The sequence below is a fragment of the Streptomyces sp. NPDC005141 genome, assembly GCF_053599975.1.
Genome location: NZ_JBSFYW010000065.1, coordinates 1 through 51,367, shown reverse-complemented (window position 1 = coordinate 51,367; position 51,367 = coordinate 1). Strand labels below are relative to the sequence as shown.

Here is a 51,367-nt window from a genome sequence, read left to right as displayed (position 1 = left end):
GCGTGGGGCCAGACCTCAGAACACTGGTCTGGAAAAGCCCAGTTGAGACCGGGCCATCCACTTGAACGGTGCGACCTCGTGTCGCACGCGGAAGCTGTACCTGAGCTGCATGACCGTCACCATACATACTTGGGTCATGGGTGAGATGCAGGAGATCAGAACTGGTCGCCACTGTGCTTTCGTCAAGAGTTTGTTGGCCCGCCAGTAGTCGCGCACTAGGTCGGGGAACTCCTGGCGCAGGCGGCGGGAGGAGACGCCCTGGAGGGAGTTGACGAGCTTGGTGACGGCGACCTTGGGCGGGAAGCTCACCAGACGTGGTGGTCCTCTCCGTTGAACTCCACCAGGTCGCACTCGAAGTCCGTACCCACCGACCGCATGATCTCCTCCATCCGCCTCACGTGCGCATCGGTGAACACTTTGAGCCGAATTTTGGTAACGAAGACCAAGTGCATGATGGTGCGACGCAGAGCGTCGCGGATTCAGGTCCGGCGGAGCCGGACACCGCAGTTCTTTGCCTACGGTGCGGAGCGTCGGGAGGGCTGGTCCCGGCGGAGCCGGGCGGTGCTCACACGGGCCGGTCCTGCTGTTCGATGTGCTGCCTGACCACGGAGAGTGGGGCGCCGCCGACGGTTCCGGCGAAGCAGGACCCGGACCAGATTCGCTTCACTACCGGCCTAAAGGACTCTGCTGAGAAATCCGCGAATCGGCTTGCCAAGCCGCGAGCATGAGGGCTTCGAGGTGGGAGGTGCGGGTGCCGCCGAGTGGGGTGCCGGTCAGCCATCGGTCGATGCGGATGATGTCGAGCGCGTGGCGGCGAAGACGTGACCGGGGCGGGTTGTGAGCAGGTTGCGGTAGCGGGTGCGGCGGAGTCCGGTGACACGCACGGCCTGGGAGATTCTGCCCTCGACGCCGCCCCGGACCTTGTAGCGCTCCTTCCACTCGTCGGTGTCCTGGGCTCGGCGGGCACCTTCGAGGGCTTCGTATCGATCACGCGGCAGGAAGGTCAGCTCTCTGCCCCGGCGGCCGGCCGGGGGCTTGGTGCGCTGCGTCTGCTTCGGACAGGGGCTGCAGTGCTCGGCAGAGAAGAACACCTTGATCACCGGGTGCCGTTGCGGTGGTGTTTCTGCTCCCACCTCTCGAAACTCCGTTGTCCGCCAGGGCAGTTGGCGCTTGGGGTGTCCCAGTCGATGGTGGAATCACCACGAGAGAAACCTTGGTTCTGCCGGGACTGAAGACTGCTGTCGTGCCGGGCCCAGCAGTCCCATGCCGCGCTCGTGTGCTGAGACGAACAGGGCGGCGGTGGTGTAGCCGGCATCGACGACATGCACCTCGGGCATCAGGGCCCGGTCGGTGAGGGTCTGATGGACCGGTTCGGTCATCTCGGTGTCGGCCACGACCGCGTCAGTGGTGGCCACCTGCGTGATCACGTGCGGCGCGTCGGGTTCGCAGGTCTCGGTCAGATGGGCCTTGTAGCCGGTCCAGCCGGAGCCGCGCTTGATTCCGTAGCGGGCGTTGGTGTCATAGGGAGAGCACAATCGGTGATGAACCGGCGGGAGGTCCTTGCCCTCCCGCCAGCGCACCCCCTTCTCGTCGCGGTGGATTGCTGGATCCAGGCCCTGCGCAGCACCTGCACCACGTGTCCCAACGCCGTTAGTACGCAACGCAGTTGCCTTCCGATTGTTCGAAATCTCGTCACATGTTCGCAGCGCTGGCGTGCAACTAGGAGGCCGAGTGATGTCAACCGGGCGGCAGCTGACTTGTCGTCGACCGGCGGGCGCATCGACCGTCCGAGGGATCGGCCGGGCACGCCCCGACGCAGAAGACCCGCACCGTACGGTGCGGGTCTTCCTCGGCGAGGCGGTCCGGCGGAGCCGGTGATCACAGGGTCCGGCAGGGCCCGGACTTCAGCCGGTCACTTTCCATCGTCGGACCCCGGTCACCGTCGGCGCGCGCCATGAACGAGCGCGCCGACAAGGGCCGTTCAGCGGCGGCCGTGGCCACGGTCGTCGCCGTGCCCGCGGTTGTCGCCGTGCCCGCGGTTGTCGCCGTGCCCCCGGTTGTCGCCGTGGCCGTGGTCACGGTCGTGGTGCCGGCCCCAGGAGACGCTGTCGACGAAGCGGCCGTGGTCGTTCTTGAGCGTGGCGGTGTCGGAGCGGTTGTCCCACACCTCGTTGCGGCGGTCCTGGAAGAGGTCCCTGTTGGTGTCACGGCCGTAACCCGTGTGGACACGGACGGTGGAGCGGCCGGCCAGACGGTAGTGGCGGAAGGTGTAGCGGTTGCCGTCCTCGTCCGACAGCGTCCAGCCGTCCAGGTTGACTCCACGGCGGTTCGAGTTGGTGATTTCCACCCACTCCGCGTTCAGGGAACGCCTGGAGCGGTCGTCAAAGCCCGGCGCGTCGCTCTGAACCCTGCTGATGGCGACGTGCGTGCGCTCGTGGCGCGGCTCCGCGGCGGAGGCGGACACGGCGGCCGAGCCGACCAGCGTGCCGGCCGCGAGGGCCGCGGCCACCAGACGGCGGACCGTGACAGACGTGGAAACGGACATGAGTGCTCCTCAAGGTTCGAGAGCCGGACACCCCGCAACAGCACCCCCCTGCGGGGAACTGCACGATGCGACCCTGTGCGAGTCCCGGCCCGGTGGCCGAGGACTCATAAGTTCCTCCTCGTCCCGGCCCGGTACGAGCGACACCAGACCCCTGTTACCAATTGCGAACATGTCGGTTACAGGCGTCTGTATCCGGCCTTTAACTACTGAAAGCCGAAGAGTGATGAGCTGACATCCTCAACTCCCGTACTCCTACAGGATCATGGCCATATGCGGGCATCTCATATATCCCCGCACCTCACCCACCCGTCACCCGAAAGTGAGTAACACCCTTCCGGTCCGATCCGGGCGTAGGGCGAGGTCGGGACGGACGTGTCACCGTGCGGACACCGTCGCGAGGAGAGTCCGGGGCCAAGGTCGCCGGGCGGGCGGGACGGGCCGGACGGGTGATCAGCGGCCGCCCGATCGAGCGCAACCGAGCGCCATCAGGCGCATCGCGATGCATCGGCAGGGATCCCGGTCGGGGCGGACGCCTACGGCATCGCGCCGCCGCGGGCCACGGAATCGACGCGGGGTCTCTCTCGGCCCGGCCAAGGGGGTCATCGACCGGGCCGTCCCCGACGGCTACGGATCGGAAGACTCGCACGCCTCACGACGACCCTGCACAAGGGTGGTCGGGCGTGGGCGAGGGGAGGACAGTGGCGCTTGGGCCGACCTGACATCGGCGCCGGTGGCGCCGGAAAAGCGATGGGTGACCCGGCCTCGCGGCCGAGTGGCGCGCCACCGCTGTACCGCTATACGGCTCGGCCGCCCGTTCGGGAGATCGGCGGAGCCCTCATGATCTGCCGCGGTGCACGGTGCCTCGAACGCGCGTGCTGCGCGAGGCACCGTGCCGGCGTGCCGCCGAGATCAGGCGGGGGTGATGTTCTCCGCCTGGGGGCCCTTCTGACCCTGGGTGATGTCGAAGGTCACGGCCTGGCCTTCCTGAAGCTCACGGAAGCCACTGGCGTTGATGTTGGAGTAGTGCGCGAAGACGTCCGGGCCGCCCCCGTCCTGCGCGATGAAACCGAAACCCTTTTCGGCGTTGAACCACTTGACAGTTCCGCTGGCCATGCCAGTGCCTCTCACTCGATGACGGATCCGCACCGCGCGGACCCGGAGGTAGTCGTCCTGGTCCTCGGGCACTGCACAGCAAAACGCCCGCACCACGGCGCGGGCAGGTACTGCGAACCACGACATCTGCCAGCGACGTTACACGGCGAGAGCGCCTCTCACCAGAGAGCAAGGGCCGTCAGGTGGAGCGGTACTGCCCACACATGCGCGTCCTGGCGATGCGGACCGTGTTGATGTTCTCGGTCGCCGAACACCATCGACCGGCGGACCATCAACAGCTCACCATCTCGGACCGACCGTCAAGATGGCATCAAACGGGATCAAGGAGGCATCCAGGCGACTCCCAGCCCTCGAAAACCGGGCTGTGAGCAGCACCCTTCCGGCCGACCTAGCCGTTGATGTCGAGCGCCGTTCCGTACAGTCGGTCCACCTTCAGCCGGATCACCACCCGGCGCTCTGTGACCAACTGCTCCAGGAAAGCGCCCTCATCCTCCGGCCTCGCGGTGTCGGGGATCATCTCCAGCAGCTCACGCCCGACCGCGTCACCCGGAACGGCCGTGCTCTCGGAGACCGCGGCTTCGCCCTCTGCGACGGCGAACGACCAGACGTCGCCGCCCGACACGTGCAGGGCCGCACGCGGATCGCGCCGGAGGTGCTTGACCTTGATGCGATCCGCCGTGGTGGAGAACCGCACGATACGACCCTCAGGGTCCCAGCTGTAGACCATCGTGGTCAGGTGAGGACGGCCGCTGAGCTTGTTGGTGGCAAAGGTGCCGAACTGCCCGCCGGCCAGGAGGTCGGAGAGTGCCTTGTCGGACAGGGGACGAGGTGCGGGGTTTCCAGTCATGACGCAATCAACTCCCGTACGGGCAAAGGCATTCCGCTCCCAGCACCCGGTGGTGGCATTTCGGGACCTCCCCGCGACCCCGACCTCGGTGGGGCACACATGCAGCCATCCGCGACGAAACGGGCGGCGCTGGGGCAACGTGTCCCTGGGCGGCCTCCGGAACCCGCGTACGGAAGTCATGTGCGGCCCGACAGCGGCCTGCCGTCGAATCAGCTTGTTCCCGGTCGACTCAACGGCGGGCACATCACTCCTCGCTCTTGAGCGCCTTCGCCTCGCTCTTGAAGATCCGGGCCGCCTTGCCCGCGGAACGCGTCAGCTCGGGCAGCTTCCTGATCCCGAGGACGACGACGGCAACAAGAAGGATCAGGGCGATTTCACTCAAGCCGAACATCGGAGCTGCTCTCTGCAGGGGGCGGACGGCGGCCGGCCGGGCGAACCGGTGACGCGCCATTCTCTACATTGCCGTAGAAGTCTCTCCCGACGCGTGATCGTTCAACAAGCCCGCCTCCAGCGCCGCCGGTCGCACCCCCGCGGCAACCGGCGGCACGGAGGACGCCGCCGGGAGTGTGGGGCAGGCGCCTTCCCTCGCTCCCGAGATCGACGCTGACAGCAGTACGCCGCCTTCGCCACACGGGTCACGCGGCCCGCGTCGTTTCCCGGACGGCGACGTGCGGCGTCCGGCCGTGCCGTTGGCGTTCCGCCCAGCGGACGGCGTGGGGCGCCGTCAGCCCCGTGAGCGCGAACAGCGCTCCGACGACGTACCAGCCGGGGCGGCCCCAGGTGACGCAGAGCGCGATGAGCAGGCCTGGTCCGACGGCCTCGGCCAGTCCGGCGCCCAGGCCGAAGACGCCGAGGTACTGGCCGGTGGCATGCGGCGAGGCGAGGGCGAAGGACACCTCGAAGCCGGCGGCGGAGTGCCACAGTTCGCCGGCCGTGTGGATCACGACCGCGGTGATGAGCAGAGTCGCGGCAGCCCACGCCGGTACCCCCGTGGACAACGAGATCATCGAGCACGAGACGAGGAAGGCCACGCCCGCCCGGCGGTAGGCATGTCCGCCGGCCGTAGGGGTTGTGATGCCTCGACTGGCCCGCACCTGGAACACGACGACGATGACGGTCCCGGTGATCATGGTGCCGGAGATGAGCCAGTGGGGAGCGGCTGTCGCACTCACCAGCCAGAGCGGGATGGCCACGGTGAGCACCTTGAACTGGATGGCCATGACACCGTCGACTGCGGTGAGCAGCAGGTAGGGGCGGTCTCGCAGCGCGGTCCAGCGAGGGCCGCCGGCGGCGGGCACGGGCGCGACGGGCGGGAGAAGGGCCAGGAGCGCCGCGGAGACCAGGAAGGCGATCGCGTTGCCGATCAGCATGAGTTGATAGGCGGTCAGGGTGCCCACCTGGACGACCCATCCCGCACCCAGGGCGCCGAGGGAGATGCCGACGTTGGTCACCGCGCGGAGATAGGCCCGGAACTCCTGGGGCCGGTCCCCTCCGTAGTGCCTGATGAGCGGGCTGCGGGCTGCCGTTCCCGCCGCTTTGGCCCCGGTCGCCGAGCAGACGGCGAGCACGAACGGCCAGAAGCTGTCCGCCAGTACGAAGGCGGCCGTGGTCAGTGCCTGGACCACGAGGGTGGCCGCGTAGACACCGCGTGCTCCGTGCCTGTCGGCCAGGTGACCGACCGCGACACCCAGGGCCAGCGCGACAAGTCCGGCGATGCCGAGCCCGATCCCCACCTGGCCCGCCGGGAGTCGAGCGGCCTGAGTGAAATACAGGACCCCTGCCGTCAGGTAGAGGCCGCTGCCGACGGTGTAGACGAAGTTCGAGGCCGCGAGGACGCGTTGTGGTCCGGTTTTCGGCATCAGGTGAGACACGACGAAGCTCCACGTCACAGGCAGGCGGTAAGGGCCCCAAGAGCTTGTTGCATATTACTTGCAATAACAAGTGAGTTGCCGTGAATGACGGAAGTGGCGATGCCGAGGGTCCGGGGCAGGCTTCCCGATGCGCGACGTCCGGGACCCCTGCCACATCCCATTTGGGGTCCCGAGGTGTCCGCCACCCCGTACGATGCGCCTGAGGTACCGGCCACCCCGTGTGACAAACGGTTCATAGAGGCTTCACCACGGGCACTGTCGCCGGTCGCCCACTGACCGTACGCTGACAAGTCACAGAACTTCAGGCGTGATTGACCGGGGGAACCGTCATGTCCTGGGACCAACATGGTGCTCGCGACGACTTCGTCGTACCGCCGATGCCGACCGCACCGCCGCCCGCTCCCGCCAACCCGTGGCGGGCCGTCGCGGTGGCGTTGCTGAACCTCTCCGGGCTCGGGCTCGGTTACGCCGTCGTGCGCCGCTGGGGACTGATGGCCGCATGCTGGGTCGCGACGGCGATCCTGCTCCTGGTGGCCCTGCCCGCGGACCCGGACGGGGTGCCCGGCACGACGGTCGTGCTCTACCTGATCTTCCTCGTGCTCACGGCCGTTCACGGCGCGTCCGTGGGCCTGCGGACACGGCTGGCGTTGCTGCCGAGCGCTTTGATCGCGGCCGCGCTCGGCGTCGTACTGCTGGCTGTGCCCGCCGGAGGCGTCGTCCTGTACGACGGGGCGCGCGACGAAGCCACGGAGCAGATGCTCCTGGACCGGCTCGAGCGGGCGGACAAGCTGGTCGAGAAGTCCGGGAAGCAGTCGTTCGACACGGCGAAGGCCGACTACCGGCGTGCGCTGGACGTCTACAGCGCGCTCAGCGAGGACCACCCGGACTCACGCGCGGCCCAGCGTGTTCCCGACCGGCTCAAGACCTACTACGCCACCGTCGGCGCCCCCTACACGCAGAAGAACTACTGCACCGCCGTGACGCCCTTGAAGTACCTCCGTACGGTCCCGCGCACGATCGGTAAGAAGGACCTCGGAGACCTGTCCACCTGGCCCGACGACCGGCTGGCCACCTCGCTGTACGAGTGCGCGGCGGCGTCGCTCAGCGGCGGAGGCGGTGACTGGACCTCGCAGTTCGGCGAGCTCCTGTCGACCTTCCCGAAGTCCGCACAGGCCGGCAAGGTGGAGCCCGCAGTGAAGAGCGCGGTCGACAAGGCGGCCAGGTCCGTGGGCGGCAAGGACCCCTGTGCGGCGGTCCAGCAACTCGAGAGCCTCAGCACCCAGGTCCGCGGCTTGCCCGGGGAGCAGGCAGGGCTGGCGGACACCCTCGGCAAGGACGCCGACAGGGCCTCGCAGAAAGCGAGTTCGGGCACGTACGCCTGCGGTGTGGACCAGTACAGGGACGGGAGTTTCAGCGACGCCGTCACGACCATGAACGACTTCGCCAAGGACAACCCGCACCACAAGAACCGGGCCCGCGCCCAGAAGATAGCCATCGCCGCCGAGGTCGCGCAGACGGTGCCCGCGGCCGGCAAGCGCCTGCCGAGCACGGCATCGGGCGGCAGCATCTCCGTCACGGTCAAGAACGACAGCCCCGACGACATCACGGTCCTGTTCACGGGACCGGTGACCGGCAGCTTCACGCTCAAGGCCTGCGGCAGCTGCACCTCGTACTCTCTCGGCAGCACGCTCGGGCTCGGCTTCAAGCCGTGCAGTGCCAGCGGCAAGAACTACCCGCAGCGGACCATCAGGCTGCCCGTCGGCACCACCTACTTCGTGCACAAGTCCCGGACCGGGCTCGGGAAGTCGCCGGCCTCGGACACCGCCAAGCTGCGGCCGGGCTACATCTACACCGAGTGCGCGTACACGACGGGTCTGGGCTACTGACGCGCCGGCCGGCCGTCCAGCACCGGACGACCGGCCGTCCGTCGACGCCGGGACGAGGAGCCCGGGGTGGCCGCCCGCTCTGAACACGGCACCCTCCGTCGGCAGCCGCGTGAGCGCCAACAACCCCTAGGAGAGGGCGGGAACAAACTGGACGAGGCCCACCGAGGTGCGGTCGTCGGCCCGGGTGTGGACGGCCCGGACCCTCCAACGGCCGGGTGGCATCGGGACAGGTGCATGTTCCGGAAGTCCGCCGCCTCCCGCGTACTCGACGTTCAGGTCGTCCCCGGCCTCGGCCGAGTCCATGAGGATCGCCGGGCCGTCGGCCTCCCACGTGCCGCACTCCGCCCAGGCGGTCGCCGGTTCATCGGCGAGCAGCAGCGCGTGGGCGCCGTTCGCACCCACCGCTGTCACGCCTGCCAGGTCGTCGACTTCACAAGCGCGGTCGTAATCGTCCACGAGATCCCCCGAGCCGGCGATGGTGCCCGATCCCGTACAACCGCCCCACCGGCTCAGCGCGGAGACGGGTACGGCGATCAGCGGGCCGCCCATCGACTCCACCCAGAGAAGCGGACGCGGCGCCGAAGTCGGCACCTGCGACGAAGAGATGTTCATGCGGGCAGTGTGCCCTCAGCCACTGACATCGCGGCGCCCGCACAGCCCGGTGGATGCGAGAGGCGGCTGTGGTCAACTCCTGCGCCGGTTCGCGAGCGGACTTCACTGTCCACCGCGGCGGCGGCATCGCATCACCCCGCACATCCGGCTCTACGGCGAGCGGAGCCGCGACCCGAGAACGCCGCCGTTCCGACTTGGCGCGTGGACCTCCAACAGATATCGTCACTGCGACGATATTGGGGACCGCGGGGAAGACCATGGGTCTGGGGGAAGCAAATGACGGGTGTGTTGCTGGCCGGGCGATACCGTCTCGAAGAGGTGCTGGGTCGTGGCGGCATGGGTGTGGTCTGGCGGGCAGTGGACGAGCGGATCGGCCGGCAAGTAGCTCTGAAGATGCTGCCGTCGGCCTATAGCGCGCCGGGCGCGCAGGAGCGGCTCGCCTCGGAGGCCGTGGCGCTCGGGCGGATCTGGGACCCACGGGTGGTGGCGGTGCTGGACTACGGGCAGCACTCGGACGGCACGGTCTTCGTGGTGATGGAACTGGTCTCGGGGCGCACGCTGGACGAGGCGGCCGTCGGCGCTCCGGTGCCGGTGATCCTGGACTGGGCAGCGCAGATCTGCCGGGCCTTGGAGGTCACCCACGCGGCCGGCCTGCTGCACCGCGACATCAAGCCGGGCAACGTGATGGTCACCCCCGCCGGGTCGGTCAAGCTCCTGGACTTCGGCATCGCGCACTTCGTCCGCGAGACGGACCGGGAGCCCCGGCTCACCGCCGACGGACAGGCGATGGGAACTCCCGCCTACATGGCTCCCGAGCAACTCGGCGCACCCGAGGGTGCCGACAGCAGGTCCGACCTGTACGCCTTGGGGTGCCTGCTGTATGAACTGCTTACGGGCATGCTCCCCGAGCACGGTGGCTTCCATGAGCGGAAGCTGCCGCCCGCGCCGTCCATCCTCGCCCGCACCGCGCTGTCCCCCGAGGTCGACACCCTCGTCCTCGCACTGCTCGCCCCCCGGCCGCAGGACCGGCCCACCGACGCGGCCACGGCCCGCGAACTGGTCACCGCCGCGATGGACGCGTGGACCCGCGATCACGGTCCGGACAGCTTCGGCCACACCCCGGACGGCTTCCCGCAGCGCCAGGCACCCTCCCCGCACGACCCGACCGTCCTTCTCGGCGACCTGGATCCAGGCCGGGCCAGGACTGTCGCCGTGTCCGCGCCAGGGCAGGCCCCCACCCGGCTCATGCCCGTACCGATGTCCGGCCTGGACCGCCTCCGTGAACTCGCCGACTGGCAGCGCGAGCACCCGGAAGCTTGCCGGGACCCGCGTAGCCCCGCTGTCAAAGAACTGCGCCACCTCGTCGAGGAACTGGCCTTCCTTCCCGAGGGTTTGCTCGCTCACACCGACCTCTCCGGTCTCAACCTGGACGGCGCAGTTCTCATCCACGGTCGGCTGGCCGAGGCGCGACTCGAGGGTACGCAGCTCTCGTTCGTCCTCATGCCCTCCGCCGACCTGCGGGGCGCGCGCCTCACCAACGCCGACCTGTCCGGTACCTACCTGGGCTCCGCCGACCTGGCCGGCGCGGACCTGTCGTCGGCCCAGCTCTACGCCACGCACCTCACCGAGGCGGAGATGACGGGAGTCTGCCTTCGGGGAGCGAATCTCGCGGCTGCCATCATGTCCGAGGCCAACCTCTCAGGAGCCGACCTTCGTGGCACGGTCCTGCACGGCGCCTCACTACGCGAGGCACGCTGCACCCACGCCGATCTGTCAGGTGCGGACGTGCGCGGCGCCGATCTGACCGGTGCCGATCTGAGCGGTGTGCGGTGGTCCGTGGAGACGCTCTGGCCGTTCGAGTCGTCGGCGCTGCGGCGTATGTCATCGCCCTCGGACGCACCGGGAGGATTCGTCCTGCCCAACCCTTGCACCTCACCAAAGCTTCGACGCCTGCTGGACGGCGACCACTAGCCGGACAGGGCTTTCTACGGCATCGCGCTTCCGCCCTCTCGCACCGAGCCCTGACAGTCCCAGCGCAGTGGAGCACCCCTCCTCCGGGCGGCGGCTCATCACTGCAGCTCCGGCAGGGGACGGTCGTCGATGACGTTCTTCATGACAAGCGTGGAGGTCAGGCGCTGGACGCCGGGCAGTCTGGCCAGCCGCTGGTCGTAGAGCTGCTGGTAGGCGGCCAGGTCGGTGGTCGCGATGCGCAGGAGGTAGTCGGGTTCGCCGAAGAGGCGCTGGGCCTGGATGACGTGGGGGATGGCGGTCACGGCTTCTTCGAAGGCGGTGACTGTGTCGGGGTCCTCCCAGCGCAGGGTGGCGAAGACGAGGGTTTCGAAGTCCAGGCCGACGGCGGCCGGATCGACGACGGCGCGGTAGCCGCGGATGGCGCCGCCGCGTTCGAGGTCGCGCAGCCGGCGGTGGCAGGGCGAGACGCTCAGCTGCACGCGGGCGGCAAGTTCGGTGACGGTCAGGCGGCCGTCCTGCTGGAGCTCGGTAAGAATCTTCCGGTCAAGGGCATCCATGGAGAAGATTCTCCCTCGATCAGGGCGATCATGAGGTAAATACAGAAACACTTTCTGCGCAATTGAGCCTAATCTTCCCTCTCAGAGCAAGGGCTGGAGAGGGATCGATCGATGGACACGACGACGGTGGCGGCTTTCCTGGCAGTGGATCTGCTGCTGGTGTTCACCCCGGGTGCGGACTGGGCGTACGCGATCTCGGCAGGGCTGCGGGAGCGGTCGGTCGTCCCGGCGGTCGCGGGACTGATAGCCGGATACGCGGGTTACACGTTGCTTGCCGTGGCAGGGCTGGTGGTGATCGTGGCCGGCTCGGCGACCGTGCTCACCGCGCTGACCGTAGCCGGGGCCGCCTACCTGGTGTGGCTGGGCTTGGGCGTACTGCGACAGCCCGCCACGCTGACCGCGTCCGCGCAGACCGTGGACTCCTCGCGCTGGCAGATCGCGCTCAAGGGCGCCGGGATCAGCGGCCTGAACCCGAAGGCGCTGCTGCTGTACTTCGCGCTGTTCCCTCAGTTCATCGACTCCGCCGCGAGCTGGCCCGTCGCGGCGCAGACCGGGCTGCTCGGCACGCTCCACATGACCGCCTGCGCCCTGGTCTACCTCGCCGTCGGCGTCCTCGCCCGCACCGTACTGAGGACGCGGCCGTCGGCTGCCCGGACGGTGGCCCGCGTCTCCGGTGCCATGATGATCGCCATCGGTGGGTTCCTGCTGGTGGAACGTCTGGTCGGCTGACGGACCCGCCCCGCGCCTACCGATACCGCGATGCCTGCCGAAGGAGAGCACGTGGAAGACCGGACAGAGCAGGACCAGGCGAGTCCCGAAGTACAGCAGCGCGTCCGGGACAGTTTCGACCGCCAGGGGCTGATGGCCCACCTCGGCGCGCGGATGAGCCGGATCGCCCCTGGCCGCGTCCACATCGTGCTTCCCGCCCGCCCCGAAGTGACCCAGCAGCACGGCTACTTCCACGCCGGGGCAACCAGCGCCATCGCGGACAGCGCCGGCGGCTACGCCGCCTACACGTTGTTTCCCGAGAACGCCGAGGTCCTCACCGTCGAGTACAAGATCAACCTCCTCGCACCCGCTACCGGTGACCACATCGAAGCAGTCGGGACGGTCCTGAAATCCGGCCGGACCCTGACCGTGTGCCAACTGGAGGTCTTCGGTGTCCAGAACGACGGCGCGCGGAAGCTGGTCGCCAACGGACAGCAGACACTCATCCGCCTGAACCGGCCCGACGAATGAGCCCTCAACCGTCGGCGCCGGGGCTACCGTCCGCGGCTGAATGGCCTGCTCCGTCGGGCGCCGCCCCCGACGTGGGCGGCGCCCGGGTCTCCGGGGTCAGGACACGTGCGACTGCACATACGGCGTCAGGCGGACGGGGCCGACCAGTCCGTGGTCCTGGCGCGAGACGCCACCGAACACGGCGGGCTGGGCGACCCGGAGACGGTTGATCAGCGGGGTCGCCACCTCGACCTCGATCACGTTGGCACCTCGGCGCAGCAGGCCGGTCCCGAGATCGACGACCGGGTGCAGCCGGTTCACCGGGGGCAGGCGTCGGCCGTTGACGGTCACCCGGCAGGTGTCGCTGACCTGGCCGAGCTCCAGGCGGGCGCCGTGGGCGGAGGTCCAGCCGGAGGGCAGGTCGACCGTGGTGCGGTAGCGGCCGGTCCCCGCGCTGTCCGCGAGTTCGGGGATGCCGGACCAGGGCAGCAGGGTGCCGAGGGTCAGCGAGACCTCGACGTGCTCGGTGCGGGTGGCGCCGGCGCCGGGACGCCAGTCGTCGGCGTCGAGCTGCCAGGTGGCCGGGGTGACCGCGGCCGGTACGGATCGGACCGTCGTGGTGACGGACCGGCCGCCGTCCAGCCGGGTGGTGTAGGTGCCGGGCGCGCTCGCCCGTACGGCCAGACCCTCGGCGGTGAAGAGGGCGTGGTCGGCGTCGGTGGCGACGACGTTCGGCCGGGAGCCGTGACGGTCACCGAAGAGGCCGGGGCGGCCCAGGGCGACGATCGTCGACTCCCCCGGCTGGAGCGTGATCCGTACGGTGAAGTCGTCGCCGTCCCTTGTGTACTGGGCGAGCCGGACGGGCTCGCCCGACCAGGGGTCGAGGAGGTAGGGCACGCTGTTGCCCGATCCGTTGCGGCGCAGTGTGACGTCGTGGTCGATGGCTGCGACGGGCGGCTTGACGGTCTCGGCGTGCTTGCCGTTGCAGAAGTAGTAGTAGTCCGCTTCCGCGGTCGCGCGGTGGGCGTTGAGAAGCGTGGAGGCGGTGGCGTGACGGGCGTCCGGGGTGACCCCGAGTCTGGCCAGTGCGTCGCCGACGGCCGCCTTGTCGGTGACACGGGCGACGTTCGGCAGGGCGAGCAGTCGGGCGAGGACGCCGTGGAGTTCGTCCGTCTCGCCGGTGGCGGGAACGCCCGGGGTCAGGCCCTGGCCGAAGGCGCCGAGCAGGACGACGGGCAGTCCGGCCCGGGCCAGCTCGAGGAGCTTGCCGGCGTCATCGACGGAGAGGGTGGGTGTGGAGCCGTAGAAGAAGTCGCCCTCGATGAAGAGGGCCTTGTAGGCGGGGCCCTCGGGTGCCAGGCGGCCATGCTCGACGGTGGCACTGGGCAGGTCGAGCAGGGGGCCGCTGAGGAACTGGTGCGTCCAGCCGAGGGGGACGCCTGTCGCGGTGAACCAGGAGGCACCGATGCCGGTGGCGGTGTAGCCGGTCTGCCGGAAGATCGCCACGTCGGCGCGGGCGGTGCCGGTCTGCAGGACGCGGTGCACGCGGCCGAGGTAGCCGGAGATGTCCGCGACATGCTTCCAGGTGGGCTGGCGCGGCCCCCACGACTCGCCGTAGCCGGCGGTTCCGTTGTACGGGCTGAAGGCCGCGAAGCCCGGCCAGGCCACCTGCGGTGCGGTGGCGTAGGAGAAGCCGTGCAGGACGGTCTGGTTGACGCCGGCCGCGTAGGCGCCTCCCATGGTGCGCAGGAAACGGTCCCAAGTGGTGCTGTAGGCGGTGCCGTTGTAGGCGCCCGCCTCGCAGGACAGGACGGTGTGGCCGGCCATGTCCCGGCCGCCCGCCAGACAGCGGTAGTCGTCGAGGTTCTTGAAGCCGAGGGACTCGCCCTCGGGGATGTCGAGGAGGGCCGCCGAGGCGATCGCGTCCGTCTGGAGACCGTACGGCTGTGAGCGCAGGCGCATCCCGAGGGAGTGCGCCCAGTCCCGCAGGGCTCCGATGTGATGGCGGTTGAACAGTTCGGAGACGGTCTCCCAGAAGTCGTGCCGGATCTGGCGCGTCACCTGCGCCTCGAACGCGAAGACCTGGTTGCTCTTGTCCAGCACCAGTGCAGGCAGACAGGGCAGCAGCGGTCGTCCGGTGTGCTTCTCGAAGGACTCCGGAAGCCGGGACGTCCAGACCAGGCCGTCGGTCTCCAGCTCCACGGAGTCCTCGAAGAAGGCACCTCCCGCGGCGCGCAGCAGCCGTCGGAGCGAGGGGGTCAGGATCGCGTGGTCCCAGTACTCCGTGACCGCCTTGGTGCCGGCGGCGCTGAAGTGGTCGACGACGTACGCCGCCGGTGAGGAGTGCGGTCCCGCTTCGGGCTGCTGGGCGGAACCGCGCTGCCAGTAGGAGATCACCACCCAGTCGCCGTCCGTGGGTGCCGTCCAGGACAGGGTGCCGTCGGTGACGAGCGTGCCGAGGTCCCGGACGCTGTCCAGGTCGAGCCCCGTCTCCTTGCGGGTGGAGTTCGCCGTGTTGACGCGGGCGGCCTGCACGCCGACGAGCGTCTGCCGGGTGACCCCCGACTCGGGGTCGTGGACCGCGGCGGGCACGGGTCCTTGATAGGCCGTGCCGGCCGCCAACGCGAGCCGTCCGTAAGCGAGTTCCCGCGCGGCGACATCGTCGTCGGGCGTGACACCGGGAACCGCGACCGGCCAACTGGGGCCGAGCGTCAGGTCGATGGTCACGCCGCGCCGGGCGGCCCGGCCCAGGGCGGCCTCCACGCCGTCCCGCCAGGGCCTGCTGCCCCAGCCGTGGCGCGCGGTGTCCAGCACGGACTTGTCCTTGATGCTGTGGTGAACGGCGGCGATCTCCATCCCGCCGAAGCCCGCGTCGGCGATCTGATCGATCTCACGGGCGATCTCGTCCGGGTCCACCAGGCCGTCCGGCCACCACCAGCGGAACTTGGGGCGCACGGAACGCGGCGGGTTCGCGAACCAGTCGGCTGTCGGACCGCGCCCCGCGCCCGCGGCCACGGTGGCCGCGCTCCCCGAGCCCGCCGTCCCCGAGGTGGCCGGTGCGGCGGCCGCGACATCCGGCAGCGCACCCAGGACCGTCGCCCCGACCCCCGCCACCAGTGCCGTTCGCCGGGCTATTCCGCTTCGTCGCGGCGTGCGTTCTTCCATGGTGCGCCTCAAGTCCGAGAGAAGTGCCAGGGATTGAATCGTTTCAATCCGTATCGACGCCGGAACGCTAAGCCCGGGATTCGGCCAAGGTCAAGATGTCGCGCACGATCACGTACGGGCAGGACGAAGGCGGATGCATCCGCGGAGCGGTCCTGCTGACAGCCGACGCGCTTGCGCACCGGATGGGACGTCCGGCGCGCAAGCGCGTCGGCCCGACTCCGCCTCGACCGAGGGGGCAACAGCCGCGCAGAGCGCGTCCTGGGCGGCGCGACACGCCGAGGCCCTGCCGAATGGGCACTGCCAACTCGCCGTGCCGAGCAGGCATGTTCTTGTCTGCGCGGCCATGCCCCGACCGGTCGTGGCCGTCCCGGGTCAGGGGACGTCAGGCCGGCCGACAGACCCGGCGGCGACCCTTCGGCTAAAGGGCCGCAGAGCCTCGGAACGCTTCGGCGTTGCGTGCGCACCAGTCCGCGAAGGTCCGTGGCCCGCGTCCGAGAAGCCGCCGCACGGTGTCCGTCCGGAACCCGACGGAGTCGGCGCGCATGAGGGTGAAGCCCTCCGTGATGGCGTCGGCGAGTGCCCGGGGCGCCCCGCCGGGGAAGCGGAACCGTACGACGTCGTCCGGTGTGGCCGCTCCCCGGACCTCGATGTCGCGGCCGATCGTCTCGGAGATGATCCGGACCTGCTCGGTGACGGTGAACACCTCGTCGCCGGTGAGGAGATACTCCCGGCCCTGGTGGCCCGCCTCGGTCAGGGCAAGGGCGGCGACCGCGGCGATGTCCGCGGGGTCGATCGGGGCGTAGCGGCCCGGGCCGACCGGGTCGAGGACGTAGTTTCCGTCGCGGATGGTGGGCAGCCAGTCGAGGGCGTTGGTCATGAAGCCGCCGGGCCGCAGGAAGGTGGCCGGTATGCCCGAGGCTCGGATGATCTTCTCGCGCCGATGATGCCAGCGCCCCATGGCCGGTATCGGGTCCATGGCGACATGAAGGGAGGACAGGTGCACGACATGGCGGACCCCGGCAGCCTCGGCGGCGCCGATGGCGGCGGCCGTGCGGTCGGTGCCGATGCCCTGCGTGAGCAGGAAGAGCTTGTCGATGCCGGTGAAGGCGGGCGCGAGTGTCGCGGGTTCCTCCAGGTCGCCGACGACGCGCTCGGCACGCTCGGGCAGCCGTGCGGCGCGGGCGGGGTCGCGGACGAGGAGACGTAACTTCGCACCCTTCGCGTCGAGTTCACGGGTGAGTGCACGGCCGATGTTCCCGGTGGCCCCGGTGACCAGTATCATCATGGCTCCCCAAAGTCGTTTGCCGCCTAGCGAACCTGACTGAACGTTAGCCGGTGAATAATTAGCCGTCAATCGACTTGGGCGCGGCTCGGACGGTCCACTCCCGCGACACCCATGGAAAGGCCTCGATGTCACAATTTCTGGACCTGCACGGCAGAACGTCGAAGGTGCTCCGGTCCCTGGCCGACGTGGCCATGCGACGCCATGGACTGCATGTCGGACAGAACCACCTGCTCGCCGTGTTGTGGGAGCGGGACGGCAGCACGCCCGGCGAAGCCGCCGCCGCGCTCAATGTCACGACGCCCACCGTCGTCAAGATGGCCGACCGGATGACCACGGCCGGACTGCTCGTCCGCCGCCGCGACGACCGGGACAACCGTCTCGTCCGGCTGTGGCTCACCGACGCGGGGCGCGCTCTGCGGCAACCGGTCGAAGAGGAACGGCGGTTGATCGAGGAAGCGGTGACCGCCGACCTCTCCGAGACCGAACGCGAAGCCCTGTTGAACGCCCTGGCGAAGGTCCACCGGTCGGCGAGCAAGCTGCTGAGCGAGCCCGTCGACTACGGCGACTCGGCCCGCGCCTGACCCGGTGCGCCGCCCCCGGCCGACTCGGATCGAGACCGGAGCCGAGTCGGGAAGTCCGGCCGAGCGCCGTTCGCGTGACGCCGCGCGCACGCGGGGCGAGATCGGAGGCGCCGCGCGCACCGACCCCGCCTGCTCCCCCGGCCACCCGGCCCTGCTCGCTCCCACCGAGCCGGGGGCGGAACCGGCACGACTCGTTCCCCGACGCCCCGCGAGCCTGTCCCGCGGTCCGCGCGGGTGAGGAGCGGGGCCCCTCCTCACAAGCCCCGCGGCGCAGCTGTGTGGAGCGCGTAACCCCTGGTGAGCGGGCGGTGTGACAACCGCGTAATGGGACCTTCGTAGCGTCGGTGGAGGAAGGAACCGATCACATGGAGGGGCCGCTCGTGACCACGACCACCCAGCAGGTACGGACGGTCTGCTCGTACTGCGGTGTCGGCTGCGGGATGGTCCTCGACATCGGAATGGGCCCCGACGGGCGGCGTACGGTCCTGAAGGCGTCCGGTGACAAGACGCACCCCGCCAACTTCGGTCGCCTGTGCACCAAGGGCGCGACCACGGCCGACATGCTCGCCGCCCCCGGGCGGCTGGCCTCCGCCCTCGTGCGCGCCGAGCGAGGGGCGGAGGCCGAGCCCGCGCCGGTGGACGCCGCGATCGCCGAGACGGCGCGGCGGCTTCGGGCGGTGATCGACGAGCACGGCCCGGACGCCTTCGCGTTCTATGTCTCCGGGCAGATGAGTCTGGAGGCCCAGTACCTGGCGAACAAGCTGGCCAAGGGCTTCGTACGGACCAACCAGATCGAGTCGAACTCCCGGCTGTGCATGGCCAGTGCGGGCACCGGATACAAGCTGTCGCTGGGCGCGGACGGCCCGCCCGGCTCGTACCAGGACTTCGAGCACGCCGACGTCTTCTTCGTGATCGGCTCCAACATGGCCGACTGCCACCCCATCCTCTTCCTCAGGATGATGGACCGGGTCAAGTCGGGCGGCGCCAAGCTGATCGTGGTCGACCCGCGGCGCAGCGCGACCGCCGACAAGGCGGACCTGTTCCTGCCGGTCCGGCCCGGAACGGACCTGGCGCTGCTCAACGGCCTGCTGCATCTGCTGTACGAGAACGGGCACACCGACCCCGAGTTCATCGCCGCGCGCACCGAGGGCTGGGAGGCGATGCCGGAGTTCCTGGCCGACTATCCGCCCGCGAAGGTCGCCGGCATCACGGGCGTCCCGGAGGACGACATCCGCGAGGCGGCCCGGCTCATCGGCGAGGCCGGGGAATGGATGAGCTGCTGGACCATGGGTCTCAACCAGTCCACGCACGGCACCTGGAACACCAACGCGCTGGTCAACCTGCATCTGGCGACGGGCGCGATCTGCCGGCCCGGCAGTGGTCCGTTCTCGCTGACCGGTCAGCCCAACGCCATGGGCGGCCGGGAGATGGGGTACATGGGCCCGGGCCTGCCCGGCCAGCGGTCGGTGCTGGTCGACGAGGAGCGTGCCTTCGTCGAGGAGCTGTGGGAACTCTCCCCGGGCACGGTTCGCAAGGACGGGGTCGGCCAGGGCACGATCGAGATGTTCCAGAAGATGGCCGACGGGGACATCAAGGCGTGCTGGATCATCTGCACCAACCCGGTCGCCTCCGTGGCCAACCGCAAGACGGTCATCGAGGGCCTGGAGCGGGCCGAGTTCGTCGTCACGCAGGACGTCTTCGCCGAGACGGAGACCAACGCGTACGCGGATGTCGTTCTGCCGGGAGCCCTGTGGACCGAGACCGAGGGCGTTCTCATCAACAGCGAGCGCAACCTCACCCTGGCGCGGCCCGCGGTGGAGCCGCCCGGGGAGGCCATGGCGGACTGGCGGATCATCTCCGCGGTCGCCCGCGCGATGGGGTACGAGCGGGGGTTCTCGTACGACAGCGCGGAAGAGATCTTCGAGGAGATCAAGCGCGCCCACAACCCGAGGACCGGCTATGACCTGCGGGGCGTGACCTATGAACGGCTGCGGTCCACGCCGGTGCAGTGGCCCGCCGCGCGCGAGGACGGTCCCGACCGCAATCCGATCCGCTATGTGGACGAGGTCGGCGAAGGTCCGGTCTTCCCCACGGCGAGCGGCCGGGCGGTGTTCCACGCCCGCCCGCACATCCCGGCCGCCGAGATGCCGGACGACGACTACCCGTACGTCCTGAACACCGGACGGTTGCAGCACCAGTGGCACACGCTCACCAAGACGGGCAAGGTCGCCAAACTCAACAAGCTCGACCCCGGGCCCTTCGTGGAGCTGCATCCGGACGACGCCGCCAGGCTCGGTATCGCCGACGGCGACTCGGTGGAGGTCGCGTCGCGGCGCGGACGGGCCGTGCTGCCCGCCGTGGTGTCCGACCGGGTACGACCGGGCTGCTGTTTCGCGCCCTTCCACTGGAACGACCTCTTCGGCGAATACCTCAGTGTCAACGCCGTCACCAGCGACGCCGTCGATCCTCTCTCCTTCCAGCCGGAGTTCAAGGTCTGCGCGGTGTCCCTGACGAAGGTGGCGACTCCGGTGTCCGTGGCGGCACCGCCCGTAGCCGCGGCAGACGCTCGTACCGGCGCGGCGGTGACCGCCGCGCCCGGGGGGACGCCCGCACAATCGGCCGTCCCCGTGGGTTCCGCGGACGCCTTCGGATTCGAGCCCGCTCCACCGCCCGTTCTGGCCGAGCACGAGCGCCGGTACCTGATCGGCTTCCTCGCCGGCATCGCGTCGGGTGCGCCCGGCGTGCCGGTGCTGCCGCCGGGCGCGCCGTTCAGCCCCGAGCACGCGCTGTGGGTGAACGGCGTGCTCGCCGGCATGTACTCCCGGGCCGTTCCGGGGACGCCGCCTCCGGCCGCGACTCCCGCCGCCCCCGTCCGCGAGGTCGTCGTGCTGTGGGCCTCGCAGACCGGCAACGCCGAGGAGTTCGCCGCGGCCGCCGCCGACCGGCTCACCTCCACGGGGCACCGGGCCACCCTCGTGGGCATGGACGACACCCACCCCGGGTCACTGCCCACGGGCGCCGACATCCTGCTGATCACCAGCACCTTCGGGGACGGCGACGCGCCGGACAACGGCTCGGGCTTCTGGGACGCCCTGGCCGCGCCCGACACCCCCCGCATGGACGGTGTGCACTACGCGGTCCTCGCGTTCGGTGACTCCTCCTACGACGACTTCTGCGGCCACGGCCGCCGCCTCGACCTGCGGCTCGACGAACTGGGGGCCGTGCGGCTCGCCCCGCGCACGGACTGCGAACCCGACTTCGAGCCTTCGGCCACGGCCTGGCTCGACCAGGTCCTGACCTCGCTGACCTCGCTCACCTCTCCGGCCGACGGCACGGAAACGGCACCGACGCCCGCGCCGGCCACCTCGTCCGCTTCCCCGACGGGGGCGTCCGGTCTCCCGACGCAGTCGCCCGCCGCCCCTTCGCCATGGTCCGCTTCCCGGCCGAGGAAGCCGGCGCCCGTCGTCGGCCGCCTGGCCGGCAACAGGTTGCTGAGTCTGCCCGGAGCGGGCAAGGAGGTCCGCCGCTTCACCTTCGACACCCGCGACAGCGAGACCCCGCTCGACTACCGGACCGGCGACGCCCTCGGCGTACGCCCCGTCAACTCCCTTGATCTCGTCGCGGAATGGCTGGCCACCACCGGGCTCGCCCCGGAGAGCGCCGTGAGCCTGAACGGCATCGGCGAGATCCCCTTCCACGCGGCACTGCACCGGCATCTGGACGTCACCCGCATCACCCCCGACCTGCTGCGCTTCGTCGCCGAACGCGCCCACGACCGGGGGCTGAAGAAGCTCCTGCGCCCCGACAACAAGGACGAACTCGCCAAGTGGTCCTGGGGCCGTCAGGCCGTCGACGTCATCGCCGAACACGGGGTCCGCGTCGGCGCCCAGGAGTGGGCCGACGTACTGAGGCCCCTCCAGCCCCGCCTGTACTCCATATCGTCCAGCCCGCTGACCGACCCTCACCTCGTCTCGCTCACGGTCTCCGTCGTGCGGTTCGAGAACCGGGACGGGCGACCGCGCCAGGGTGTCTGTTCGCCCTTTCTCGCCGACGCGGCCCCCGACACACCCGTACCGGTCTTCGTCCAGCCCTCCCCCAGGTTCCGGCCACCGGCCGACCCCGCCACCCCCATGGTGATGGTGGGCCCCGGCACCGGGGTCGCCCCCTTCATCGGCTTCCTGCACGAGCGCCGCACCCTCGGCCACCGCGCACCCAACTGGCTGTTCTTCGGCGAACAGCACCGGGCCACCGACTTCTACTACGAGGACGAGCTCACCGCCTTCCTCGCCGACGGCACGCTGACCCGCCTCGACACCGCCTTCTCCCGCGACCAACGCACGAAGGTCTACGTCCAGGACAGGATGCGCGAACACGGCCCCCAGTTGTGGTCCTGGCTCCAGGAGGGAGCGCACCTCTACGTGTGCGGCGACGCCGCCCGCATGGCCAAGGACGTCGACCAGGCCCTGCGGGACATCGCCACGGCCCACGGCGGCCACAGCCCGGAGGGCGCCGCCGCGTACGTCAAAGCGCTGGCCGCCGACAGGCGATACGTCCGCGACGTCTACTGACCCTCGGGTGCTGCCACCGCGCCTGGTCCCGTAGTCCCTCTTCCTCGCAGGTCTCCCCGCGGGTCAGGGCGAAGTGGCGCCGGGCTCGTTCGGCACGAAGCCGAGGTCGACGGGTGTCGTGGGTGGGCCGTCCCGTCGTACGGCGGCCAGCAGTTCCGGGAGTTGCGGGGGCCACAGCGGTTCCACGGCGTCCGACAGCTCGGCCGGCGACCACCATCTCCCCCGAAGGATCCCGTCCGCCGCGTGCGACTCGCCCAGTTCGCCCGCCAGGTCCCGGCGAGGCCCGTACGCGAGGAAGATGTGTTCGTGCTGGCGCACCGGGACGCCGGCCCTGGTGAAGTCGTGCTCCCAAAGACACAGCACGGTGCCGCCGAGCTCGATGTCGCTCCACCCGGTCTCCTCGCGCAGCTCGCGCTCGACCGCTTCGAGCGGCGTCTCCCCCGGATCCATGCCGCCGCCGGGCAACGCCCAGTGGACGCCGACTTCCTCGTTGTCGTACCGGAACATGAAGACCACCCCCGCCGGGTCCAGCACCGCGACTCTGGCTGCCTGTCTGGGTATCCGCATCGGCTCACCCTGCCAGAGCCCGGCAGCACTGTCGATCAACGGACCGGGACATCACACCCCGTCAGACTTAGGGTAGGCTCACCTAACTAGCCGGTTCATCGGTTATCGCTCGCGCAAGCCCCTGCGAGCACCCCCAGCGCGCGAACGCGTCCCCCTGGCCCGGCGCACACCTCATCAGGGAGGAGACCGCCCCCATGGGGCTGCCGACCGTCAAGTCCTATCCCATGCCCAGCCTTCCCGGCGTTCCCGGGGCGACCGCGCCCTGGACGATCGACCCGGACCGGACCGCCCTGCTGATCCATGACGTGCAGAGGCAGTTCGCCGACGCCTTCCCCGCCGAGTGCTCCCCGGTCATGGAACTCATCGACAACATCTCCACGCTGCGCGAACTCGCCGGCACGCTCGGCATACCGGTCGTGTTCAGCGCCCAGCCCGTCGCGCGACACCAGGATCGGCCCGGGTCCGGGAGCGACACCCCGGTCCACGGGAACAGCGGGCCCGCACCCGACGACGCCGACATCGTCGCGGAACTGACTCCCCGTGTGGGCGAGCACCTCCTGGTCAACGTCCGCCACAACGCCTTCCTGCGCAGCCATCTCGGCAGACTGTTGCGCTCCACCGGACGCGACCAGCTGATCATCTGCGGTGTCCGTGCCCATCTCGGCGTCCTGCTGACCGCGGCCGACGCCTTCATGAACGACATCCAGCCCTTCGTCGTCGCCGACGCGGTCGCCGACTTCTCCGCCGAGGACCACGCGATGGCGCTGCGTTGGATCGCCCGGACCGGCGTCGTGTGCACCACCAACCAGGTGTTGCGCGAGTTGCTGCACCGCACGACCTCACCGGACGCCGTGGCGCGCCCGCTTCAGGAGCAGCGGCGTCCGGGATAGTCGTCGCTCTCCGGTACGCCCGCCGCTCGCATCCTGCGCAGCACCTCGCGGAGGGTCACCTCGTCATCCATCAGCACGGGGCCGTTGATGTCTCTGTCGAACACCATCACCTCGGTCGCGGAGTGCCAGATCACCCACCTCAGCGGGTCCGGTGCCGCCCCCTCCGGATCCGCGTAGGGATCGGTGCCGTTCTGCCGTGCGCTCACAGCTTCGCCTCCTCGGTCTGCTGGCCGCCGACGAATGTCGCGACCACGTCGATGTCGCCGATGCGGGACGTCTCCACGGCTCTGGGATCGTCCGCGAGGACGGCGAGGTCGGCGTACTTCCCCGGCGTGAGGCTTCCCATGCTGTCCTCCCAGTGACAGGCGAAGGCCCCGGCGACGGTGTACGCGCGCAGCGCCTCCTCCACCGTGATCGCCTCGTCCGGGCCGATCGCGCGCCCCGTCGCCGAGGCCCGCTCCACCATGAACTGGACGGCCCGCAAAGGGGATCCGTCCGTGACGGGACGGTCCGAGCTGCCTACCAAGGTGATGCCGTGCTCCAGGAAACCCTTCCCCCGGTACAGCCAGGGCGCCCGGTCCGCGCCCATGATCGCGGCGTAGTCGTCCCCGAAAGAGCGCAGGAAGTTCGGCTGGACGACGGCGATCACTCCGAGCCGTGCGAAGCGGGCCAGCTGGTCGGGCCGCACGAGACCCGCGTGCTCGATGCGGTGCCGTGCGTCCGGGCGCGGCCGGATGCGCTGGGCCCTCTCCAGCGCGTCCAGGGCCACGTCGACCGCCCGGTCGCCGATGGCGTGGACGGCGAGCTGCCATCCCGCGAGATGGCCGTCGACGACGGTCTCGGTGAGCAGGTCCGGGTCGTCCTGCAACTGACCGGCGTGGTCCAGCCCTTCGTAGGGGCTGCTCAGTGCCGCCGTCCGCGCCATCATGCCGCCGTCGGTGTAGACCTTGAGGGCTCCCACGGACAGCGACGCGTCACCGAACCCGGTGCGCAGACCGAGGTCGAGGGCGCGGGGGATGCCGTCGGACGCGTGCGCGACGACCGGGTGGAGCCGGTCGGCGGCCACCATCAGCTGTACCCGGAGCGGCAACCGGCTTGTTTCGCGGGCGAGTTGGTACGCGCCGAGTTCGACCGGGCTGTGGCCGAACAGGGCGCCCGCGATGCCGGCTTCGGCGCAGGCCGTCACTCCCTCCGCCAGGCACTCCCGGGCGGCGCGTCCGATCGCGTCGGCGAGATCCTCCTGCGCGTGGGGAAGCCGCAGTCCCCGCGCGACGCCCATCGCCGCCTCGGCGAGAAAGCCTTCCTCGTGCGGGAGACCGGCGGGCAGCAGTTCCAGGACGGCGGAGTTGACCACGCAGCCGTGTCCGGAGTCGTGCATCAGGAACACTTTGCGCCCGCCGCTCACCTTGTCCAGCTCGACGGCGGTCAGATGACGGCCCAGCGGCCGCTGGTCGTATCCCGCGAGGTTCACCCAGCCGTCCTCCGGGACCTGTGCCGCGGTCGCGGCCACGACGGCGAGCACCTCCTCCACGGTGGCGCAGGAGGCGATGCTCGGCGTGCCCGCCTTGAAGCCGGTCCAGGCCAGATGGACATGGCTGTCGATGAATCCGGGCAGCACGGTGGCACCTTGGAGGTCCACCACACGGCGGGCGGGCAGAGAGGTCACCTCCTCGTCCAGGCCCACGATCCGGCCCCGCCAGACGCCGAGTTCGTGGGCGACGGGACGGTCGGGGTCCATGGTGAGGAACCGCGCGTTCGTCAGTCGTGTACAGAGCATCGCTCGGGTCAGCCCGTCCGCCGCATGCTCTCCACCAGGCTCTTGGGGCGCATGTCCGTCCAGTTGGTCTCGATGTGGTCCAGGCACTCCCGGCGCGGGGCCGGACCGTGCTCGACGGTCCAGCCGGCCGGTACGTCGACGAAGTCGGGCCACAGGCTGTACTGGCCCTCGTCGTTCACGAGCACGCGGTAGAGGCCCTCGGGGTTCTCGAACGGGTTGGTCATCTTCTCTTCCTCACGATCGGTCAGCGGGTCGGGACATCAGGAGGCCGTGGGCACATGGCGCACGGGACTGCGGGGTTGTGGACATCAGGGGTCAGCGTGGCCCGGCACCGGAGCGCCGTCCCCCGGTGTCCAGGCACGCGGCCCGGATCACGAGCGCGCGCAGCGCACGGAACCAGGTCTCGGCCAGATCCTGGACCGACTCCTCGGGAAGAACCCCGGGGGCGAAGGTCCAGTGGGCGGACAGTTCGGGACCCGCGGGAAGGTCCTCTGTCAGGGCGTTGACGGTCAGGGCGTGGCTCAGGGGCATGCCCGGATCTCCGTCGAGGTCCGCCGCGTCGTCCTCGGGAGCGTAGGACCAGTCGGTGGCCTCGGGGACCCCGAAGCGGCCCATGTAGTTGAACTCGATCTGCGGGGCGCCGAGTCGGGCGAGCACCGGTCGGGTGACCGGATTGAGGTGACGCAGCAGGCCATGACCGACTCCCGCCGACGGGAGGGACGCCAGGTGTTCCCGGATCCGGGCCAGCGCCTCGTCGAGCGCGGGTCCGCCCGCGAAGGCGTCGGCCAGGTCCACCGCGCCGGGATCGAGTCGGACGGGCACGACGCTGGTGAACCAGCCGACCGTGCGCGACAGATCGGCGTTGCCCGCGAGTTCCTCCTCGCGGCCGTGGCCCTCCAGGTCCACCAGCACCCCGCCGCCGGAGTCCCCGCCCGCGCTCCGCCGCCCGCGCCAGTCGGCGACGGCCACGGCCAGGGCGGTCAGCAGCACGTCGTTGACCGTCGCTCCGAGGACGCTCGGCACTCCGCCGAGCAGCGGCGCGGTGACGTCCGCGGGCAGGGTGAGGGACAGGCTCCGCGAGGTGGCGGTGACGTCGAGCCGCGGGTCCGGCTCCCGGGTCACGGGCAGCGCGGGCGCGTCGGCCAGGATCGAGGTCCACAACGGCAGTTCGTCCTCGCGGGCCGGGTCGACGGCCCGCTCGGCGAGCAGGTGCGACCAGCGGCGGAACGACAGGTCGACCGGGGCGAGGACCGGGGTCCGCCCCGCCGAGACGTCCTGCCAGGCGGCGGCGAGGTCGGGCAGCAGGATGCGCCAGGACACGCCGTCGACGACCAGGTGGTGGACGAGCAGGAGCAGTCGTCCGGGTGTGCCGGGGCCCGCGTCGAACCAGACGCCCCGCACCATCCGCCCGGCGTCAGGGTCGAGGCCGTCCTGTGCCGCGCGGGCGTGTTCGCCCACGGCGGTGCGGAGCGCCGGTTCGTCGGCGCCGGCCACGTCCACACGGAGCAGCCAGGACGCCGGGTCCACGCTGCCGGGCTCGGGCACCTGGAGCGACCACTCCTCGGCGCCGGCGACGCCGGTCCGCTCCAGGCGTGCTCGCAGCAGATCGTGCCGGTCGGTGACGGACCGGAGTACGGCGTGCAGGCCGGCCAGGTCCAGGGCCGCGGGCGTCCGCACGAACGCGGCCTGGTGGTAGCCCGCGATCGGACCGCCCAGTTCCCGCAGCGCGTGCATGATCGGCGTCAGCGCCACGGCGCCCGAGCCGTCGTCGTGCGCCGGGCTGCCGGCCCCCGGGTCCAGTTCCACGGCGACGGCGGCCAGGGCGGCGACCGTCCGGTGCTGGAACACCTGGCGCGGAGTGACCCGCAGCCCGGCGGCGCGCGCCCTGCTCACCAGCTGCATGGCGACGATGCTGTCGCCGCCGAGGGCGAAGAAGTCGTCGTCGGTGCCGATCTCGGGCAGCCCCAGCACCTCGGCGAAGTGGGCGCACAGGGTGCGTTCCCGATCGTTCGCGGGTTTGCGGCCGCCCACGGTGAGGGTGAACTCGGGGACCGGGAGGGCCTTGCGGTCGAGCTTGCCGTTGGACAGCAGCGGCAGCTCGTCCAGGATCAGTACGGCGGCCGGGACCATGTAGTCCGGCAGCGCGGAGGCCATGTGCGCGCGCAGTCCGGCCGGGTCCGGGGTGGGGGCACCCTCGGCGGGAACGACGTACGCGGCCAGCTGCTTGGCCCTCGGCCGGTCCTCGCGCGCGACGACCACGACCTGCCCCACGCCCACGTGCCGGTCCAGCACGGCCTCGATCTCGGCGAGTTCGATGCGGAAGCCGCGGATCTTGACCTGGTCGTCGGCGCGCCCGAGGTAGTCGAGCTGTCCGTCGTCGCTCCAGCGCGCCAGGTCGCCGGTGCGGTACATCCGGGTGCCGGGAGGGCCGTACGGGTCGGCGACGAACCGCTCGGACGTCAGGTCCGGCCGGCCGAGGTAGCCGCGGGCCAGTCCCTGCCCCGCGAGGTACAACTCTCCTGTCACGCCGGGCAGTACGGGCCGCAGGGCCGCGTCCAGCACATAGGCGCGGGTGTTGGCGACCGGTCGGCCGACCAGGGGCCGGTCGCTCTCGCCGACGCGGGCGACGAGGACGTCGACGGTGGCCTCGGTGGGCCCGTAGAGGTTGAACGCGGCGGTGGACTCCAGCGCCGCGAGTTGGTTCCAGAGCGCGTCGGGCACGGCCTCGCCGCCGACGCCGACCACCGCGAGCGGGCAGGCCCCGTCCTTGATCAGGCCCGTGTCGGCCATCTGGGCGAGGAAGGAGGGGGTGACCTCGATGAAGTCCAGCCCCTGGGTCCGGATCGCCTCGGCCGTGAGCTCCGGATCGCGGCGGGTCTCGTCGTCCAGGATGTGCAGGGCGTGCCCGTCGAGCAGCCACAGCTGCGGCTGCCAGGACGCGTCGAAGGAGAACGACCAGGCATGGCCGACCCTGAGCCGGCGCCGGCCGGTGATGTCCTTGGCGAGGTCGTGGAGCGTGCGCCGGTGGCTGTGGAAGAGGTTGACCACGCTGTGGTGGCAGACCACGACTCCCTTGGGGCGGCCGGAGGAGCCGGAGGTGTGGATGACGTAGGCCGGGTGGTAGGGGTCGGGTCCGGACGCCGGGTTCTCGCCGGACCGGGCGGCCAGCCGTGCGGCGGTCTCCGCCGAGTCGAGTGTCAGCCGGGGTACCTCGCTGTCCGGGAGGTGCGCCGCCAGCGCTTCGGTGGTGAGGACGAGCCGGGGCCGGGCGTCCGCGAGCATGGCGAGGACGCGCTCCGCGGGAAGGTCCGCGTCGATGGGCAGGTAGGCCGCACCCGCCTTCATGACCGCGAGGATCGCGGTCATGTGGTCCGCCGTGCGCGGCAGGGACAGGGCGACGATCTCCTCGGGTCCGGCGCCGTGTTCGGCCAGCAGCCCGGCGACCCGGTTCGCGCGGTCGTTCAGCTCGCCGAAGGTCCAGGTGACCGGGCCCGAGACCACGGCGATGGCGTCGGGGTCCTCGGCGACCCGCGCCTCGAAGAGCGCGGGGACGGTCGTCGGCGCGCCGGGGACGACCGGAAGGGCGGTGTCGTTCCAGGTCTCCAGGACGGTGTGCCGGTCCTCGGCGGTGAGGAGGTCGATCCGGCCGAGCGGCTGTCCGGCGTCGGCGGTCATCGCCTCGAAGAGGCGGACCATCGCGGCCGAGATCCGCTCGACCATCACGCGGCCGAAGAGGTCGGTGCGGTACTCGGCCGTGAGCGTCAGCCGCTCGGCGGGCTCGACGGCCCAGGCGAACGGGTAGTGCGTCGAGTCCTGGTGGTCGCGCACCCGCGTGCGCAGTCCGTCGTCGGCCCCGAGTCCCGGTCCCCCGGCGTCGGGATAGGACTCGAAGACGATGAGCGTGTCGAACAACTCGCCCAGGCCCGCCCGTCGTTGGATGTCGGACAGGCCGACGTGCTGATGCGCGATGAGCTGCGACTGTTCGTCCTGGAGGCGGTCGAGGAACGCGGACAGCGGCTCCCGGTCGTCGACCCGCACCCGTACGGGCACGGTGTTGATGAACAGGCCGATCATCGACTCCACACCGTCCAGCTCCGGCGGCCGTCCGGAGACGGTGGCGCCGAAGACGACGTCGGTGCGTCCGGTGAGCCGGGACAGGACGATGCTCCAGGCTCCCTGGACCAGAGTGTTGACGGTCAGGCCGCGGGAGCGGGCGAGTGCCGTCATTGCCTCGGTCAGCTCCGGGGTCAGCAGCGTGGTTCGGGTCTCCGGCACGGCCGGTGTCCGGCCGGGGTCGGCGGGCACGAGGTGGGTGGGCTCCTCCAGGCCCTCCAGGGCTCCCGCCCAGGCGGCGGCCGAAAGCTCGACGTCCTGACGGCCGAGCCAGGCCAGGTGGTCGCGGTACGGCGCCGGTTCGGGGAGTTCCCTGCCCGCGTACAGCTCGGACAGCTCGCGGACGAGCTGCGGCACCGACCAGCCGTCGAGGAGCACGTGCTGGTGGGACAGGACCAGCCGGTGCGCCGTCGGCCCGACCTTGGCCAGCATGCAGCGCAGCAACGGCGGCTCGGCCGGGTCGAACCGGCGCCGCTCCTGGGCCAGGCAGTGCGTCCAGCGCTCCTCGCGGGCTGTGTCGTCCCGTTCCGACAGGTCGACCTGCCGCCAGGGCAGCACGGCCGTGCGCGGCACCACGGCGACGGGACGGCCCGAGGACAGATAGCGGAAGCCGGCCCGGAGGTTGGCGTGCCGGTCGAGCAGTGCCTGACCGGCACGGCGCAGACGGCCGGTGTCCAGCGGGCCGTCGATGTCGTAGGACACCTGGACGGTGTAGACGTCGGGGCCCTCCGCACCGGAATCGAAGGAGGCGTGGAAGAGCAGGCCCGCCTGGAGCGGCGACAGCGGCAGCGCTTCGGCGGCCCCGAACCCGGAAAGTTCGGCGCGCTCGTCGTCGGTGAGTGCCGCGAACAGCTCGTCGTCGGACACGGTGTCGGCGCGCGCCGCCAGGTCACCGGCGACGGCGGCCAGCCCGGCGGCCGTCTTGTGCCGGAACACGTCACGGGGGCTGATCGCCAGTCCGGCGGCGCGTACCCGGGCGACGAGTTGCATCGCGACGATGCTGTCGCCGCCGAGGGTGAAGAAGTCGTCCTCGACACCGACCCGTTCGAGGCCCAGGACGGCGGCGAACAGGCCGCACAGCAGGGTCTCTCGTGCGGTGCGCGGCCGGGTGTCGGTGGTCGCGACCGCGAAGTCGGGCGCGGGCAGGGCCTTTCGGTCCAGCTTGCCGTTCGGGGTGAGCGGCAGCGCGACGAGCGCGACGAAGGCGGCCGGGACCATGTGCTCGGGCAGTGCGGCGGCGAGGTGGGCGCGCAGGTCCGCGGAGTCGGGGGTCCGGTCCGGGGCCGGGACGACGTAGGCGACGAGCCGCTGTTCGCGGGCCACGACGGCGGCGTGGGCGACCGTCTCGTGCCGGGCGAGGGCCGCCTCGATCTCGCCGGGTTCGACACGGAAGCCGCGGACCTTGACCTGGTCGTCGGTGCGGCCGAGGTATTCGACGTCACCGGCGGCGGTCCATCGGGCGAGGTCGCCGGTGCGGTACATGCGGGTGCCGGGAGGGCCGTACGGATCGGCGAGGAACCGTTCGGCGGACAGCGCGGGCCGGTCGAGATATCCCCGGGCCAGCTGGGCGCCCGCCAGGTACAACTCCCCCGCCACGCCCGGCGGGACCGGGCGCAGCGCGCCGTCCAGTACGTACAGCCGGGTGTTCCACACCGGCCTGCCGATCGGGACGCGGCCCGCGCCGGGCCGCACCTGGGCCGCGGTGACGTCGACGGACGCCTCGGTCGGTCCGTAGAGGTTGTGCAGTTCGGCCGGAAGGAGGGTGGGGAAGCGGTCGGCGAGGTCGGTGGGCAGGGCCTCGCCGCTGCAGATCACGCGGCGCAGACCGGTGCACCGTGCGGCCGAGGGTTCGTCCAGGAAGGCGCGGAGCATCGACGGAACGAAGTGGGCGGTGGTGATGCCCTGTTCCTGGATCAGTCCGGCGAGGTAGGCCGGGTCCTTGTGGCCGTCCGGACGGGCGACGACCAGGGTCGCCCCGGTGATCAGCGGCCAGAAGAACTCCCACACCGACACGTCGAAGCCGGCGGGGGTCTTCTGCAGGACGCGGTCCGTGGCGGTCAGCCCGTACTGGTCCTGCATCCACAGCAGGCGGTTGACGATGCCCTGGTGCGGCACCACCACTGCCTTGGGGCGGCCGGTGGAGCCGGAGGTGTAGATGACATAGGCGGGGTTCAACGGAGCGCAGGAGGACGGAAGTTCCCCTTCCGGCCCGTCCGGCAGGGCGTTGTCGATGACGCACACCGGGCGGGCGTCCTCGAGCATGAACGCGCGGCGCTCCGGCGGGTGGTCGGCGTCGAGCGGCAGATAGGCGGCCCCGGTGCGCTGCACCGCGAGGAGGGCTACGACGAGGTCCGGCGAGCGCGGCAGCGCGACGGCCACCGTGCGCTCGGGGCCGGCGCCGAGCCCGGCCAGCACGCGCGCGGTGTGCTCGACGCGGGCGTCCAAATCCGCGTACGTCAGCCGCTGTTCACCGAAGACCAGGGCGGGCGCGTCGGGTGTCCTGGCCGCCTGGGCGCGGAACAGCCGCGGAAGGGTCGTCGGCGGCACCTCGTGCGCGGTGTCGTTCCACCGCTCCACGACGAGCAGGCGCTCGGGCTCGTCCAGGACGTCGAGGTCCCGCACCGGCCGTGCGGGGTCGGTGGCGACCTGCTCCAGCAGCCGGACCAGCCGGTGCGCGAGCCGTTCGGCCGTGGCGTGGTCGAACAGGTCGGCGCTGTACTCGATCCAGCCCTGGATGCCCGCGCCTTCGCCCTGCTCGATGAAGTCGAAGCTCAGATCGAACTTGGCGCTCTGCTGCCCCAGTTGCTCGCGCCGGGCGGTCAGGCCCGGGAAGTCCGGGGTGCTGCCCGGTTCGCTCAGGTGGACGACCATCACCTGGAAGAGCGGGTGGCGGGCGAGGGAGCGTTCCGGGTTGAGGGCCTCGACGAGCCGCTCGAAGGGCAGGTCCTGGTGGTCGTACGCCGCGAGGTCGGTCTCGCGCACCCGGCGCAGGAGTTCGGTGAATCCGGGTGCGCCGGACAGGTCGGTGCGCAGGACCAGCGAGTTGACGAAGAACCCGACCAGATCCTCCAGTCCTTCGTCGCCGCGTCCGGAGACGGGGGCGCCGAGGGGGATGTCGTCGCCCGCGCCGAGCCGGTGGAGCAGCGCTGCCACGGCGGCCTGGGCGACCATGAACATGCTGGCGCCCTCGCCGCGGGCCAGGTCCCGCAGAGCCCGTTCCAGTTCCGGGGAGAGGGTGAAGCCGACGGTGCCGCCCGCGTGGCCGGACTCGCGGGGGCGCGGCCGGTCGGTGGGCAGCGTCAGCTCCTCGGGCAGACCGCGCAGCCGCTCGGTCCAGTGGGCGAGCAGTTCGTCGCCGCCGCCCGCCAGCAGTTCGTCCTGCCAGAGGGTGTAGTCGGCGTACGTCGCCGGGAGCGGGGCCCAGTCGGGGGCGTGGCCGGCGGTGCGGGCCGCGTAGGCCGTGCCGAGGTCGGCGAGCAGCGGCCGGTCCGACCACTCGTCGGTGGCGATGTGGTGGAGCAGGAGGAGCAGGATGTGCTCGTCCGGGCCGGTCTCGAACAGGGTGACGCGCAGCGGGAGTTCGGTCGCCAGGTCGAAGCAGTGGGCGGCGGCCTCGGCGAGCCGGTCGGCGGGTTCCGTTGCGATGGTGACGCGCGCCTGGTCCGGTTCCAGGATGTGCTGGTGGGGCAGGCCGTCGGGGTCGGTGGGGAAGACCGTGCGCAGGGTGGCGTGCCGGGCGACGAGGTCGTCCACCGCCGCCTCCAGCGCCGCACGGTCCAGGGCGCCGGTGAGCCGCCAGGCGGCCGGAATGTTGTAGGCGGGTGTCGGTCCGTCAACCTGGTGGAGCAGCCACAGGCGGCGCTGGGCGGAGGAGAGGGGCAGCCGTTCGGGCCGGGCCCGGTCGGCGGTGAGCGCCGGGCGGGCGGCCGTACGCGTTTCGTCCAGGCGGGCGGCGAGCCGGGCCACGGTGGGCGCGTCGAAGACCGTGCGCAGCGACACCTCGGCGTCCAGGGTGGTACGGACGCGGCTGACCAGGCGCATCGCCAGCAGCGAGTGTCCGCCCAGCGCGAAGAAGTCGTCGTCGATGCCGACGCGGTCCACGCCCAGCACGGCGGCGAACTGCTCGCACAGCAGTTCCTCGCGGGGACTGCGCGGCAGGCGCCCGCCCGCCGTCGCCGTGATGTCGGGTGCGGGAAGGGCCGCGCGGTCCAGCTTGCCGCTGATCGTGCGGGGCAGCGCGTCGAGCGGGACGAAGGCGGCGGGCAGCATGTGCTCGGGCAGTCCGGCCGCCAGGTGGGCGCGCAGCGACGCCGGGTCGATCGAGCCGGACCCGGCGGGAACGACGTACGCGACGAGCCGGCGCATACCGGGTGTGTCCTCGCGGACGACGACGGCCGCCGCGGCGATCGTCGGGTGGGCGGTGACGGCGGACTCGATCTCACCGGGTTCGATGCGGAAGCCACGCAGCTTGACCTGGTCGTCGGCGCGGCCGAGGAACTCCAGGGTGCCGTCGGTGCGGCGCCTGACGAGGTCGCCGGTGCGGTACATGCGCTCGCCGGGCGCGCCGATTGGGTCGGCGACGAATCGCTCGGCGGTGAGGGCCGGGCGGCCCAGATAGCCACGGGCCAGGCCCTCGCCCGCGAGGTACAGCTCGCCGGGGACGCCGACGGGCGCGGTGCGCAGCCGGTCGTCGAGGACATGGGCGCGGATGTTGTCGAGGGGCGCGGCCCAGGCGGGGCGGCCGGTGCCGCCGCCGTGCCAGCCGTACGCGTCGACGGCGCACTCGGTCGGCCCGTACAGGTCGTGCACGGCGGTGCCGGGCAGGGCGTCCAGCCGCTGCCACAGCGCGGCGGGGGTGGCCTCGCCGCCCACCGCGACGACGGCCGGAATCCGCGTGCCGGGGGCGAGGAAGCCGTGGTGGAGCAGTTCGCGCAGGTACGTCGGGGTGAGGTCGACGAAGTCGATGGCCCGCTCGTCCAGGGTGGCGAGCAGCGCGGCGGGGTCGAGCACGGTGCTCTCGTCGGCGATGTGCAGTTCGTGTCCGGCCAGCAGCCACAACAGCGGCTCCCAGGACCCGTCGAAGCTGAACGAGGCGGCGTGCAGGGCCCGCAGGACGTTCCGGCCGGTGTCCTCGACGGCGGGTGCGATCAGGTCGCGCAGATGGGAGGCGAACAGGTTGCCCAGCCCGCGGTGGGTGCCGATCACGCCCTTGGGGGTGCCGGTGGAACCGGAGGTGTAGATCGTGCAGGCGGCGGACCGCGGGTGGTACGTGCGCGGCGGCAGGTCGTCGGCGGACGGCAGCGGGGTGTCGAGGAACAGCGGCTCGAGACCGGCCCGTTCGGGCAGCCGGTCGGCCAGCGCGGTGGTGGTGAGCAGGCAGACCGGTGCCGCGTCGGTGAGCATGTGCTCCAGCCGGTGGGCCGGGTGTTCGGGGTCCAGGGGCAGATAGGCGGCACCCGCGCGGAGCACTCCGAGGATCGCGGGCACCATTTCGTGGCGGGGCAGGGCCAACGCCACCACGGCACCGTCGCCTGCGCCGTGTCCGAGCAGCAGGGCGGCGATGGCGTCGACGCGGGCGGAGAGCTCGGCGAAGGTCAGGCTCCCGGCCGCGGTGACCAGGGCGGTGCGCCGGGGGTGTGCCGCAGCCGTGGCGGCGAACAGTTCGGGCACGGCCCGCGTCTCCACCGGATGGGCGGTGTCGTTCCAGGCACCCACGGCGGCCGACCGCTCGGCGTCGGTGAGCAGGTCGATCACGGCGAGGGGCAGGTCCGGGGCGTCGGCGGTCCCGCGCAGCAGCAGCAGGAGCCGTTCGGCGAGGAGCGCGGCGGTGTCCGGGTCGGTCAGGTCGGTGGCGTACTCCAGGAGCAGGACGACGCGGCCCCCGGTGCCCTCGTCGACGAAGGTGAGGTCGAGGTCGAACTTGGCGGTGCCGGTGTCCATGTCGGACCATTCGGTGGGCAGGCCCAGCAGGTCCGGGTCGCCGTCGGGGCGGTGGTGATAGCCCAGCATGACCTGGAACACCGGGTTGCGGCCGGCCACGCGCGGCGGGTTGAGCGCCTCCACGACCCGGTCGAAGGGCAGATCCTGGTGCTCGAAGGCGGCCAGGTCCGATTCCCTTACGCGCGTCAGCAGTTGACGGAACGTCAGGTCGGTACCGGAGACATCGGTGCGCAGCACCAGGGTGTTGACGAAGAAGCCGACCAGGTCGTCGAGCGCGCTGTCCGTGCGCCCCGCGATGGGCGCGCCGAGCGGGATGTCGTCACCCGCGCCCAGGCGGTGCAGCAGCGCGGCCGTGGCGGCCTGGAACAGCATGAACATGCTGGTCCCGGTCGTGCCGGACAGTTCGCGCAGCGCCTCGGCCACCTCCTGCGGCAGCTCACGGCGCAGGGTGGCGCCGAGCCCGGTGGGTTCGGCCGGGCGCGGCCGGTCCAGGGGCAGCGGCAGTTCCTCGGGAAGACCACGCAAGGACTCGGTCCAGTGGGCGAGTTGGCGCTCGCCCACCTGCTCCAGGAGGTCCGCCTGCCAGAGCGTGTAGTCGGCGTACTGCACGGGCAGCGGCGGGAGGTCCGGCTCGATGCCGGAGATCCGGGCCGCGTAGGCGGTGTCCAGGTCGGCCAGGAACGGCCGGTCCGACCACTCGTCGGTGACGATGTGGTGCAGCACCAGGGCGACGACACAGTCGCCGGGGGCGCCTCCGTCTACGCGCGCGCTCTCCCTGCCGCTCCCGACTCCGCCGCTGCCGTCCGTCGCGAGGCGGAACACCGTGGCCCGCAGGGGCAGTTCCCGTGACAGGTCGAACGGATGGCGCTGTGCCGCCTCGATGAGCGCGGGCAGCTCGGCCTCCGCGCAGTCGGTCACGGTGTACGGGAACTCCGCGTCCTGTGCGGGGAGAATGCACTGGTGGGGCTCGCCGTCGTGCTCCCCGAAGACCGTGCGGAGCGATTCGTGCCGTGCCACCACGTCGTTCAGTGCCTGCCGCAGCGCGGAGACGTCGAGTGCGCCGCGCAACCGGAAGACCAGCGGGAAGTTGTAGGCCACGCCTCCGCCGGTGATCCGCTCGACCAGCCAGAGCCGACGCTGGGCCGCGGAGAGCGGGATGCGCTCGGGCCGGTCGGCGACGGGAGTGACGGCGGGGCGCGGGGGGCGTCCGCTGTCCGCGCGGGCGGCCAGCAGTTCGGGGGTGGGGGCCTCGAAGAGATCGCGGATCGCCAGCTCCGCGCCCAGTTCGGTACGGGCGCGGCTGATCAGCCGGGTGGCGAGCAGCGAGTGTCCGCCCAGGTCGAAGAAGCCGTCCTCGGCACCGACCTCCGGCAGGCCGAGCACCTCGGCGAAGAGGCGGCAGAGCACCTCTTCCTGCGGGGTGCGCGGGCCCCGGCCGGTGCCGAGCGCGACGGCCGGCTCGGCCTCGGGCAGCGCGCGGACGTCCAGCTTGCCGTTGTCGTTCATGGGCAGCCGGTCGAGGGTGACGAAGGCGGCCGGGACCATGTAGTCGGGCAGTCGCGTCTTCAGGTCCTCGCGTACCCGGCGGATCAGGGCGTCCGCGTCGCGGGCGGCCGTCGGGGAGTTGGCGTACGGGGGTTCGCCGCCGCCGGGCCGGTAGAGCCCCGCGGTCACCCGGGCCGCCCGATCCCCTCCGCCGACTTCCTCTTCGTGCCCTTCTCCGTCCGCGCGTCCCTCACTGTGTTCGTCAATGAGCACGGCTTCGTCAATGAACACGGCTTCGTAGCAGCCGAGTTCACGTGACCAGGTGGTGAGCACCCGGTAGCCGAGGGAGGCGCCCAGCGCGTGGAGGTCCTCCGGGTCCACTCCCCCGGCCGACTCGTCACATCCGACGACGCGGCCGTCGTCCAGGGCGCGCCGCGCGGCCAGTTCGCCGAAGGTCCGGGCGTCGGGCACGGCGGTGACGCGGAGCCGCTCCGGCCGCTGTTCCCGCAGGCGGGCTTCGACAGCGGCGGAGGACCAGGCCAGGGCCGGGATTCCGGAGAGGTCGAGCGGCTCGGCGCCCTCGCGGTACAGGACGGCGTCGTAGCGGTGCCGGGACAGTTCGTTGTGGTGGTGGCCGCGCTTGGTGCGCAGGTCGACGCCGTGTCCGAGCGTGGTGAAGTAGTCCGGGTCGACAAGGAGTTCCTTCTCGAGCCGCAGCCCGCGTTCCGCCGCCTTGCGTACGGCCTCGGGGTCGGCGTCCGCCGCCGCCCGGGTGAGCTGGACTGCGGTGTGGAAGGCGTGGGCCTGCCGTGGATGGCGCACGTCGCCGACGAACAGCGCGCCACCGGCCCTCAGCAGCCGCATGGCACCCTCGATGACCTCGGTGAGGTAGTCGATGCCGGGGAAGTACTGGATGACGGAGTTGATGACGACGGTGTCGAAGTAGTCCTCGGGCAGGCCGTCCGTGTCGTGGGCGGGCCGGCAGCGCAGCTCGACCTTGGCGGCGAGTCCGGGGTCGCGCCGCAGGTCCTCTCCGAGCTTGCGGATGACGGGGGCGGCGAAGTCGGTCGCCCAGTAGGCCTCGGCCTCCGGCGCCAGACGGGAAAGGAGCAGGCCGGAGCCGACGCCGATCTCCAGGACGCGGCGCGGGCGCAGTTCCCGGATGCGGGCCACCGTCCGCTCACGCCACTCGCTCATCTCCGCGAAGGGGATGGGCTCTCCGTCGTAGCTGCTGTCCCAGCCCGCGTAGTCCTCGGTGAAAAGGGCGGTGCTGATCCGCTCGTACTCGTCGGAGTAGACGTCCTGCCACTCACCGACATGTGCCTCCGCGACCGACCGCTGTTCCTCGCCGGATCGTTCGGCGGGGACGACATAGCCGATCAGGCGCTGGGTGCCGGGTGCGGAGAGGTCGTCGCGGGCGATGACGGCGGCCTGGGCGACCCGGGGGTGCTGGGCGAGCGCGGTCTCGATCTCGCCCAGCTCCACGCGGTATCCGCGGATCTTGACCTGGTCGTCGGTGCGGCCGAGGAAGTCCAGATTGCCGTCGGGGTTGCGGCGTACGAGGTCGCCGGTGCGGTACATGCGCTCGCCGGGCTCGCCGAACGGGTCGGCGACGAAGCGCTCCGCGGTCAGGGCCGGCCGGTCGAGATAGCCGCGGGCCAGGCCGATCCCGGCGATGTACAGCTCGCCGGGTACGCCCTCGGGCACCGGCCGCAGCCAGGCGTCCAGTATGTGGGCGCGGGTGCCGCGGATGGGGCGGCCGACGGTCGGGGTGGCGCTGTCGAGGGTGCCGCCGCCGAGAGTGTTGATCGTGTACTCGGTGGGGCCGTAGAGGTTGTAGCCGTAGGTTCCCTCGGTGTCCCGGAGCCGGTTCCACACCGTCTCCGAGACCGCTTCGCCGCCGAGCAGGACCAGCGGTGGACGATGCCCCTCCAACAGGCCCTGTTCCATGAGGAGATGGGCGTAGGTGGGGGTCACGTTCACGACGTCCACCCGGTGCGTCTCGCAGTACGCGACCAGCGCCTCCGCGTCGCGCCGCAGGTCCTCGTCGCAGATGTGCACCTCATGGCCCTCGACCAGCCAGAGCAGTTCCTCCCACGACATGTCGAAGGCGAAGGAGACGGTGTGCGCGATGCGCAGCCGCCGGCCGCCGGCCGAGGCGATGGCCGGGGCGAAGATCTCCTTCTGGTGGTTGAGCTGCATGTTCGTCAGACCGCGGTACGGCGTGACGACGCCCTTCGGCCGGCCGGTGGAGCCGGAGGTGTAGATGACGTACGCGGGGTGCTCCAGGCTGAAGTGCCGCCTCGCGAAGTCCCCTGGGAGGGACGCCAGTTCGGCGGCCACGGCCGGATCGTCGAGCAGGACACGGAGGGTGTCGGCCGTGGCGCCCGCCAGTCGGGCCGAGACCGCGGCCGTGGACAGGAGCAAAGCCGGGCGGGCGTCGTCGAGCATGGTCGCGAGCCGGTCGTCCGGGTAGTCGAGTTCCAGCGGGAGATACGCGGCGCCCGTGCGCAGTACGGCGAACAGGGCGACGACCATGTCCGGCGAGCGGGGCAGGCCGAGGGCGACGACCCGCTCGGGCCCGGCGCCCCGGGCCAGCAGGAGCCGGGCCATCCGGTTGATGCGGGTGTCGAGTTCCGCGTAGGTGAGGGTGTCGTCGCCGAAGACCACGGCGACGGCGTCGGGGGTCGCCTCGGCCTGGACGGTGAGCAGGTCGGCGATGGTGTCCTCGGGGGCGGGGACACGGCTCGCGACGCGTTCGCCGGCCAGATCCGTGTGCTCGGCGGGCAGCAGCGCGTCGAGGCCGCCCACGGGAGCATGCAGATCGGCGCCGAGCCGCTCCAGCAGCAGCGTGAAGCGGTCGAGGAGGGCTTCGGCCTGAGGTCGGGCCACGACGTCGGGCCGGTGGGCCAGCATGACCTGGATGCGCCGCCCCGGGGTGACGACGAGGTTCACCGGGTAGTGGGTGGCGTCGACGTTGGCGACGGCGGTGGCGCCGTGCCGTTCCGCCAGCTCGGCGAGGCGCTCCTCGGTGTCGCTGTTGCGCAGCACGAAGAGGGTGTCGAAGAGCCGCCGGTGGCCGGTCTCGGCCTGGAGAACGCCCAGGCCCAGGTACTCGTACGGCATCACTGCCAGCCGTTCGTCCTGCACCCGGCGCAGCAGGTCGAGGACGGACTCGGCCGGGTGGTAGGCGATGCGGGCGGGGACGGTGTTGAGGAACATGCCGATGACGTGCTCGATGTCCGGCACCTCGCTCGGCCGGCCCGCGACGGTGGTGCCGAAGACGACATCGGTGCGGCCGGTCGCGGCGGCCAGGGTCAGGCCCCAGGCGGCGGTGAGCACCGAGTTGAGGGTGAGGCCGTGCCTGCGGGCCGAGTCCCGCAGACGCTCGCCGAGTTCCGGCGGAAGGACGGCGTCGAGGCGTTCCGGGATATCGGGCTCGAGGCCCTGGTCGGCGGCGGCGAGGAGGGTGGGCTCGTCGAGGCCCGCGAGGGCGGTCCGCCAGGCGCCGGTCGCGACGTCGGTGTCCTGGACCTCCAGCCAGGTCAGGTAGTCGCGGTACGAACCGGGCGCGGGCACGGCGGCGGCGTCGCCTCCGGACTCGTACAGGGCGAAGAGCTGGTCGAGGAAGATCCAGGCCGACCAGCCGTCCCACAGCAGCAGGTGGCGGCCGACGACCAGCCGGTCGCCTCGGTCGGTGCCGAGCCGGACGATCAGCATGCGGAAGAGCAGCGGGCGGGTCAGCTCGAAGCGACGCATGCGTTCGAAGTTCATCAACTCGGCCAGCCTGACGTCCTGTTCGTCGGCCGGCAGCGCGGACAGATCGACCTCTTCGAGGGGGATCTCGGGGTCCACGACGATGAACTGCACTGGCTGGCGCAGGCCTTCGCTGGTGAATCCGGCGCGCAGGCTCGGGTTGCGTTCCAGCAGCACCCTGACGGCGGTGCGCAGCCGGTCCGCGTCGAGCGGGGTGGCGAAGTCGAAGGACTCGTGGACGGTGTAGACGTCCAGGGCGCTGTTGTCGTACGTCGAGTGGAAGAACAGGCCTTCCTGGAGCGGGGCCAGCGGCCAGATGTCCTCCACCGGGCCGGGGCTGAGCCGGTGGACGCGTTCGGTCTCCTCGGCGGTGAGGGTGAAGGCCGAGCGCGGGGAGAGGGCCGGCTCGGCGCTGAGGGCCGCTGAAGCGAGTGCGGCGGGGGTGCGGTGCTCGAAGACGTCGCGGGGGTTCAGTTCCAGGCCGACCCGGCGGGCGCGGCTGGAGACGCCGATCGAGGAGATGCTGTCGCCGCCGAGCATGAAGAAGTCGTCGTCGATGCCGACTTCGTCGAGTTTCAGGACCGCGGCGAAGATCTCGGTCAGTGCGCGTTCGCGGTCGTCGCGTGGGGCGCGCGCTTCGGCCCGTACCGTTCGCGGGGCGGGGAGGGCGGCCCGGTCCAGCTTGCCGCTCGGGGTCAGTGGCAGGGCGTCCAGGACCACGCAGGCGCCGGGCACCATGGGGGCGGGCAGCGACTCCGCGAGCGCTGCCAGCAGATCGGCCGGCTCCGGTGTTCCCCCTCGGGCCGGGACGACGTAGGCGACGAGTGCGGCGCTCGCGACGGTGACGGCGGCCTGGACGACGTGGGGCTGCCGCACCAACTCGGCCTCGATCTCTCCGAGTTCGATGCGGTTGCCGCGGATCTTCACCTGGCGGTCGGTGCGCCCCAGGTACTCGATGACGCCGTCGGCGCGGCGGCGCACCAGGTCGCCGGTGCGGTACATCCGCTCGCCGGGGCCGCCGTAGGGGTCGGCCACGAAGCGCTCGGCGGTCAGGGAGGGCCGGGCGTGGTAGCCGCGGGCAAGCTGAACGCCTGTCAGATACAGCTCGCCGGGGACCCCTTCGGGGACCGGCCGCAGGCAGGAGTCGAGGACGCGCAGACCGGTGTTCCAGACCGGTACGCCGATGGGAACGGTCCCGCCGAGTACGTCGGCCGTGCCGTCGAGGGCGTGATAGGTGACGTCGACGGCGGCCTCGGTGGGGCCGTAGAGGTTGTGCAGCGGTACGCCGGTCAGGTCGCGCCAGTGCGCGGCGGCCGTGCCGGGCAGGGCTTCGCCGCTGCTGAACGCGCGGCGCAGGGAGGTCGCCCAGACGGGATCGGCGGTGATCTCCTCGGACTGGAGGAAGGCTTCCAGCATCGAGGGCACGAAGTGCAGTGTGGTGACCCGCTGTTCGCGGACGAGCCCGGCGAGGTAGGCCGGGTCGCGGTGGCCGTCGGGGCGGGCCAGGACGACGGCGGCTCCCTCGCACAGCGCCCAGAAGAACTCCCAGACGCTGACGTCGAAGCTGGCCGGGGTCTTCTGGAGCACCCGGTCGTCGGCGGTGAGACCGTACTGGCCCTGCATCCAGGCGAGCCGGTTCATGATCGCGCGATGGGTGACGACAACGCCCTTGGGGCGGCCGGTGGAGCCGGAGGTGTAGATCAGGTAGGCCGGGTCGTCGGGACCGGCCGGGTTCGGGACGCGCGCGGACCCCGCGTCGGACGGGGTGTCCAGGAGCAGTGCGCCGAGGCCCGGCACCGACGGCAGACGGGGAGCCGTGCCGGTGGTGGTGACGACCGTCGCGACCCCGGAGTCGGCCAGCATGAGGGTCACCCGGTCGGCGGGGTAGTCCATGTCGACCGGCAGGTAGGCGGCTCCGGACTTCAGCACGCCGAGCAGGGCGACCAGGAGGTCCGTCGAACGTGGCACGGCGACCGCGACGACCGTGCCGGGACCCGCGCCGCGGGCGCACAGCCGGTGCGCCAGTTCCGCTGCCCGGCGGTCGAGTTCGCGGTAGCTGAGGGTCTCGCCCGCGTAGATCGCCGCGGCGGCTTCCGGGGTGCGGGCGACCTGGGCCTCGAAGGCGGCGGCGAGCGTGGTGTCCGGGACCTGGACGGACGCTCCCATGGGGTGGGCGCCGGCCTGTTCGCGCTCGGTGAGCAGGTCGAGGCCGGCGGCGTGCTGTCCGGGGTCGGCGGCCAGGGCCCGCAGGACGAGGGTGAGCCGGTCCGCGATCCGCCGCACGGCTTCGGTGTCGAGCCGCTCCGCGTGGTGCTTGAGCCTCAGATCGAGCCGGCGGCCCGGCTTCACGATGAGCGCGAGCGGATAGTGGACGGTGTCGTGGAACTCGTGGCCCGTGAGGCGGACCGTACCGGAGGGGTCGGCGAGGCCGGTCGCGGCCGGGTAGTTCTCGAAGACGACCAGGGTGTCGAAGAGTTCGCCACTGCCCGCGTGTCCGGCGACCCGCTGGATCTCGGCGAGGCCTAGGTGCTGGTGGTCCAGCAGGCGGGTCTGCTCGTCCTGAAGGCGGCCGAGCAGACCCGCGAGGGTGTCGGCGGGCTCCCAGCGGAAGCGGGTGGGAAGCGTGTTGATGAAGAGGCCGACCATCGACTCGATGCCCTCGACCTCGGCGTCGCGGCCGGAGACCGTGGTCCCGAACACGATGTCCTGACGGGCGGTCAGCCGCCCGATCAGCAGACCCCAGGCGCCCTGCACGACCGTGCCGAGCGTGACGCCCAGTTCACGGGCGCGGGCCGCCAGGCGATCGGTGACCTGCTCGGACAGCTCGACACGGACCTGTGCGGGCTCGACCGGCCGTCCGTCGGCGGGCGCCCCGACCAGCCGGGTGGGTTCCTCCAGCCCGGCCAGAGCCGTACGCCAGGCCGCGCGGGCGGCGTCCCGGTCGGCACGCGTCAGGCCGCGCAGGTACGAGCGGTACGGGGCGACCTCGGGCAGTGCGGCCGGGGCGTCTCCGTAGGAGGCCATCAGCTCGCGGTGCAGCACGGGCAGCGACCAGCCGTCAGCAACGATGTGATGAAAGGTGAGCAGCAGACGGCTGCGGCCCTCGGCGAGGCGGACGAGCGCGCAGCGCATCAGCGGCGGTTGGGTGAGGTCGAAGCGACGGGACCGCTCATCGGCGGCCACGGCGTCGGCGAGCGGGGCCGCGACCTCCGCGTCCTGGGAGGAGAGGTCCACCTCGCGCCACGGCAGTTCCACCCCGGCGGCCACGACCTGCACGGGGCGGCCGTCGGGGAGCGGGCGGAAGCAGGACCGCAGCGGGGCGTGGCGGTCCAGGACGCGCTGGGCGGCCCGGCGCAGCGCCTCGGCGTCGACCGGCCCGGCCAGTTCGAGGGCCTGCTGCACGACGTAGGCGTCACGGTCGCCGCCGTCCACCACGGAGTGGAAGTAGAAGCCCTCCTGGAGCGGGCTCAGCGGCGTCAGGTCCTCGACCGCGAGGGGCCGCTCACCCTGGAGGGCGGCACGCTCGGCCTCGGTCAGGTCGAGCAGCGGGGTGTCGTCGGCGTCGCCGGTGTGGTCGCCGCGCTCGACGACGGCGCCGGCGAGCGCGGCGACCGTGCGGTGCCGGAACACGTCACGGGAGCTGATGCGCAGGCCTGCCTTGCGTGCCCGCACGAGGAGTTGGATGGCGGTGATGCTGTCGCCGCCGAGCGCGAAGAAGTCGTCGTCGATGGTGGCCGAGTCCAGGCCCAGCACCTCGGCGTAGGCGGAGCACAGCAGTTCCTCACGGCTGTCGCGCGGTGCGCGTCCGGAGCTGAGGGCGCCGTAGTCCGGGGTGGGGAGCGCGGCGGCGTCGAGTTTGCCGCTGGGGGTGACCGGCAGGCGGTCGAGGGGGGCGAGGGCCGCCGGGACCATGTACTCCGGGAGTTGTCCGGCCATGTACGAACGCAGGTCCCTCATCAGGGAGTTCACGTCCCGGAAGGGGGCCGGCCGGTTGGCCCGGGGGACGGCGCCGTTCGGCTCGTACAGCCCGGCGAGCGGTGATTCGCCGGGGGCGAAGTGCACGTCGAGGCTGCCGTCGTCGGCGGTGCCGTTCCAGGTGACGGCGACGCGGTTGCCGTGACGGGCTCCGAGGGCGTGGAAGGCCTCCGGGTCGGGGGCGTCGGCGGGTGCCGGAGTGCGGCTGCTGTCGTCGAGGGCGGCCAGTGCGGCCAGGTCCTCCGTCAGACGTGCGTTGGGGACGCCGGTGATCCGGAACGGAGCGCGGCCGTCGGCGAGGAGCGCGTCGACGGCGTCGAGGCCGCTCAGCTCGGACCACGCGGCGGAGTGCGGGGCTTCGTCGGCCGCCGGCGCGGGGACGCCGTCGGCCCGCTTGCGCAGGACCACGTCGTACCGGTACCTGGTCAGCTCGTTGTGGTGACTGCCGCGCTTGACACGGATGTCGGCGTCGAAGCCGTCCAGGGCGGCGAAGAAGTCCGGGTCGAGGAGCAGTTCGCCCTCCCAGGCCACCGAGCGTTCGACGGCGGCGCGCAGGGCCTGCTTGTCCCGCGGGTCGCCGGCCCGGCGGGCCTCCACCGCTGCGCGCAGGCAGCTCAGGAGGCGGGCGTTGCGGACGTCGCCGATGAACAGGCTGCCGCCCGGCGCCAGCAGTTCCCCGGCGGCGCGGAGCACGTCGGCGAGGTAGTCGGCGCCGGGGAAGTACTGGGCGACGGAGTTGAGGACGACGGTGTCGAAGTGGTCGCGCGGCAGACCGGTGGTGTCGTGGGCGGGGCGGGCGCTGAGCCTGACGCGCTCGGTGAGCCCGTCCACGGCCTCCACCTGGGTCCGCAGGGCGCGCACCGCTTCCTCGGAGAGGTCGGTGCCCCAGTACTCCTCGCAGCCGGGCGCCACGCGGGAGAGGATGAGGCCGCTGCCGACGCCGATCTCCAGGACCCGGCGCGGCGCCAGTTCCTCGATGCGGGTGATGGTGGCGTCGCGCCACTCCCGCATCTCCCGGACGGGAAGGGGCCGGCCGTCGTACATGCTGTTCCAGCCCGCGAAGTTCTCACGGAAGCCCGCCGGCGTGCCGTCGTGGGCCCCGGCATCGTCGCGGGGTGCCCCGGCGCCGTCCTGGTCGCCCTCGGTTCCCGCGGCGGAGTAGAGCAGTTCGTGGAGGTCCTTCCACGCCTGGACCTGCTCGGCGGCGCCGCGGTCCGGCCCGGCGTCCAGGGAGGGGACGACATAGGCGGCGAGCCTGCGGTCGCCGGGCCGGTCCTCGCGGATCACGACCGCGGCCTGGTCGACGGCGGGGTGGCCGCGCAGGACCGACTCGATCTCGCCCGGTTCGATACGGAAGCCGCGGATCTTCACCTGGGAGTCGGCGCGGCCGAGGAACTCCAGGCGCCCGTCGGCCTTCCAGCGCACGAGGTCGCCGGTGCGGTACAGCCGCTCGCCGGGTTCCCCGAACGGGTCGGCGACGAACCGCTCGGCGGTCAGGTCGGGCCGTCCGAGATAGCCGCGGGCAAGGCCGGCGCCGCCGAGGTACAGCTCGCCCGCGACGCCCGCCGGAACGGGGTTCAGCCGGGCGTCGAGGACGTAGGCCCGGGTGCCCGGATCGGGCACGCCGATGGGCACGATCGTGCCGGCGGGTATGTCGGGGTCGCACAAGCCGAGGGTGGAGTTGGTGGTGGCCTCGGTGGGGCCGTACGCGTTGAACATCATCCGGCCGCGGGCGTAGCGGCCGACCAGTTCGGGCGAGACCCGCTCGGTGCCGGCGAGCAGGGTGGCGGGCGGGAGTTCGACGTCCTCGGGCATGGCGGCGAGCAGGGCCGGCGGGAGGATCATGAAGGTGATGCCGTGGGCGTGGGCGTAGTCGGCGAGCGGCGCTCCCGGAACGCGCAGTTCGGTGGGTACGACCACGAGCCGGCCGCCGGAGAGCAGGCCGAGGCACAGATCCCAGAAGGCGACGTCGAAGCTCGGTGAGGCGAACTGGAGCACACGGCTGTGCGGTCCGATCCCGAACCGCTCGGTCTGGGTGGCGACCAGTTTGGCGACGCCTGCGTGGGAGAGCACCACGCCCTTGGGGCGACCGGTGGAACCGGAGGTGTAGATCACGTAGGCGGCGCCCGCGACCGACAGCGGACCCCGGTCGGAGTCCCCCGGGTCGTGGACCGGGCTCGCCGCCAACTCCCGCACGGTGTCGGGCGCGTCGAGGATCACGCGGTCCATGCCCTGGCACGGCGGGATGTCGGCGGCGACCCCGGCGGTGGTGATCAGGCAGGCCGGGGAGGCGTCGGCCAGCATGTAGGAGATGCGGTCGGCCGGATAGTCGGTGTCGACGGGGAGGTAGGCGGCGCCCGCCTTGAGCACCGCGACCTCGGAGATGATCAGGTCGGCGGAGCGGGGGACCGCGAGGGCCACGACGCGTTCGGGCCCGGCGCCGCGGGCGATCAGGGTGTGGGCCAGCCGGTTGGCGCGCTCGTCGAGTTCGGCGTAGGTCAGGCGGGTGTCCTCGAAGACCAGCGCCACGGCGTCCGGCCGCAGGCGCACCTGTTCGGCGAACATCTCCGGCCAGGTGCGGGAGGGAACGCCGTGCCCGGTGTCGTTCCACTCCCCCACGACACGGTGCCGCTCCTCGGCGCCGAGCAGCTCCAGTTCACCCACGGGGGTGTGCGGCCGGGCGAGGGCGTCGGCCAGCAGGGTCGCGTAGTGGCCGGCCATGCGGAGGGCCGTCGCCTCCCCGAACAGGTCCTGACGATAGGTCAGCTGCAGTTCGTCCGGGCCGACTTCGAGTGCCAGGTCCAGCGGGGGCTGCGGGCCGGCCGACCCGGTGGCTGCCGGCCCGGTGGCTGCCGCCGCACCGATGTCCGTTCCGAGCTCCGCGCTGAACGCCGTGTTGAAGAGGAGACCTCCGCCGCGGGTCGGTTCCGGACGCAACTGCGCGACCAGCCGCTCGAGTTCAAGTCGATGGGCGCGCGCCTCCGCGCATGCGGCCGCCACCCGGCCCGTCAGTTCGGCGAATCCGGTGCCGCCGTCCAGAGCGACCCTGACCGGGAGCCCTTCGTACCCGACGGTGATGTCGTGCGCGCCGCCGTAGCGGTACAGCAGCGCCACGTACGCGGCCAGCAGGGTCGTCTCGTCGGCCGGGTGCGCGAGCGCGCGGCCCAGGGTCCGCCGCTCACCGGCGGTGTGCGCCGGGTACGGGAAGTCGACGGGCAGAGCGGTCTCTTGGGGGAGCGGATCGAGCCGCCGACGCCAGTACGCCGCCACATCGCCATCCACACCCGACACACGATCTTCGATAGCGGACACAGGTGACCGTGCCTCCCCAACGCGCGGAACCGGCTGAGCCGGAGGACCGCGGCCATACTAAGGTAAGGATTACCTAACCAAAAGAGCCTGGTCTCGGCATACCCGAGTCGCACCACTACGATTAAGGCCTGCCTAACCTAAGGGAGTTGGCCGTTGGAGACCGCAAGGTGACCGGGGGCAAGCACATACGCCCGGTCTTTCTCGTGACACTGCTGAGTACGGTCCTGGCCGGACTCTGCCTGCTGTCCGTCGCCGTGGGCGCGGCCGGAATTCCCCTGGACGAGGTGGTCCGGGCGCTGTTCGGTCATCCGCCCAGCCGACTCGTGGACAACATCGTCTGGACGGCACGTGTCCCCCGCACGACGCTCGGGCTCACCGCCGGAGCGGCCCTGGGGCTGGCCGGCGCGCTCATGCAGGCGCTGACCCGCAATCCGCTCGCCGACCCGGGAGTGCTCGGGGTCAGCGCCGGCGCCTCCTTCGCCATCGTGATGGCCGTCGGAGTGCTCGGCCTCGGCTCCTTCTACGGATACGTCTGGTTCGCCTTCGCGGGCGCCCTCGCGGCGAGTGTGCTGGTCTACTTCCTCGGCAGACTGGGACGCTCCGGTCTGACGCCGGTCAAACTGGCCCTCGCGGGTGTCGCCGTGACCTCGATGCTCTCCTCCCTGACGAGCGCGATCGCGCTCACCGACCCCGACGCCCTCGACCGCTACCGGTTCTGGTCGGCGGGCTCCATGGCCGACCAGGACGCCGCCACGGTACTGCGGATCCTGCCCTTCCTCGGTGTGGGGACGGTCCTGGCACTGGCCTGCGCCCCGGCTCTCAACAGCCTGGCCCTGGGCGACGACGTGGCCGCCTCGCTCGGGCGCCGGCTGGGTCTGGTCCGGCTCCAGGGGGTCGCCGCGATCACGCTGCTCACCGGTGCGGCCGTCGCGGTCATCGGCCCCGTCGTCTTCATCGGACTCGTCGTCCCGCACATCGCCCGGGTGCTCGCCCGCTCGGCGGGACTCGGCCCGGACCATCGCTGGCTGCTGCCGCTGTCGGGGATCCTCGCGCCCTGCCTGCTGCTGACCGCCGACATCGTCGGGCGACTCGTCGCCCGTCCCACCGAGGTCCAGGCGGGTGTCATCGTCGCCTTCATCGGTGGCCCCTTCTTCATCGCCCTGGTCCGCCGTCAGCGCCTGGCGGAGGTGTAACGTGCGCGAATCCGTCTCCGCCGCACGCTCCACGAACTCCGCCCCGGACAAGGCCGGTTCGGCCCTGTCGCCCCTCCCCTCATCGTTCCGCGCCTACCGCCTGGCCGTTCCGCCCGTCTCGGGGATCCTGCGGCCCCGGCTGGTCGTGCTGTGCTCGGTGCTGGGCATCGGCGCCTTCCTGCTGTTCTGCTGGGGTCTGACGATCGGCGACTATCCGGTCGCCTTCGCGGACGTCGTACGCGCCCTGGGCGGCTCCGGTGACCCCGGCACCGTCCTGGTCGTCCAGGATCTTCGGCTGCCGCGCGCTCTCGTCGGACTGCTGGCCGGGATCGCGTTCGGCGTCTCCGGAGCGCTGTTCCAGACCATGACGCGCAATCCGCTGGCCAGTCCCGACATGATCGGCCTCACCCAGGGGGCCGGGACCGCCGTGGTGGCGGGCATCGTCCTCGGGTGGGACGGGGGCCTGGGCACCCAGACCCTCGGACTGTTCGGCGCACTGGCCACGGCCCTGCTCGTCTATCTGCTCGCCTGGCGGCGCGGTACCACCGGATACCGCATCATCCTCGTGGGCATCGGCGTCTCCTGGATGTGCGCGAGTGCCACCGACTACCTGATGGCCAAGGGCGGGCGGTTCGAGGCACAGGCCGCCCTCGGCTGGCTGGTGGGCAACCTCAACGGCCGTACCTGGGCCGAGACCCGTCCCCTGGTCGCCGCACTGGCGGTACTGCTGCCGACGGCCCTCCTGTTCGGCCGGCTGCTGCGCACCCTCCAGCTCGGCGACGAGGTCGCCACCGGCCTCGGCACCCGGGTGCAGCTCGTGCGGCTCGCCATCCTGCTGACCGGGGTCGGACTGATCGCCTTCGCCACCGCGGCGGCCGGCCCCGTCGCCTTCGTCGCGCTCGCCGCTCCGCAGATCGCCCAGCGCCTGGCCCGTACCGCCTGGCCGCCCACCGTCGCCTCGGGGCTCACCGGAGCACTGGTGGTGCTGGGCAGCGACCTCATCGCCCGCAGACTCATCTCCGGCACGGAACTCCCGGTCGGCATCGTCACCGGCGTCCTCGGCGCGCCGATCCTGCTCTGGCTGCTCGTCCGCGCCAACCGCGCGGGTTCAGGAGGTTGATCCCATGTCGGCTGATCCCGTGTCGGTTGATTCCCCGCCCGGTCCCCTGCCGGACGGTCCCCTGACGGCGGGCCGTGTGCCCGGCTCGGGCCCGGACCTGCGGGCGAGCGGCCTGCGGCTGGCCTACGACAGCCGGCCGGTGGTGGACGGCCTGGACCTCGCCGTCCCTCCGGGCCGGATCACCGCGATCGTCGGCGCCAACGCGTGCGGCAAGTCCACGCTGCTGCGGGCCCTGGCCCGGCTGATGGCGCCCCGCACGGGCACCGTCCAGCTGGACGGCCGGGCGCTGCACTCCATGCCGTCGAGGGAACTCGCGCAGCGGCTCGGCATCCTGCCGCAGAGCCCCGTCGCACCCGAGGGACTCACCGTCGTCGACCTGGTCAACCGCGGCCGCTCACCGCACCAGACCTGGTGGCGGCAGTGGTCGAGGGCGGACGAAGAGGCCGTGCGGCAGGCGCTGGCCGCCACAGGCATGACCGACCTCGCCGACCGGCCCGTCGACGAACTCTCCGGCGGACAGCGCCAGCGCGCCTGGATCGCCATGGCCGTCGCGCAGGGCACCGAGGTCCTGCTCCTCGACGAACCGACGACCTATCTGGACCTGGCCCACCAGATCGACGTACTGGACCTGATCACCGACCTCAACCGGCGGGAGCACCGGACCGTCGTGATGGTGCTGCACGACCTCAACCAGGCCTGCCGGTACGCCGACCACGTCGTCGCCATGAAGTCCGGGCGGATCGCGGCCGAGGGTTCCCCGGCCGAGGTCATCACCGTCAGGACCGTGGAGGACGTCTTCGACCTCACCTGCCGGATCACCACGGACCCGGTCAGCGGCACCCCGCTGGTCATTCCGATGGGACGGCATCACGGAGCGCCCTCGCTGGAGACCGCGGCGCAGGCGGCCGACTGAACGGGCAGCACCTGTTCCTCCCGCCCTTCCCGGGTTCGGCCGGTCGCGCCGAGCACCGTCACCATCGAGGCCCAGAGCAGCAACGGCGAGGGCGGCACCGGCACGGG

The 51,367-nt window shown here is 71.6% G+C and carries 26 protein-coding genes and 1 pseudogene; 10 read left to right on the top strand and 17 right to left on the bottom strand.

Going from position 1 to position 51,367, the window contains the following annotated elements; all coding sequences use genetic code 11:
• Window positions 1-153: 153 nt before the first annotated feature.
• The 8 genes and pseudogenes from tnpA to ACWD68_RS34630 form a co-directional block, all read right to left on the bottom strand.
• A pseudogene (gene tnpA, locus ACWD68_RS34665) lies at window positions 154-452 on the bottom strand (IS200/IS605 family transposase); the annotation flags it as partial.
• Between the two features lie 321 nt (window positions 453-773).
• Window positions 774-1,133, bottom strand: a complete 360-nt coding sequence (locus ACWD68_RS34660; RefSeq protein ID WP_451810426.1) for a transposase — start codon at window positions 1,131-1,133, stop codon at window positions 774-776.
• A gap of 63 nt (window positions 1,134-1,196) precedes the next feature.
• Window positions 1,197-1,580: a hypothetical protein gene (locus tag ACWD68_RS34655; protein ID WP_451810425.1), complete on the bottom strand. Its 384-nt coding sequence runs from the start codon at window positions 1,578-1,580 to the stop codon at window positions 1,197-1,199.
• 401 nt (window positions 1,581-1,981) lie between these two features.
• Window positions 1,982-2,545 (bottom strand): lamin tail domain-containing protein, encoded by a 564-nt coding sequence (locus tag ACWD68_RS34650; protein ID WP_451810424.1) that lies wholly within the window; start codon window positions 2,543-2,545, stop codon window positions 1,982-1,984.
• Window positions 2,546-3,454: 909 nt separating this feature from the next.
• Window positions 3,455-3,658 (bottom strand): cold-shock protein, encoded by a 204-nt coding sequence (locus tag ACWD68_RS34645; protein ID WP_037751662.1) that lies wholly within the window; start codon window positions 3,656-3,658, stop codon window positions 3,455-3,457.
• 388 nt (window positions 3,659-4,046) lie between these two features.
• Entirely contained in the window at window positions 4,047-4,505 is a 459-nt protein-coding gene (locus tag ACWD68_RS34640; RefSeq protein ID WP_451810423.1) for a PPOX class F420-dependent oxidoreductase, read from the bottom strand.
• 244 nt (window positions 4,506-4,749) lie between these two features.
• A complete protein-coding gene (locus ACWD68_RS34635; RefSeq protein WP_451810422.1) occupies window positions 4,750-4,896 on the bottom strand; it encodes a twin-arginine translocase TatA/TatE family subunit in 147 nt (48 codons plus the stop codon).
• Between the two features lie 244 nt (window positions 4,897-5,140).
• Window positions 5,141-6,376, bottom strand: coding sequence for an MFS transporter (locus tag ACWD68_RS34630; protein WP_451810421.1), 1,236 nt, complete (start codon window positions 6,374-6,376; stop codon window positions 5,141-5,143).
• A 329-nt stretch (window positions 6,377-6,705) separates the two neighbouring features.
• Between ACWD68_RS34630 and ACWD68_RS34625 the strand changes: the two genes are divergently transcribed.
• Window positions 6,706-8,262 carry a hypothetical protein gene (locus tag ACWD68_RS34625; protein WP_451810420.1) on the top strand — a complete coding sequence of 519 codons (1,557 nt, stop codon included), beginning with the start codon at window positions 6,706-6,708 and terminating at the stop codon, window positions 8,260-8,262.
• A 126-nt stretch (window positions 8,263-8,388) separates the two neighbouring features.
• Here ACWD68_RS34625 and ACWD68_RS34620 read toward each other — a convergent pair whose 3' ends face one another.
• A complete protein-coding gene (locus ACWD68_RS34620; RefSeq protein ID WP_451810419.1) occupies window positions 8,389-8,874 on the bottom strand; it encodes an Imm21 family immunity protein in 486 nt (161 codons plus the stop codon).
• 276 nt (window positions 8,875-9,150) lie between these two features.
• Here ACWD68_RS34620 and ACWD68_RS34615 point away from each other — a divergent pair, with 276 nt between their 5' ends.
• On the top strand, window positions 9,151-10,845 hold the full coding sequence (locus ACWD68_RS34615) for a serine/threonine-protein kinase (RefSeq protein WP_451810418.1): 1,695 nt from the start codon (window positions 9,151-9,153) through the stop codon (window positions 10,843-10,845).
• Window positions 10,846-10,943: 98 nt separating this feature from the next.
• Here the strand turns inward: ACWD68_RS34615 and ACWD68_RS34610 are convergent, their stop codons facing one another.
• Window positions 10,944-11,402: an Lrp/AsnC family transcriptional regulator gene (locus tag ACWD68_RS34610; protein ID WP_451810417.1), complete on the bottom strand. Its 459-nt coding sequence runs from the start codon at window positions 11,400-11,402 to the stop codon at window positions 10,944-10,946.
• Window positions 11,403-11,513: 111 nt separating this feature from the next.
• Between ACWD68_RS34610 and ACWD68_RS34605 the strand changes: the two genes are divergently transcribed.
• Both ACWD68_RS34605 and ACWD68_RS34600 read left to right on the top strand, forming a co-directional pair.
• Window positions 11,514-12,131 carry a LysE family translocator gene (locus tag ACWD68_RS34605; RefSeq protein WP_451810416.1) on the top strand — a complete coding sequence of 206 codons (618 nt, stop codon included), beginning with the start codon at window positions 11,514-11,516 and terminating at the stop codon, window positions 12,129-12,131.
• Between the two features lie 51 nt (window positions 12,132-12,182).
• Window positions 12,183-12,641 (top strand): PaaI family thioesterase, encoded by a 459-nt coding sequence (locus ACWD68_RS34600; RefSeq protein ID WP_451810415.1) that lies wholly within the window; start codon window positions 12,183-12,185, stop codon window positions 12,639-12,641.
• Between the two features lie 96 nt (window positions 12,642-12,737).
• On the opposite strand, the gene ACWD68_RS34595 is transcribed toward ACWD68_RS34600, so the two are convergent.
• Both ACWD68_RS34595 and ACWD68_RS34590 read right to left on the bottom strand, forming a co-directional pair.
• Window positions 12,738-15,785, bottom strand: a complete 3,048-nt coding sequence (locus ACWD68_RS34595) for a glycosyl hydrolase (RefSeq protein ID WP_451810414.1) — start codon at window positions 15,783-15,785, stop codon at window positions 12,738-12,740.
• A 418-nt stretch (window positions 15,786-16,203) separates the two neighbouring features.
• Window positions 16,204-17,070: an NAD(P)H-binding protein gene (locus tag ACWD68_RS34590; RefSeq protein ID WP_451810413.1), complete on the bottom strand. Its 867-nt coding sequence runs from the start codon at window positions 17,068-17,070 to the stop codon at window positions 16,204-16,206.
• A 125-nt stretch (window positions 17,071-17,195) separates the two neighbouring features.
• On the opposite strand from ACWD68_RS34590, the gene ACWD68_RS34585 reads away from it, so the two are divergent.
• A complete protein-coding gene (locus ACWD68_RS34585) occupies window positions 17,196-17,651 on the top strand; it encodes a MarR family winged helix-turn-helix transcriptional regulator (protein ID WP_451810412.1) in 456 nt (151 codons plus the stop codon).
• 365 nt (window positions 17,652-18,016) lie between these two features.
• Complete coding sequence (locus tag ACWD68_RS34580) at window positions 18,017-22,219, top strand: molybdopterin-dependent oxidoreductase (RefSeq protein WP_451810411.1); 4,203 nt, start codon at window positions 18,017-18,019, stop codon at window positions 22,217-22,219.
• A 63-nt stretch (window positions 22,220-22,282) separates the two neighbouring features.
• On the opposite strand, the gene ACWD68_RS34575 is transcribed toward ACWD68_RS34580, so the two are convergent.
• Complete coding sequence (locus ACWD68_RS34575; protein WP_451810410.1) at window positions 22,283-22,786, bottom strand: NUDIX hydrolase; 504 nt, start codon at window positions 22,784-22,786, stop codon at window positions 22,283-22,285.
• 194 nt (window positions 22,787-22,980) lie between these two features.
• Here ACWD68_RS34575 and ACWD68_RS34570 point away from each other — a divergent pair, with 194 nt between their 5' ends.
• Window positions 22,981-23,676: an isochorismatase family protein gene (locus ACWD68_RS34570; protein ID WP_451810409.1), complete on the top strand. Its 696-nt coding sequence runs from the start codon at window positions 22,981-22,983 to the stop codon at window positions 23,674-23,676.
• On the opposite strand, the gene ACWD68_RS34565 is transcribed toward ACWD68_RS34570, so the two are convergent.
• From ACWD68_RS34565 to ACWD68_RS34550, 4 genes are all read right to left on the bottom strand, one after another.
• Window positions 23,652-23,882, bottom strand: coding sequence for a hypothetical protein (locus ACWD68_RS34565; protein ID WP_451810408.1), 231 nt, complete (start codon window positions 23,880-23,882; stop codon window positions 23,652-23,654). The genes ACWD68_RS34570 and ACWD68_RS34565 overlap by 25 nt on opposite strands.
• The gene (locus ACWD68_RS34560) at window positions 23,879-25,453 is read right to left on the bottom strand and encodes an amidohydrolase (protein ID WP_451810407.1); all 1,575 of its coding nucleotides are present in this window, start codon (window positions 25,451-25,453) and stop codon (window positions 23,879-23,881) included. Before ACWD68_RS34560 ends, ACWD68_RS34565 begins: the two co-directional genes overlap by 4 nt.
• An 8-nt stretch (window positions 25,454-25,461) precedes the next feature.
• A complete protein-coding gene (locus ACWD68_RS34555) occupies window positions 25,462-25,677 on the bottom strand; it encodes an MbtH family protein (protein WP_451810406.1) in 216 nt (71 codons plus the stop codon).
• Window positions 25,678-25,768: 91 nt separating this feature from the next.
• A complete protein-coding gene (locus ACWD68_RS34550) occupies window positions 25,769-48,013 on the bottom strand; it encodes a non-ribosomal peptide synthase/polyketide synthase (RefSeq protein WP_451810405.1) in 22,245 nt (7,414 codons plus the stop codon).
• A gap of 167 nt (window positions 48,014-48,180) precedes the next feature.
• Between ACWD68_RS34550 and ACWD68_RS34545 the strand changes: the two genes are divergently transcribed.
• The 3 genes from ACWD68_RS34545 (at window position 48,181) to ACWD68_RS34535 (ending at window position 51,260) form a co-directional block, all read left to right on the top strand.
• On the top strand, window positions 48,181-49,227 hold the full coding sequence (locus ACWD68_RS34545) for a FecCD family ABC transporter permease (protein ID WP_451810404.1): 1,047 nt from the start codon (window positions 48,181-48,183) through the stop codon (window positions 49,225-49,227).
• A gap of 64 nt (window positions 49,228-49,291) precedes the next feature.
• On the top strand, window positions 49,292-50,347 hold the full coding sequence (locus ACWD68_RS34540; RefSeq protein WP_451810427.1) for a FecCD family ABC transporter permease: 1,056 nt from the start codon (window positions 49,292-49,294) through the stop codon (window positions 50,345-50,347).
• A 4-nt stretch (window positions 50,348-50,351) separates the two neighbouring features.
• Entirely contained in the window at window positions 50,352-51,260 is a 909-nt protein-coding gene (locus tag ACWD68_RS34535; protein WP_451810403.1) for an ABC transporter ATP-binding protein, read from the top strand.
• Window positions 51,261-51,367 lie beyond the last annotated feature (107 nt).

Coding starts and splice junctions, on each gene's coding strand:
- ACWD68_RS34650 (WP_451810424.1), bottom strand. CDS start 2,545: ATGTCCGTTTCCACGTCTGTCACGGTCCGCCGTCTGGTGGCCGCGGCC.
- ACWD68_RS34645 (WP_037751662.1), bottom strand. CDS start 3,658: ATGGCCAGCGGAACTGTCAAGTGGTTCAACGCCGAAAAGGGTTTCGGT.
- ACWD68_RS34640 (WP_451810423.1), bottom strand. CDS start 4,505: ATGACTGGAAACCCCGCACCTCGTCCCCTGTCCGACAAGGCACTCTCC.
- ACWD68_RS34635 (WP_451810422.1), bottom strand. CDS start 4,896: ATGTTCGGCTTGAGTGAAATCGCCCTGATCCTTCTTGTTGCCGTCGTC.
- ACWD68_RS34625 (WP_451810420.1), top strand. CDS start 6,706: ATGTCCTGGGACCAACATGGTGCTCGCGACGACTTCGTCGTACCGCCG.
- ACWD68_RS34620 (WP_451810419.1), bottom strand. CDS start 8,874: ATGAACATCTCTTCGTCGCAGGTGCCGACTTCGGCGCCGCGTCCGCTT.
- ACWD68_RS34615 (WP_451810418.1), top strand. CDS start 9,151: ATGACGGGTGTGTTGCTGGCCGGGCGATACCGTCTCGAAGAGGTGCTG.
- ACWD68_RS34610 (WP_451810417.1), bottom strand. CDS start 11,402: ATGGATGCCCTTGACCGGAAGATTCTTACCGAGCTCCAGCAGGACGGC.
- ACWD68_RS34605 (WP_451810416.1), top strand. CDS start 11,514: ATGGACACGACGACGGTGGCGGCTTTCCTGGCAGTGGATCTGCTGCTG.
- ACWD68_RS34595 (WP_451810414.1), bottom strand. CDS start 15,785: ATGGAAGAACGCACGCCGCGACGAAGCGGAATAGCCCGGCGAACGGCA.
- ACWD68_RS34590 (WP_451810413.1), bottom strand. CDS start 17,070: ATGATGATACTGGTCACCGGGGCCACCGGGAACATCGGCCGTGCACTC.
- ACWD68_RS34585 (WP_451810412.1), top strand. CDS start 17,196: ATGTCACAATTTCTGGACCTGCACGGCAGAACGTCGAAGGTGCTCCGG.
- ACWD68_RS34580 (WP_451810411.1), top strand. CDS start 18,017: ATGGAGGGGCCGCTCGTGACCACGACCACCCAGCAGGTACGGACGGTC.
- ACWD68_RS34575 (WP_451810410.1), bottom strand. CDS start 22,786: ATGCGGATACCCAGACAGGCAGCCAGAGTCGCGGTGCTGGACCCGGCG.
- ACWD68_RS34570 (WP_451810409.1), top strand. CDS start 22,981: ATGGGGCTGCCGACCGTCAAGTCCTATCCCATGCCCAGCCTTCCCGGC.
- ACWD68_RS34560 (WP_451810407.1), bottom strand. CDS start 25,453: ATGCTCTGTACACGACTGACGAACGCGCGGTTCCTCACCATGGACCCC.
- ACWD68_RS34555 (WP_451810406.1), bottom strand. CDS start 25,677: ATGACCAACCCGTTCGAGAACCCCGAGGGCCTCTACCGCGTGCTCGTG.
- ACWD68_RS34535 (WP_451810403.1), top strand. CDS start 50,352: ATGTCGGCTGATCCCGTGTCGGTTGATTCCCCGCCCGGTCCCCTGCCG.